This is a genomic window from Kocuria sp. LUK (assembly GCF_021012935.1).
In the GTDB taxonomy this organism is placed as follows: Bacteria; Actinomycetota; Actinomycetes; order Actinomycetales; family Micrococcaceae; genus Kocuria; species Kocuria flava.
Window position 1 is genome coordinate 460,235 of record NZ_JAJMZI010000003.1, and the last position, 54,997, is coordinate 515,231.

52 protein-coding genes (1 of these 52 only partly in view) are annotated in these 54,997 nt (G+C 75.0%); 44 read left to right on the forward strand and 8 right to left on the reverse strand.

Going from position 1 to position 54,997, the window contains the following annotated elements; genetic code table 11:
* From LQU92_RS07645 to dapF, 12 genes are all read left to right on the forward strand, one after another.
* On the forward strand, positions 1-1,385 hold the 3' portion of the coding sequence (locus LQU92_RS07645) for a ribonuclease J (RefSeq protein ID WP_101852612.1). It extends 307 nt beyond the left edge of the window; only the last 1,385 of its 1,692 coding nucleotides appear in the window; its start codon lies off the left edge, out of view; its stop codon occupies positions 1,383-1,385.
* A gap of 81 nt (positions 1,386-1,466) precedes the next feature.
* Positions 1,467-4,484 (forward strand): DNA translocase FtsK, encoded by a 3,018-nt coding sequence (locus LQU92_RS07650; RefSeq protein ID WP_230779550.1) that lies wholly within the window; start codon positions 1,467-1,469, stop codon positions 4,482-4,484.
* 36 nt (positions 4,485-4,520) lie between these two features.
* A complete protein-coding gene (pgsA, locus tag LQU92_RS07655) occupies positions 4,521-5,135 on the forward strand; it encodes a CDP-diacylglycerol--glycerol-3-phosphate 3-phosphatidyltransferase (RefSeq protein WP_101852610.1) in 615 nt (204 codons plus the stop codon).
* On the forward strand, positions 5,132-5,674 hold the full coding sequence (locus LQU92_RS07660; protein ID WP_230779553.1) for a CinA family protein: 543 nt from the start codon (positions 5,132-5,134) through the stop codon (positions 5,672-5,674). The genes pgsA and LQU92_RS07660 overlap by 4 nt, the downstream gene beginning before the upstream one ends.
* Positions 5,675-5,793: 119 nt before the next feature.
* Positions 5,794-6,225 (forward strand): helix-turn-helix domain-containing protein, encoded by a 432-nt coding sequence (locus LQU92_RS07665; RefSeq protein ID WP_058858483.1) that lies wholly within the window; start codon positions 5,794-5,796, stop codon positions 6,223-6,225.
* A gap of 195 nt (positions 6,226-6,420) precedes the next feature.
* Positions 6,421-6,642, forward strand: a complete 222-nt coding sequence (locus tag LQU92_RS07670; RefSeq protein WP_101852609.1) for a DUF3046 domain-containing protein — start codon at positions 6,421-6,423, stop codon at positions 6,640-6,642.
* A 240-nt stretch (positions 6,643-6,882) separates the two neighbouring features.
* Entirely contained in the window at positions 6,883-7,995 is a 1,113-nt protein-coding gene (gene recA, locus LQU92_RS07675; protein WP_058859828.1) for a recombinase RecA, read from the forward strand.
* 5 nt (positions 7,996-8,000) lie between these two features.
* Entirely contained in the window at positions 8,001-8,624 is a 624-nt protein-coding gene (locus tag LQU92_RS07680; RefSeq protein WP_230779556.1) for a regulatory protein RecX, read from the forward strand.
* Positions 8,621-9,679: a hypothetical protein gene (locus tag LQU92_RS07685; RefSeq protein ID WP_230779558.1), complete on the forward strand. Its 1,059-nt coding sequence runs from the start codon at positions 8,621-8,623 to the stop codon at positions 9,677-9,679. The genes LQU92_RS07680 and LQU92_RS07685 overlap by 4 nt, the downstream gene beginning before the upstream one ends.
* Positions 9,679-11,193 carry a tRNA (N6-isopentenyl adenosine(37)-C2)-methylthiotransferase MiaB gene (gene miaB, locus LQU92_RS07690; RefSeq protein ID WP_308071607.1) on the forward strand — a complete coding sequence of 505 codons (1,515 nt, stop codon included), beginning with the start codon at positions 9,679-9,681 and terminating at the stop codon, positions 11,191-11,193. Before LQU92_RS07685 ends, miaB begins: the two co-directional genes overlap by 1 nt.
* Positions 11,194-11,200: 7 nt before the next feature.
* A complete protein-coding gene (miaA, locus tag LQU92_RS07695) occupies positions 11,201-12,115 on the forward strand; it encodes a tRNA (adenosine(37)-N6)-dimethylallyltransferase MiaA (RefSeq protein ID WP_230779561.1) in 915 nt (304 codons plus the stop codon).
* A gap of 23 nt (positions 12,116-12,138) precedes the next feature.
* Positions 12,139-13,101, forward strand: a complete 963-nt coding sequence (gene dapF / locus LQU92_RS07700; RefSeq protein WP_101852605.1) for a diaminopimelate epimerase — start codon at positions 12,139-12,141, stop codon at positions 13,099-13,101.
* A 58-nt stretch (positions 13,102-13,159) separates the two neighbouring features.
* On the opposite strand, the gene LQU92_RS07705 is transcribed toward dapF, so the two are convergent.
* A complete protein-coding gene (locus tag LQU92_RS07705) occupies positions 13,160-13,792 on the reverse strand; it encodes a class I SAM-dependent methyltransferase (protein ID WP_230779563.1) in 633 nt (210 codons plus the stop codon).
* A 96-nt stretch (positions 13,793-13,888) separates the two neighbouring features.
* Between LQU92_RS07705 and hflX the strand changes: the two genes are divergently transcribed.
* Positions 13,889-15,514, forward strand: coding sequence for a GTPase HflX (gene hflX / locus LQU92_RS07710; protein ID WP_230779566.1), 1,626 nt, complete (start codon positions 13,889-13,891; stop codon positions 15,512-15,514).
* A gap of 4 nt (positions 15,515-15,518) precedes the next feature.
* Entirely contained in the window at positions 15,519-17,591 is a 2,073-nt protein-coding gene (locus LQU92_RS07715) for an ATP-dependent DNA helicase (protein ID WP_308071605.1), read from the forward strand.
* An 89-nt stretch (positions 17,592-17,680) separates the two neighbouring features.
* Here the strand turns inward: LQU92_RS07715 and lexA are convergent, their stop codons facing one another.
* The gene (gene lexA / locus LQU92_RS07720) at positions 17,681-18,418 is read right to left on the reverse strand and encodes a transcriptional repressor LexA (protein ID WP_058858491.1); all 738 of its coding nucleotides are present in this window, start codon (positions 18,416-18,418) and stop codon (positions 17,681-17,683) included.
* 332 nt (positions 18,419-18,750) lie between these two features.
* On the opposite strand from lexA, the gene LQU92_RS07725 reads away from it, so the two are divergent.
* The 8 genes from LQU92_RS07725 (at position 18,751) to LQU92_RS07760 (ending at position 24,518) form a co-directional block, all read left to right on the forward strand.
* Complete coding sequence (locus tag LQU92_RS07725) at positions 18,751-19,101, forward strand: LysM peptidoglycan-binding domain-containing protein (RefSeq protein ID WP_101852600.1); 351 nt, start codon at positions 18,751-18,753, stop codon at positions 19,099-19,101.
* A gap of 235 nt (positions 19,102-19,336) precedes the next feature.
* On the forward strand, positions 19,337-19,960 hold the full coding sequence (locus LQU92_RS07730) for a hypothetical protein (protein WP_230779569.1): 624 nt from the start codon (positions 19,337-19,339) through the stop codon (positions 19,958-19,960).
* A 9-nt stretch (positions 19,961-19,969) separates the two neighbouring features.
* Positions 19,970-21,094, forward strand: a complete 1,125-nt coding sequence (locus LQU92_RS07735; protein ID WP_230779572.1) for a histidinol-phosphate transaminase — start codon at positions 19,970-19,972, stop codon at positions 21,092-21,094.
* Positions 21,095-21,249: 155 nt separating this feature from the next.
* A complete protein-coding gene (hisB, locus tag LQU92_RS07740; RefSeq protein ID WP_230779575.1) occupies positions 21,250-21,867 on the forward strand; it encodes an imidazoleglycerol-phosphate dehydratase HisB in 618 nt (205 codons plus the stop codon).
* The gene (gene hisH / locus LQU92_RS07745; RefSeq protein WP_101852597.1) at positions 21,864-22,637 is read left to right on the forward strand and encodes an imidazole glycerol phosphate synthase subunit HisH; all 774 of its coding nucleotides are present in this window, start codon (positions 21,864-21,866) and stop codon (positions 22,635-22,637) included. Before hisB ends, hisH begins: the two co-directional genes overlap by 4 nt.
* Positions 22,634-22,795 carry a hypothetical protein gene (locus LQU92_RS07750; RefSeq protein WP_230779578.1) on the forward strand — a complete coding sequence of 54 codons (162 nt, stop codon included), beginning with the start codon at positions 22,634-22,636 and terminating at the stop codon, positions 22,793-22,795. Before hisH ends, LQU92_RS07750 begins: the two co-directional genes overlap by 4 nt.
* Positions 22,796-22,908: 113 nt before the next feature.
* The gene (gene priA, locus LQU92_RS07755; RefSeq protein WP_112255385.1) at positions 22,909-23,661 is read left to right on the forward strand and encodes a bifunctional 1-(5-phosphoribosyl)-5-((5-phosphoribosylamino)methylideneamino)imidazole-4-carboxamide isomerase/phosphoribosylanthranilate isomerase PriA; all 753 of its coding nucleotides are present in this window, start codon (positions 22,909-22,911) and stop codon (positions 23,659-23,661) included.
* On the forward strand, positions 23,658-24,518 hold the full coding sequence (locus LQU92_RS07760; protein WP_230779580.1) for an SseB family protein: 861 nt from the start codon (positions 23,658-23,660) through the stop codon (positions 24,516-24,518). The genes priA and LQU92_RS07760 overlap by 4 nt, the downstream gene beginning before the upstream one ends.
* A 36-nt stretch (positions 24,519-24,554) precedes the next feature.
* On the opposite strand, the gene LQU92_RS07765 is transcribed toward LQU92_RS07760, so the two are convergent.
* A complete protein-coding gene (locus LQU92_RS07765) occupies positions 24,555-24,980 on the reverse strand; it encodes a DUF1844 domain-containing protein (protein ID WP_230779582.1) in 426 nt (141 codons plus the stop codon).
* A gap of 97 nt (positions 24,981-25,077) precedes the next feature.
* On the opposite strand from LQU92_RS07765, the gene LQU92_RS07770 reads away from it, so the two are divergent.
* The 6 genes from LQU92_RS07770 to LQU92_RS07795 all read left to right on the forward strand — a co-directional run bounded on the left by LQU92_RS07770 (position 25,078) and on the right by LQU92_RS07795 (position 28,737).
* Positions 25,078-25,374, forward strand: a complete 297-nt coding sequence (locus LQU92_RS07770) for a DUF503 domain-containing protein (RefSeq protein WP_101852594.1) — start codon at positions 25,078-25,080, stop codon at positions 25,372-25,374.
* Between the two features lie 359 nt (positions 25,375-25,733).
* Positions 25,734-26,555, forward strand: a complete 822-nt coding sequence (gene infC / locus LQU92_RS07775; protein ID WP_230779667.1) for a translation initiation factor IF-3 — start codon at positions 25,734-25,736, stop codon at positions 26,553-26,555.
* A gap of 137 nt (positions 26,556-26,692) precedes the next feature.
* Positions 26,693-26,887: a 50S ribosomal protein L35 gene (gene rpmI / locus LQU92_RS07780; protein ID WP_047803998.1), complete on the forward strand. Its 195-nt coding sequence runs from the start codon at positions 26,693-26,695 to the stop codon at positions 26,885-26,887.
* A 91-nt stretch (positions 26,888-26,978) separates the two neighbouring features.
* Positions 26,979-27,368: a 50S ribosomal protein L20 gene (gene rplT / locus LQU92_RS07785; protein ID WP_058858500.1), complete on the forward strand. Its 390-nt coding sequence runs from the start codon at positions 26,979-26,981 to the stop codon at positions 27,366-27,368.
* Positions 27,369-27,385: 17 nt separating this feature from the next.
* Positions 27,386-28,297, forward strand: coding sequence for an RNA methyltransferase (locus LQU92_RS07790; protein WP_230779584.1), 912 nt, complete (start codon positions 27,386-27,388; stop codon positions 28,295-28,297).
* Complete coding sequence (locus tag LQU92_RS07795; RefSeq protein ID WP_308071606.1) at positions 28,294-28,737, forward strand: NUDIX domain-containing protein; 444 nt, start codon at positions 28,294-28,296, stop codon at positions 28,735-28,737. The genes LQU92_RS07790 and LQU92_RS07795 overlap by 4 nt, the downstream gene beginning before the upstream one ends.
* Before the next feature lie 99 nt (positions 28,738-28,836).
* Here the strand turns inward: LQU92_RS07795 and LQU92_RS07800 are convergent, their stop codons facing one another.
* Positions 28,837-29,289: a DUF4157 domain-containing protein gene (locus LQU92_RS07800; RefSeq protein ID WP_230779586.1), complete on the reverse strand. Its 453-nt coding sequence runs from the start codon at positions 29,287-29,289 to the stop codon at positions 28,837-28,839.
* A gap of 165 nt (positions 29,290-29,454) precedes the next feature.
* Between LQU92_RS07800 and pheS the strand changes: the two genes are divergently transcribed.
* From pheS to LQU92_RS07815, 3 genes are all read left to right on the forward strand, one after another.
* Positions 29,455-30,525 carry a phenylalanine--tRNA ligase subunit alpha gene (gene pheS / locus LQU92_RS07805; protein WP_101852591.1) on the forward strand — a complete coding sequence of 357 codons (1,071 nt, stop codon included), beginning with the start codon at positions 29,455-29,457 and terminating at the stop codon, positions 30,523-30,525.
* A 2-nt stretch (positions 30,526-30,527) separates the two neighbouring features.
* Complete coding sequence (pheT, locus tag LQU92_RS07810; protein WP_230779588.1) at positions 30,528-33,080, forward strand: phenylalanine--tRNA ligase subunit beta; 2,553 nt, start codon at positions 30,528-30,530, stop codon at positions 33,078-33,080.
* A 178-nt stretch (positions 33,081-33,258) separates the two neighbouring features.
* Positions 33,259-33,891 (forward strand): hypothetical protein, encoded by a 633-nt coding sequence (locus LQU92_RS07815; protein WP_101852589.1) that lies wholly within the window; start codon positions 33,259-33,261, stop codon positions 33,889-33,891.
* A gap of 73 nt (positions 33,892-33,964) precedes the next feature.
* Here the strand turns inward: LQU92_RS07815 and LQU92_RS15290 are convergent, their stop codons facing one another.
* Together LQU92_RS15290 and LQU92_RS07825 are read right to left on the reverse strand one after the other, a co-directional pair.
* On the reverse strand, positions 33,965-35,332 hold the full coding sequence (locus tag LQU92_RS15290; RefSeq protein ID WP_230779590.1) for a M1 family metallopeptidase: 1,368 nt from the start codon (positions 35,330-35,332) through the stop codon (positions 33,965-33,967).
* The gene (locus tag LQU92_RS07825) at positions 35,329-36,297 is read right to left on the reverse strand and encodes a quinone oxidoreductase (protein ID WP_230779592.1); all 969 of its coding nucleotides are present in this window, start codon (positions 36,295-36,297) and stop codon (positions 35,329-35,331) included. Before LQU92_RS07825 ends, LQU92_RS15290 begins: the two co-directional genes overlap by 4 nt.
* A 329-nt stretch (positions 36,298-36,626) precedes the next feature.
* Here LQU92_RS07825 and argC point away from each other — a divergent pair, with 329 nt between their 5' ends.
* Genes argC through LQU92_RS07855 form a run of 6 tightly spaced genes read left to right on the forward strand, consistent with a single transcriptional unit; the run spans position 36,627 to position 42,639 of the window.
* Positions 36,627-37,676, forward strand: coding sequence for an N-acetyl-gamma-glutamyl-phosphate reductase (argC, locus tag LQU92_RS07830; RefSeq protein WP_230779595.1), 1,050 nt, complete (start codon positions 36,627-36,629; stop codon positions 37,674-37,676).
* Positions 37,673-38,887: a bifunctional glutamate N-acetyltransferase/amino-acid acetyltransferase ArgJ gene (argJ, locus tag LQU92_RS07835; protein ID WP_180814695.1), complete on the forward strand. Its 1,215-nt coding sequence runs from the start codon at positions 37,673-37,675 to the stop codon at positions 38,885-38,887. The genes argC and argJ overlap by 4 nt, the downstream gene beginning before the upstream one ends.
* 60 nt (positions 38,888-38,947) lie before the next feature.
* Positions 38,948-39,877: an acetylglutamate kinase gene (gene argB, locus LQU92_RS07840; protein WP_101852585.1), complete on the forward strand. Its 930-nt coding sequence runs from the start codon at positions 38,948-38,950 to the stop codon at positions 39,875-39,877.
* Complete coding sequence (locus LQU92_RS07845) at positions 39,874-41,184, forward strand: acetylornithine transaminase (RefSeq protein ID WP_230779605.1); 1,311 nt, start codon at positions 39,874-39,876, stop codon at positions 41,182-41,184. The genes argB and LQU92_RS07845 overlap by 4 nt, the downstream gene beginning before the upstream one ends.
* Positions 41,185-41,191: 7 nt before the next feature.
* Positions 41,192-42,148: an ornithine carbamoyltransferase gene (argF, locus tag LQU92_RS07850; RefSeq protein WP_058858512.1), complete on the forward strand. Its 957-nt coding sequence runs from the start codon at positions 41,192-41,194 to the stop codon at positions 42,146-42,148.
* The gene (locus tag LQU92_RS07855) at positions 42,145-42,639 is read left to right on the forward strand and encodes an arginine repressor (protein ID WP_230779609.1); all 495 of its coding nucleotides are present in this window, start codon (positions 42,145-42,147) and stop codon (positions 42,637-42,639) included. The genes argF and LQU92_RS07855 overlap by 4 nt, the downstream gene beginning before the upstream one ends.
* A 19-nt stretch (positions 42,640-42,658) precedes the next feature.
* On the opposite strand, the gene LQU92_RS07860 is transcribed toward LQU92_RS07855, so the two are convergent.
* Entirely contained in the window at positions 42,659-43,093 is a 435-nt protein-coding gene (locus LQU92_RS07860) for an ankyrin repeat domain-containing protein (RefSeq protein ID WP_230779611.1), read from the reverse strand.
* Positions 43,094-43,263: 170 nt separating this feature from the next.
* On the opposite strand from LQU92_RS07860, the gene LQU92_RS07865 reads away from it, so the two are divergent.
* A complete protein-coding gene (locus LQU92_RS07865) occupies positions 43,264-44,784 on the forward strand; it encodes a long-chain fatty acid--CoA ligase (protein WP_112255201.1) in 1,521 nt (506 codons plus the stop codon).
* A 132-nt stretch (positions 44,785-44,916) separates the two neighbouring features.
* On the opposite strand, the gene LQU92_RS07870 is transcribed toward LQU92_RS07865, so the two are convergent.
* Complete coding sequence (locus LQU92_RS07870; protein ID WP_112255200.1) at positions 44,917-46,590, reverse strand: catalase; 1,674 nt, start codon at positions 46,588-46,590, stop codon at positions 44,917-44,919.
* Between the two features lie 285 nt (positions 46,591-46,875).
* Here LQU92_RS07870 and LQU92_RS07875 point away from each other — a divergent pair, with 285 nt between their 5' ends.
* From LQU92_RS07875 to tyrS, 6 genes are all read left to right on the forward strand, one after another.
* Complete coding sequence (locus LQU92_RS07875; protein WP_058858516.1) at positions 46,876-48,087, forward strand: argininosuccinate synthase; 1,212 nt, start codon at positions 46,876-46,878, stop codon at positions 48,085-48,087.
* 142 nt (positions 48,088-48,229) lie between these two features.
* Positions 48,230-49,678 (forward strand): argininosuccinate lyase, encoded by a 1,449-nt coding sequence (gene argH / locus LQU92_RS07880; RefSeq protein WP_058858517.1) that lies wholly within the window; start codon positions 48,230-48,232, stop codon positions 49,676-49,678.
* A 14-nt stretch (positions 49,679-49,692) separates the two neighbouring features.
* Positions 49,693-50,391, forward strand: coding sequence for a DNA-3-methyladenine glycosylase (locus tag LQU92_RS07885; protein ID WP_230779614.1), 699 nt, complete (start codon positions 49,693-49,695; stop codon positions 50,389-50,391).
* A gap of 1 nt (position 50,392) precedes the next feature.
* The gene (locus LQU92_RS07890; RefSeq protein ID WP_186815362.1) at positions 50,393-50,929 is read left to right on the forward strand and encodes an adenine phosphoribosyltransferase; all 537 of its coding nucleotides are present in this window, start codon (positions 50,393-50,395) and stop codon (positions 50,927-50,929) included.
* A gap of 170 nt (positions 50,930-51,099) precedes the next feature.
* On the forward strand, positions 51,100-53,358 hold the full coding sequence (locus tag LQU92_RS07895; protein ID WP_112254593.1) for a UvrD-helicase domain-containing protein: 2,259 nt from the start codon (positions 51,100-51,102) through the stop codon (positions 53,356-53,358).
* 54 nt (positions 53,359-53,412) lie between these two features.
* The gene (gene tyrS, locus LQU92_RS07900; RefSeq protein WP_101852579.1) at positions 53,413-54,723 is read left to right on the forward strand and encodes a tyrosine--tRNA ligase; all 1,311 of its coding nucleotides are present in this window, start codon (positions 53,413-53,415) and stop codon (positions 54,721-54,723) included.
* Positions 54,724-54,997 lie beyond the last annotated feature (274 nt).

Genomic DNA, 54,997 nt, shown 5'->3' on the forward strand with positions numbered 1-54,997 from the left:
TCCCCGTGATCGGCTCCCAGCTGACCCTCGCGCTGATCGAGGCGAAGCTGCAGGAGCACCGCATCAAGCCCTACACCATGGCGGTGCGCGAGGGGCAGGTGGAGCACCTGGGCGAGTTCGAGTGCGAGTTCGTCGCCGTGAACCACTCCATCCCGGACGCCCTGGCCGTGTTCCTGCGCACGAAGGCCGGCACGGTGCTGCACACCGGCGACTTCAAGATGGACCAGCTGCCCCTGGACGGGCGGATCACGGACCTGCGCCACTTCGCCCGGCTGGGCGAGGAGGGCGTGGACCTGTTCCTCACCGACTCCACCAACGCCGAGGTCCCCGGCTTCACCCCCACGGAGAAGCACATCGGCCCGGTGCTTGCCGACGTCATCGGCCGCGCCCCCAAGCGCGTGGTCGTGGCCTCGTTCTCCTCCCACGTCCACCGCGTGCAGCAGGTCCTCGACGCCGCCGCCGAGCACGGGCGCAAGGTCGTGTTCATGGGCCGGTCGATGATCCGCAACATGACCATCGCCGAGAAGCTGGGCTACCTCGAGGTCCCGCCGAACACCCTGATCGACCAGAAGCGCCTCGACGACCACCCCGACTCCAAGGTCGTCATCATGTGCACCGGCTCCCAGGGCGAGCCGATGGCCGCCCTGTCCCGGATGGCCAACGGCGACCACAAGGTCCAGCTCGACGAGGGCGACACCGTGATCCTCGCGTCGTCGCTGATCCCCGGCAACGAGAACTCCGTGTTCCGGATCATCAACGGGCTCATGCGCCTGGGCGCCCACGTCGTGCACAAGAGCAACGCCAAGGTGCACGTCTCCGGCCACGCCGCCGCCGGCGAGCTGCTGTACTGCTACAACATCGTCGAGCCCGAGTACGTCATGCCCGTCCACGGCGAGGTGCGCCACCTGATCGCCAACGGCAAGCTCGCCGAGGAGACCGGCGTGCCCACCGACCACGTGCTGTACGCGGTCAACGGCACGGTCGTCGACATGGCCGGCGGGCAGGTCCGGGTCACCGGGCAGGTCGAGTGCGGCGACGTCTACGTGGACGGGTCCTCGGTGGGGGAGATCACCGACGCCGACCTCAAGGACCGGCTGATCCTCTCGGAGGAGGGGTTCATCTCCGTCATCACGGTCGTCAACCGGGACACCGGCAAGGTCGTCACCGGCCCCGACGTCCACGCCCGCGGCGTGGCCGAGGACGACCGGGTCTTCGACGACATCAAGGTGAAGATCGCCGCGGCCCTCGAGGACGCGCTCTCCCACACCGGCAAGAACCACACCACCCAGCAGCTCCAGCAGGTGGTGCGCCGCACGATCGGGGCCTGGGTCTCCCGCAAGCTGCGGCGCAAGCCGATGATCGTGCCCGTCGTCATCGAGGTCTGAGCCCTCCGGCGGCCGGCGACGGCCCCCTCCCGCCCGCGGTGCGACCCGGACGGCAGGGGGCCGTGGTCTACCCTGGGAGGCATGGCGACCCGTACTTCCCCCGCCCGCAAGGGCACCTCGACGTCGCGCGGCAAGAGCTCCTCCTCGTCCGCCCGCTCGTCGGGGTCCTCCCGCGGCCCCGCCCGCTCCTCGCGGGCCCGCGGCTCCTCCGCGCGCACCCCGGCCCCCGCGCCGGGGTCGGGCCCGGCGCGCGCGCTGGGCGCCGCCCTGCTGTGGTGCGCGCGCGTGGTCGCCGGGGCCTGGAACGGCGTGGCCCGCCTCGTGGGCGGGGCGGTGCGGCGGATGGGCACGCCCCGCACCGGGGTGCCCCCCGAGCGCACCCGCGACGGCGGGGCGCTGCTGCTGCTGCTGCTCGGGCTGCTCGTGGCCGCCGTCGAGTGGTGGAACCTGCGCGGGGCCGGCGCGGCGTGGTTGTCCGTGCCCGCCGAGACGGTCCACGCCGTGGCCGCCGGCAGCTTCGGCTGGACCGCCGTGCTCCTGCCCCTGCCCCTGACGGGCTTCGCCCTGCGCCGCTTCCGCCACCCGGAGGAGACCGCGGCCAACAACCGGATCGCGATCGGCCTCGCCGCCGCGGTCGTCGCCTGCGCCGGGCTGTCGCACCTGCTGGGCGGGCGCCCGCCGATGAGCCGCGGCCACGAGGCGATCAGCGCCGCCGGCGGCACCGTCGGCTTCCTGGCGGCCGACCCCCTCAGCGCCCTCGTCACCCCGTTCGGGGCCGGCGCCGTGTTCGCGGCCGTGCTGGCGCTGTCCGTGCTGGTGGTCACCGCGACCCCCGTGAACCTCATCGTGCCGCGGCTCACGCAGGCCTACTGGCGCCTGATGGGCCAGGACGGGCCGGTCTCCGCCACCGACCTCGCCGCCGACGCCCACGACCGCTCCTACCTCGAGCGCCACCACGGCGCGCCCGAGCCCACCCGCCGGCAGAAGCGCCGCGAGCGCAGGAAGGAGGCCGAGGCCGAGCGGCAGCGCGCCCTGGACGGCTACCGCGGCGACGAGGCCTTCGAGCGCGCCGTCGTCGAGGACGGTCAGGCCGTCGACGAGCAGGGCCGCACCCGCGTCTTCGACGTCGACTCCGGGGACCGCCCGGCCCCCGGGACCCGGGCCCGGAAGGCGGCCGCGACCCCGGCCGCCGGCCCGGCCGAGGCGGCCGAGGCCGGGCTGCGTCCGGGGGAGAGGCGCCCGACCCGCGACGAGCTCGCCGCCCAGCAGCTGCGCCGCTACCAGGGCCTCGGGACCCGCGAGGAGCCCGCCGGCCCCGGGACGCCCGGGGCGACCGCGCAGGACACCGCCGCGGGCTCGGGCTCACCGGCCCTCGAGGACGTCGCCGCGCCCGCCGCCCCCTCGACCGGGTCGACGGCCGTCGCCGCCCGCACCCACACCCCCGAGGCCCCGATCCCGGCCCGCTCCGAGCAGCTGCAGCTCGACGGGGACGTCGCCTACTCCCTGCCCGCCGCCGCCTCCCTCGTGCAGGGCCCGCCGGCCAAGGAGCGCTCCGAGGCCAACGACGCCGTCGTCGCGGCGCTGACCAGCGTGCTGGAGCAGTTCAACGTCGACGCCGAGGTCACCGGCTTCTCCCGCGGCCCCACGGTCACCCGGTACGAGATCGAGCTGGGCTCCGGCACCAAGGTCGAGCGCGTCACCGCGCTGTCGAAGAACATCGCCTACGCGGTGGCCTCCGCCGACGTGCGGATCCTCTCGCCGATCCCGGGCAAGTCCGCGATCGGCATCGAGATCCCCAACACCGACCGCGAGACGGTCTCCCTGGGCGACGTCCTGCGCTCGCACAACGCCCGCAAGACCGACCACCCGATGGTCATGGGCGTGGGCAAGGACGTCGAGGGCGGCTACGTCGTGGCGAACCTCGCCAAGATGCCGCACCTGCTCGTCGCCGGCGCCACCGGGGCCGGCAAGTCCAGCTTCGTGAACTCCATGATCGTCTCGCTGCTGATGCGCGCGACCCCGGACGAGGTCCGGATGGTCATGGTCGACCCCAAGCGGGTGGAGCTGACCGCCTACGAGGGCGTCCCGCACCTGATCACCCCGATCATCACGAACCCCAAGAAGGCCGCCGAGGCCCTGCAGTGGGTCGTGCGGGAGATGGACGCCCGCTACGACGACCTCTCGCACTACGGCTACAAGCACATCGACGACTTCAACAAGGCCGTGCGCAACGGCAAGGTCCAGCCGGAGCCGGGCTCGAAGCGGGTCATCCGGCCCTACCCGTACCTGCTCGTGATCGTCGACGAGCTGGCCGACCTCATGATGGTCGCCCCGCGCGACGTCGAGGACGCGATCGTGCGCATCACCCAGCTGGCGCGCGCGGCCGGGATCCACCTGGTGCTCGCGACCCAGCGCCCCTCGGTCGACGTCGTCACCGGCCTGATCAAGGCGAACGTGCCCTCCCGCATGGCCTTCGCGACGTCCTCGGTCACGGACTCCCGCGTGGTCCTGGACCAGCCGGGGGCCGAGAAGCTCATCGGCCAGGGCGACGCCCTGTTCCTGCCCATGGGCGCCTCCAAGCCGATGCGCGTGCAGGGCGCCTGGGTCTCCGAGTCGGAGATCCACGAGGTCGTCGACCACGTCAAGGGCCAGATGGCCGCCCGCTACCGCGAGGACGTGGTGCAGGAGGCGCCGAAGAAGACCATCGACGAGGACATCGGCGACGACCTCGACGTGCTGCTGCAGGCCACCGAGCTGGTGGTCACCACCCAGTTCGGCTCGACCTCGATGCTCCAGCGCAAGCTGCGCGTGGGCTTCGCCAAGGCGGGGCGGCTGATGGACCTGCTCGAGTCCCGCGGCGTCGTCGGGCCCTCCGAGGGCTCCAAGGCCCGCGACGTGCTCGTGAAGCCCGACGACCTCGCCGCGACCCTCGCGGTGATCCGCGGCGAGGACCCGCCTGCGCCGGCCGCCCCGTCCGGCGGGTCCGTGGACTACGGCGAGGACCCCGTCGAGGCCTCCCTCGCCCAGCCCGCCCCGGAGTACCACGACGGCGCCGACGCCGAGGGCTCCGAGGACGCCTGGCAGCTCACCGGCCGCTGAGCCCCGATCCGACGACGACCCAGGAAGGCGGCCCCGATGAGCCCCGCGCAGGACCAGCACCGGCCCTCCAACCTCAACCTGCCCAACGCGCTGACCGCCCTGCGGATCCTGCTCGTGCCCCTGTTCGTGTGGTTCCTGTGGGCCGGCGGGCCCTGGGGCGAGGACGGGCTGGGCATGCGGTGGGCGGCCTTCGGGGTGTTCGCCGCCGCCATGATCACCGACAAGCTCGACGGCGACATCGCCCGGGCCCGCGGGCTGATCACCTCGTTCGGCAAGATCGCCGACCCCATCGCGGACAAGCTGCTCACCGGTGCGGCGTTCGTGGTCCTGTCGATGCTGGGGGAGCTGTGGTGGTGGGTGACGATCGTGATCCTCGTGCGCGAGTGGGGGATCACCGTGCTGCGCTTCGTCGTGATCCGCTACGGGGTGATGGCCGCGTCCAAGGGCGGGAAGCTCAAGACCGTCCTGCAGACCGTCGCCCTCCTCCTGCTGCTGCTGCCGCTCGTGCCCCTGGTCGGCGGCTGGTGGCCCTGGCTGGGCTGGACCGCGATGGCCGCCGCGCTCGTGGTCACGGTCGTCACCGGCGTCGACTACGTGGTCAAGGCCCTGCAGCTGCGCCGCGACGCCCTCGCCGGCCGGGGAGCACCGTGACCGCCCCCGCCCGGCCGGACATCCCGGCCGGGGCACTGGTGGCCGAGGCGGTGCGGCAGGGGCTGACCCTGGCCACCGCCGAGTCCCTCACGGGCGGGGCCCTCGCCGCCGCCGTGGTCGACGTCCCCGGGGCCTCGGCGTGCTTCGAGGGCGCGGTCGTCTCGTACTCGAACCGCGTCAAGGCCGAGGTCCTCGGCGTCCCGGCCGAGCTCCTCGCCGCCCGCGGGTCCGTGGACCCCGAGGTCGCCACCGCCATGGCCGAGGGGGTCCGCCGCCGTCTGGGCACGGACTGGGGCGTGTCCACCACGGGCGTCGCCGGCCCCGAGGCCCACGACGGCCGCCCCGTGGGCACCGTCTACGTCGGCCTCGCCGGCCCGGGCGGGCGGGCGGTGCACGAGCTGCGCCTGTCCGGGGACCGCGCCGCGATCCGCACGGCCACCGTCGCGCAGGCCCTGCGCTTGCTGACCGGTGCCCTCACAGCCAACTCCAAGGAAAAAAGCCGTCCCGGGGGGGAAGAATGGAACCATCAGCGGGGTTAGCAAACAGTGCAGGCCCGCGTCGGGCCGGACGGAGCAGCGCCGGGTGCCGGTCGCGACCGGCGGAGGCTCCGGACCAGGCGGCGGGCACGTCGCAGAGCACGAGGAGACAAGCGATTCAGATGACGAAGCAGCCCGTGTCCGTCAATGGCGTCGTCCGTTGGATGGACGTGGGAGCGGACCACGACGACCGGACCGAGACGAAGGACATGAAGATGGGTGTGTTGCGCCAGGAGATCGGCGAGGTGCTGCGCAGCGTGCGCCAGCGGCAGGGACGCACCCTGCGCGAGGTCTCCCACAGCGCCCGCGTCTCCCTCGGCTACCTCAGCGAGGTCGAGCGCGGGCAGAAGGAGGCGTCCTCCGAGCTGCTCGCCTCGATCTGCGCCGCTCTGGACATCCCCCTGTCCCAGATGCTGCGGGAGGTCGCGGACCGTCTCGCCCACGCCGAGGGCCTGCTGGTCCCGGACACGGTCCCCAGCGACCTCACCGAGCAGTACTCGCGGGAGTTCGGCCGGGTCAGCGGCGGCGAGGCCGCCGCGGCCGGCGCCCGCTGATCCCGGGGACGGCGGAGCCGTCCTCCCCACCGTGCCGCAGGGCCCGCCGGTCGCAGGACCGGCGGGCCCTGCGCCGTCCGCGGCGCCGGACGGCGGTGCCGCCCGCCGGCCCGGGCCGGGGCCGGGCCGCCGACCCGTGACGCGGTCCCGTGGCACCATCGGGAACGGCCGTTCCCCACGACGAAGGAGTCCCCCGTGCGCCTGAGCAGCTTCTGGCAGCTGATGGCCGACGAGTTCGGCCCGGGCTACAGCAAGGTCCTCGCCCGCGACCTCGTGCTCGGCGAGCTGGGCCAGCGCAGCGCCGCCGAGGCCCTCGAGGACGGCGTGGACCCCAAGCAGGTCTGGTTCGCCGTCTGCCGCGCCCAGGACGTCCCCGAGGCGCGGTGGTGGGGCGAGGACCGGCCGCCCCGCGGCTGAGCCCCCGGCGCGGCCGTGGACCCGCGCGCCGTTCGAAGGTATATTCGACCCTGCGGTGCGGGAGGCCGCGTCCGGGCCGAGCGCCGGAGGCCGGTCCCGTCCCCGTCCCCAGGGCCCGCGGAGGGCCTTACGGTGTCGGCCCGCCCCGGTACCGTGGAGCCCGAACCCAGCAGGACGACCCCAGCAGCACCCGGTCCCGACACCGCACCGCGGGGCCCCGAACGACACGAGGTGGAGATCATGGCAGGCAAGGCCAGGACGCAGAGCACGGAGCAGCAGTTCGGCTCCGACCGGGAGAAGGCCCTCGAGACGGTCCTCGCCCAGATCGACAAGAACTACGGCAAGGGCTCGGTCATGCGCCTGGGCGACCGCCCGGCGAGCAAGATCGAGACGGTGCCCACCGGTTCCATCGCCCTCGACGTCGCGCTCGGCATCGGCGGGTTCCCGCGCGGGCGCGTCGTGGAGATCTACGGCCCGGAGTCCTCCGGCAAGACCACGGTCGCCCTCCACGCGGTGGCCAACGTCCAGAAGGCCGGCGGCATCGCCGCCTTCATCGACGCCGAGCACGCGCTCGACCCCTCCTACGCCGAGAAGCTCGGGGTGGACACCGACAACCTGCTCGTCTCCCAGCCGGACACCGGCGAGCAGGCCCTCGAGATCATGGACATGCTCGTCGGCTCGGGCTCCATCGACATCATCGTCATCGACTCGGTCGCAGCACTCGTGCCGAAGGCCGAGATCGAGGGCGAGATGGGCGACAGCCACGTCGGCCTGCAGGCCCGGCTCATGAGCCAGGCGCTGCGCAAGATCACCGGCCGGCTCTCCCACTCGAACACCACGGCGATCTTCATCAACCAGCTGCGCGAGAAGATCGGCGTGTTCTTCGGCAGCCCGGAGACCACCACGGGCGGCAAGGCGCTGAAGTTCTACGCCTCGGTGCGCGTGGACGTGCGCCGGATCGAGACGCTCAAGGACGGGGCCAACCCGGTGGGCAACCGCACCCGCGCCAAGATCGTCAAGAACAAGATGGCCCCGCCCTTCAAGCAGGCCGAGTTCGACATCCTCTACGGCGAGGGCATCTCCACCGAGGGCGGGCTCATCGACATGGGCGTGGAGCACGGGATCGTGAAGAAGTCCGGCGCGTGGTTCACCTACGAGGGCGACCAGCTGGGCCAGGGCAAGGAGAACGCCCGCCGGTTCCTCAAGGACAACCCGGAGCTCGCCGAGGAGATCGAGCGGCGCATCCTGGTCAAGCTCGGGATCGTCGTCGAGGAGGAGGCCGCCGCCGAGGACGAGACGGAGACCGCCCTGCCGGCTGGCCTCGCCGCCGAGGTGCCCGGCCCGGCGTTCTGAGTGCCGTGAGCGAGAGCCCCTACGCACGCCGCCGTCGCCGCTCCGCCGCCCGCTCCCGCGGGCCGGCGGGGCCGGCGGCGGCGTCGTCCGTGGCCGCCGACCCGGAGCCGGACCCCCGGGAGGTGGCGCGGGCGATCGTGCTGCGCCAGCTCACCGCCGGGCCCAGGAGCCGCAGGCAGCTCGAGGACAAGCTCGCCGACCGCGGCGTCCCCGAGGAGATCGCCCGTGCCGTCCTCGACCGCTTCGAGGAGGTCGAGCTCGTCGACGACGCCCAGTTCGCCGAGGTCTACGTCCGGTCCCGCGCCAGCACCCGCAAGCTCTCCCGATCCGCCATCCGCCGCGAGCTCTCCGCCCGCGGCGTCGACGGGGACGTCGCCGAGCAGGCGCTCGCGCAGCGCACCGACGACGACGAGCGCGCCGACGCCGCGGAGCTCGTGCGCCGGAAGCTGCCCGCCGGGGCCGACCTGGCCGACCGCGCCGAGCGGGACCGGGTCGTGCGCCGGCTCGTCGGGATGCTCGGGCGCAAGGGCTACCCGCCCGGCACCGCCTTCGCCGTGGTCAAGGAGGAGCTGGCGGCCCGGGAGGCCTCCGCCGAGGACCTCGAGGAGCCGTGGCCCGGGAGCCCGTGAGCACCCGGGTCCGGGCCCGCCGGGAGCGGCTGACCGCCTGCGCCGCGGGCCTGCTGGGGGAGCCGGTGCGCCTGGAGCCCCTGCCCGGGTCCTCGGGCCGGTCCGTGCTGCACCGGGTCCTCCGCCCGCCCGGCGCCCCGGCGCTGCTGGCGAAGCACTTCCCGCGGCGCGACGGCGCCCGCAACGCCGGCGGCTTCGGCTACCTGCGGGAGCGGGCGGGTGCGGGACTGATCGAGGCGGCCCCTGCGGTGGCCGCCTGGTGCGACGAGCACCGGCTCGTCCTGGTCGAGGACCTCGGCCTCCTCCCCGACCTCGGCTCCCTCCTGCGCGCCGCCCCGCCCGGGCCCGCTGTCCCCGCGGCCCTGCGCGCGTGGGCCCGCGCACTCGGCGCCCAGGCCCGCCCCGACCCCGCCCGCGCCGCCGAGCTCGCCGCCCGGCTCGCCGCCGCCGACCCGGAGGCCCGCGACCCCGGGCGCCTGCCGTCGCCGGGCCTGGCCGACCGCGGCCTGGAGCGGCTCCTGGCCGGGGCGTCCCCCGCGCAGAGCGCGGCGGTGCACGCGGAGCTGGCGGAGCTGCCCGCGCTGCTGCGCCGGGGCCCGCACTCGTGCGTGAGCACCGGCGACCACTCCCCGGCCAACGTGCTGCTCGGCCCCGCGGGCCCGCGCTTCATCGACCTCGAGGGCACCGCCCACCACCACCCGGCGCTCGCCGCGGCCGCCGTGCGCGGCGGCTGGCCGCTCGCCGAGCAGCCCGTCCTGTGGGACCGGGCCACGGGGGAGGAGCTGCTGGCCGAGTTCCTCCGCGGCGGCGGACCGGGGCTGCACGCCCTCGCGGCCGAGCCGCGGTGGCCGCGCCTGGTGGCCCTCGGCGGCGCCCACGCGGTGCTCACCGGCCTCGGGCTGTGCGCCGCCCCCGACCGCGCCCGCGCGCTCGCCGGGTGGGGGGCCCGGGAGACCGCGGCCCAGCTGCCCGCCCTCGCGGCCCGCCTGGACCGCCGGGCCCGGGAGCAGGGGACGGGACGGGGACCGGCCCGGGGCCGTACAATCGATCGGTGATCTCGACCCCCGCCGCACCCGCACCGCACGCCGCCGACGCCCCGCGCACCTACGAGGTGCGCACCTTCGGCTGCCAGATGAACGTCCACGACTCCGAGCGGATCACCGGGCTGCTCGAGGCCTCCGGCTGGGTCCCCGCCGGGGACGCGGAGCCCGACCTGGTGGTCTTCAACACCTGCGCGGTGCGCGAGAACGCCGACAACAAGCTCTACGGCAACCTCGGCCGGCTCGTGCCCGCGAAGCGGCGCAACGAGCGGATGCAGATCGCCGTGGGCGGGTGCCTCGCGCAGAAGGACCAGGACACGATCCTGGAGAAGGCCCCGTGGGTCGACGTCGTCTTCGGCACGCACAACATCGGGTCCCTGCCCGCGCTGCTCGAGCGCGCCCGGCACAACGCCGAGGCCCAGGTCGAGCTGCTCGACGCCCTCGAGGTCTTCCCCTCGACGCTGCCGACCAAGCGCGAGAGCGCCTACTCGGGGTGGGTCTCGATCTCCGTGGGCTGCAACAACACCTGCACGTTCTGCATCGTCCCGTCCCTGCGCGGCAAGGAGCGCGACCGCCGGCCGGGCGAGATCCTCGCCGAGGTTCAGGCCCTCGTCGACGACGGCGCCGTGGAGGTCACCCTCCTGGGCCAGAACGTGAACTCCTACGGCGTGGAGTTCGGCGACCGCGGGGCGTTCGCGAAGCTGCTGCGCGCGTGCGGGCAGATCGAGGGCCTCGAGCGGGTGCGCTTCACGAGCCCGCACCCGGCCGCGTTCACCGACGACGTCATCGACGCGATGGCCGAGACCCCCAACGTCATGCCGCAGCTGCACATGCCCCTCCAGTCGGGCTCGGACCGGGTGCTCAGGGCCATGCGCCGGTCCTACCGGTCCAAGCGGTTCCTGGGCATCCTCGAGCGGGTCCGCGAGCGCATCCCGGACGCGGCGATCACCACCGACATCATCGTGGGCTTCCCCGGGGAGACCGAGGAGGACTTCCGGGCGACGCTCGAGGTCGTCGAGGCCTCCCGCTTCTCCTCGGCCTTCACCTTCCAGTACTCGATCCGCCCGGGCACGCCCGCGGCGCAGATGCCCGACCAGGTGCCCAAGGAGGTCGTCCAGGAGCGCTACGAGCGCCTGACCGCCCTGCAGGACCGGATCGCCGCCGAGGAGAACCGCCGGCTCGTGGGGCGCCGGGTCGAGCTGCTCGTCACCGCCGAGGCCGGGCGCAAGGCCGAGCGCACCCACCGGCTCTCCGGCCGGGCCCGCGACCAGCGCCTCGTGCACTTCTCCGTGCCCGAGGGGGCCGAGGCCCCGCGCCCGGGCGACCTCGTGACCGTGCCCGTGACCGGGGCCGCGGCCTTCCACCTCGTGGCCGACCCGGCCGGTCCCGGCGACTACGCCCTGCGCCGCTCCCGCGCCGGGGACGCCTGGGACCGCCGCCGGGCCGAGTCCTGCGGCGTGTCCGCCGGTCCCGGCGCGGGCGGGCGGGGCAGGGTGGGGCTCGGCATGCCGGCCCTGCCCGGACGGTGAGCGCCCCGTGAGCGCCCGGCCGCCGGTCGTCGCCGTCGTCGGCCCCACGGGCACCGGCAAGTCCGCGCTCGGCGTCGACCTGGCCCGCGCGCTGGGCGGGGAGGTCGTCAACGCCGACGCCATGCAGCTCTACCGCGGCATGGACATCGGCACCGCGAAGATCCCGCCGGCCGAGCGGCACGGGGTCGCCCACCACCTCCTGGACGTCCTCGACGTCACCGAGGAGGCCTCCGTCGCGGACTTCCAGCGCGCCGCGCGCGCGACGATCGCCGGGATCCGGGCCCGCGGGGCGGTGCCCGTGCTCGTCGGCGGCTCCGGGCTCTACGTGCGCGCCGCCCTCGACGTCCTCGAGCTGCCCGGCACCGACCCGCGGGTGCGGGCCCGCCTCGAGCAGGAGCTCGCCGAGCGCGGCCCCGGCCCCCTGCGCGAGCGGCTGCGGCAGGTGGACCCGGACTCGGCCGCCCGGATCCGCGACGACCGGCGGGTCGTGCGCGCCCTGGAGGTGTGGGAGCTCACCGGCCGGCCCTTCACCGCGTTCATGCCGCGGCGGGAGCACCTCGAACCGACCGTCCAGATCGGCCTCGACACCGAGCGCACGGTCCTCCACGACCGGCTGGCCGCCCGGGTGCAGGCCATGGTCGCGGCAGGGCTCGAGGACGAGGTCCGGCGCCTGGCCGCCCGCGGGCTGCGGGAGGGGCGCACCGCCTCCCGGGCGCTGGGCTACGGGCAGTTCCTCGACGTCGTGGACGGCCGGGCGAGCACCGCGGAGGCGGCCGAGGCCACGGTCGTGGCCACCCGGCAGTTCGCCCGCCGCCAGCGCACCTGGTTCCGCGCCGACCCGCGCGTGCGCTGGCTCGACCCCGCCGCCCCCGGGCTGCTCGAGCGGGCCGTGCGGCTGGTGGCGGACGGGCCGGAGCGCTGAGCGGTCCCGGCTATCATGGACCGGTGACCACGCCACGGACGACCCCCGCCCCGACCGCCCCCGCCTCCGCCGACGCCCGCTGGGGCGAGCTGGCGGGCCGGGCGTTCACCAAGGGCCACGGCACCGGCAACGACTTCGTGCTGGTCACCGACCCGCGCGCCGAGCTCGAGCTGGACCCCTCTCTCGTGGCCCGGGTCTGCGACCGCCACCGCGGCCTCGGCGGCGACGGCCTGATCCGCGCCGTGCGCTCCGAGGCCCTGCCGGAGGGCCGGGAGCTGCTCGGCGCCGCCCCGGACGCCGAGTGGTTCATGGACTACCGCAACAACGACGGCTCGGTCGCCGAGATGTGCGGCAACGGGGTGCGCGTGTTCGTCCAGCACCTCGTCGAGGAGGGCCTCGTGACGGTCCCCGAGGGCGAGGTGCTGCGCATCGGCACCCGGGCGGGCGTGCGCACCGTGGGCCGCACCCGCTCCGGCTGGGCCGTGGACATGGGCCCGTGGACGTTCCTCGACGGCGAGGCCGCCCGCTCCCGCGGCTCCGACGCCGTGGTCAGCGCCGGCGGCCTGCAGGTCCCGCGCCCGGCACTGTCGATCGGGATGGGCAACCCCCACACCGTCGTCGCGCTCGCCGAGGGGGAGAAGCTCGACCAGCTGGAGCTGACCACGGCGCCCGTGGTGCGCCCCGAGCCCGAGGACGGGACGAACGTGGAGTTCGTCGTCCCCGGCGACGGCGACGACGACGGCGTGGGCCGCGTGCGGATGCGGGTGCACGAGCGCGGGGTCGGGGAGACCCAGTCCTGCGGCACGGGCGCCTGCGCCGCGGCCGCGGCGACCCGCTTCTGGGGCGGGGCCGGGGCTCCGGACCAGTGGCTGGTGGAGGTCCCCGGCGGCACGGTCTCGGTGACGTTCGTGCCCGCCCCGGACGGGGCCGAGCACGTCGTGCTGGCCGGTCCCGCCGAACTCGTGGCCCGCGGCACCTTCGCCTGAGCCCCGGGGCCCTTCCCGGGCGGGGCGGCCGCCCCGGGCCCGGCAGGACGGGGGCGGCTCAGGGGAGGCGCTCGACGCGCAGCACGCGGAAGCCCTTGTCCGTGGTGGCGCGCGCGACGGCGAAGCCCTCGCCCAGGGCCCCGGACAGCCACTTCTGCAGCGAGTCGGCCCCGAGGTTCTTCTGCACCACGAGCCACGCCGTCCCGCCCGGGGCCAGCCGCGGCAGCCACAGCAGCAGCAGCTCGTGCAGCGCGTCCTTGCCGATGCGGATCGGGGGGTTCGACCAGATCGTGCCGAAGCGCCGCTCCGGGTCCACGTCCTGGGGGCGCAGCGCCTCGACCGTGCCCAGCCCCAGGGCCGCGGCGTTGTCCCGGGTGAGGGCGAGGGAGCGCTCGTTGACGTCCACGGCCGTCACCCGGGCCCCCGGAACCGCGAGGGCCATCGCGAGGGCCACCGGACCCCACCCGCAGCCGAGGTCCAGCAGCTCCCGGCCGGCGGGGTCGGGAACATTCTCGAGCAGCACGGACGTTCCCCTGTCGAGGCCTCGCGGGCTGAAGACCCCGGTGGAGGTCTGCAGCGCCACCTCGCGCCCGCGCAGGCGGACCGTCACCGTCCGCCGCGCCTCCGGCGTCGAGGGGTCCGCCGAGAAGTAGTGCTCGGGCGGGGCGGGGCGGTCGTCGGGGGAGGCCATGGCACCCCATGCTACCGACCTCCCCACCGTCCCCGCCCCGGTGTCCGGGGCGGGGACTAGACTCCCTTCCACCAGCAGAGCCCTCCGAAAGGAACCATGACCCAGTCCCACCCCACCCCTGCCGACCGCTCCGCCGGCGCGGAGCACGCCCCCGAGGGGCTCAGCCGGCAGGAGCTCGAGGACGTCGTCGAGCGCGTCCTCGCCCGCGCCCGTGCCCGCGGCGCCGCCGCGGAGCCCACCGCCGAGGACGAGACCGACGGGACCGGTGTGCTCACCGGCCGCGCCCGCGAGCTCGCCGAGCCCGGCACCGGGCACGGCGAGCACGACGGCGAGCAGCAGGACCTCGAGGAGCGGCGCGCGCTGCGCCGCGTCGCCGGGCTGTCCACCGAGCTCGAGGACGTCACCGAGCTCGAGTACCGCCAGCTGCGCCTGGAGCGCGTGGTGCTCGCCGGCCTGTGGACCGAGGGCACGCTCGAGGAGGCGGAGAACTCCCTGCGGGAGCTGGCCGCGCTCGCCGAGACCGCCGGCTCCGAGGTCCTCGACGGCATCGTCCAGCGGCGTCTCAAGCCCGACCCGGCGACCTACCTGGGCTCCGGCAAGGCCCGGGAGCTGCGCGACATCGTCGCCGCCACCGGCGCCGACACCGTGATCGTCGACTCCGAGCTCGCCCCCTCGCAGCGCCGCGGCCTCGAGGACGTCGTGAAGGTCAAGGTCATCGACCGCACCGGCCTGATCCTGGACATCTTCGCCCAGCACGCGAAGTCGAAGGAGGGCAAGGCCCAGGTCGAGCTCGCGCAGCTGGAGTACATGCTCCCGCGCCTGCGCGGATGGGGCGAGTCGCTCTCCCGCCAGGCCGGCGGCCGCGCCGCGGCCGGCGAGGGCATCGGCTCCCGCGGTCCCGGCGAGACCAAGATCGAGCTGGACCGGCGCCGGATCCGCGCCCGGATGGCCAAGCTGCGGCGGGAGATCGCCGCCATGAAGCCGGCCCGCGAGACCAAGCGGCTCAACCGCCGCCGCAACGCGGTGCCCTCCGTGGCGATCGCCGGGTACACCAACGCCGGGAAGTCCTCGCTGCTGAACCGGCTCACCGACGCCGGCGTGCTCGTGGAGAACGCCCTGTTCGCGACCCTGGACCCCACCGTGCGCCGGGCCCAGACCCCGGACGGCATCGGCTACACCCTCTCGGACACGGTCGGCTTCGTGCGCTCGCTGCCCACGCAGCTCGTCGAGGCGTTCCGCTCGACCCTGGAGGAGGTCGCCGACGCCGACCTGATCCTGCACGTCGTCGACGCCTCCCACCCCGACCCCGAGGGGCAGATCCGGGCGGTGCGCCAGGTCTTCACCGACATCGACGCCCAGAACATCCCCGAGATCATCGTGCTCAACAAGGTCGACGCCGCCGACCCGTTCGTCGTCGAGCGGATCCGGCAGCGCGAGCGCAGCGTCGTCGTGGTCTCCGCCCGCACGGGGGAGGGCATCGAGCAGCTGCGGCAGCGGATCAGCGAGTCCATCCCGCGCCCGCAGACGGTCCTGGACCTCGTCGTGCCCTACCGGCGGGGCGACGTCGTGAGCCGGCTGCACGAGTGGGACGCGGAGATCCTGCGCACCGAGCACCTGGCCGAGGGCACGCACCTGCTCGTGAAGGTCCGCGACGAGCTCGCGGCCGAGCTCGCGGAGTTCGTCCCGGAGCACGCGCCGGCCTTCGGCGCCGAGAGCGCCTGACCCGGTGGCCGCGACGACCGCGGGCACCGCACCGGGCACGGCCGCGGAGCGCCCGGAGACGCTGCCGGGCGCGAAGGACGCCCTGGACCTGCTCGACGCCGCGGTGGACGCCATGGGCGGGCAGGTCCGGGAGGGCCAGCGGCTGATGGCGGCCAAGGTCGCCGAGTCCCTGGACCGCGGCCGCCACCTGCTCGTGCAGGCCGGCACCGGCACGGGCAAGTCCCTGGCCTACCTCGCCCCGCTGCTGGCCCACGCGCAGCGGGCGGACAAGCCCGTGGTCGTGGCCACCGCGACCCTCGCGCTGCAGGCCCAGATCGTGGGCCGGGACGTGCCCCGGCTGCTGAGCGCCCTCGAGGGCCGCCTCGAGCGCGAGCTCGACGTCGCCCTGCTCAAGGGGCGCAGCAACTACGCGTGCCTGCACAAGCTCGAGGGCGGCTACCCCTCCGAGGACGAGCCCGGAGCCCTGTTCGCCCTGCCCGACGCCGCACCGCACCCCGGACCGGCGGAGGCCGAGCCCGCCGCGGGCCGGCTCGGCCAGGAGGTGCAGCGGCTGCGCGAGTGGGCCCGGTCCACGGAGACCGGCGACCGGGACGAGGTCGTGCCCGGGGTCACGGACAAGGCCTGGCGGCAGGTCTCGGTCACCGCCAAGGAGTGCCTGGGCCGCGGCTGCCCGCTCGTGGAGGAGTGCTTCGCCGAGCTGGCCAAGCAGCGCGCCGGCGAGGCCGACCTGGTCATCACCAACCACGCGCTGCTGGCGATCAACGCCTTCGAGGGCGTCACGGTGCTGCCCGAGCACGACGTCGTGGTCATCGACGAGGCCCACGAGCTGCAGGACCGGGTGACCGGGGCCGTGACCGGGCAGCTGTCCGCGGCCATGGTCCGCGCCGCCGCGAGCTCCCTGCGCAAGCACACCTCCGCGAGCCCCGACGCCCTCGGTGCCGGGGCGGCCGCCCTCGAGGCGGCCCTGCTGGGCGCCCCGGCCGAGCTGCTGCACCGGGGGCTCACCGACGCCCAGGCCGCCGCCGTGGCCCAGGTCCGCGACGCCGCGCGCACCGCGCTGACCGAGTCGAAGTCCGGGCAGGGCGCGGAGAAGGACGCCGACGCCGGGCGGCAGATGGCCCGCTCCCGCGTCAGCGACGTCCTGGAGCTCGCCGAGCGGGTGCTCGCCGCCGAGGGGTCCCGCGAGGTGCTGTGGCTCTCCCGCCAGGGCGGCTGGGAGCCGGGCCGCGGGTGGGTGCCCGCGGAGGACACCGATCCCGCGACCCTGCACGTGGCCCCCCTGTCGGTGGCCGGCACGCTGCGCGAGGGCCTGTTCGACGGCCGCACGGTCGTGCTGACCTCCGCGACCCTGTCCGTGGGCTCCTCCTTCGACGCCGCCGCCGGGGCGCTGGGCCTGCGCGGCGAGGGCGCCCCCCGCTGGGAGGGCATCGACGTCGGCAGCCCCTTCGACTACCCCCGGCAGGGCATCCTCTACCTGGCCCGGCACCTGGAGAAGCCCGGGCGCCGGCTCACCGAGGCGCAGCTCGACGAGATGCTCGCCCTGCTGGAGGCCTCCCGCGGCGGGGCCCTGGGCCTGTTCTCCTCCCGCCGCGCGGCCGAGGAGGCCGCCGAGGCGCTGCGGGAGCGCACCGAGCTGCCGATCCTGTGCCAGGGCGACGCCTCCCTGGCCGGGCTCGTGCAGGAGTTCGCCGAGGACCCCGCGGTGAGCCTGTTCGGCACGTTGAGCCTGTGGCAGGGCGTGGACGTGCCCGGCAGCTCGTGCCGGCTCGTGATGATCGACCGGATCCCGTTCCCGCGCCCCGACGACCCGCTGGCCACGGCCCGCAGCCGGGCCGCCGAGCGGGCCGGCGGCAACGGGTTCATGTCGGTCTCCGCCACGCACGCGGCCGTGCGGCTGGCCCAGGGCGCCGGCCGGCTCATCCGGGCCGGCGGGGACCGCGGCGTCGTCGCCGTCCTGGACTCGCGGATCGCCACCGCCCGCTACGGCGGATTCCTGCGCGCCTCGCTGCCCCCGCTGTGGACCACCACGGACCGCTCGGTGGTCCTCGGGGCCCTGGCGCGCCTGCCGGCCGGCTGAGCCCCCCGGACCGCCCGTGCGGCCGGGAACGACGACGGCGCCCGGACCCGCAGGGGTCCGGACGCCGTGCGCGCAGCGGTGGGCGGCCCTCAGAGGCTGCGCAGCACCGAGACGACCTTGCCCATCACCGTGGCGTGGTCGCCCAGGATCGGCTCGTAGCGGGTGTTCTGCGGCAGCAGCCACGTGTGGCCGTCGCGCTGGCGGAAGGTCTTGACGGTGGCCTCCTCGTCGAGCAGCGCCGCGACGATGTCGCCGTTGTCGGCCGAGCTCTGGCGGCGGACCACGACCCAGTCGCCGTCGCAGATCGCGGCGTCGACCATCGAGTCGCCCTTGACGCGCAGCATGAACAGCTCGCCGTGGCCCACGAGCTGGCGCGGCAGGGCGAGCACGTCCTCGACCGCCTGCTCGGCGGTGATCGGCCCGCCCGCGGCGATGTGGCCGACCAGCGGGACCATCGTGACGTCGGCGGAGGTCGACAGCTCGGCCACGGCGTCCGCGCCCGTGCGCGCCCCGGCCGGCTCGCCGCCGGCGGGCTCCGCCGTGCCGCGCAGCTGCAGGGGGGTGAGCACCTCCATGGCCCGCGGCCGCTTGGGGTCCCGGCGGAGGTAGCCGAGCTTCTCGAGCTGGGAGAGCTGGTGGGTGACGCTCGACAGGGACGCCAGGCCCACGAGGTCGCCGATCTCGCGCATCGACGGCGGGTAGCCGCGCTCGGCGATCGAGCGCTGGATCGTCTCCAGGATGGTGCGCTGGCGCGGGCTCAGGCCGCGGGAGCGCCGGGTGCGCGCCGGGCGGTCCCGGGGCTCCTCGGGGGTGGGCAGCTGGGGCATTGCGCGTCGTCCTTTCCCGTCCGGTCGGCGCCGGCGGGCCCGTGCCGTACTCCGATGTCGGACCCGGGTGGTTCTCTGGGTGTCCGGTCGGCCGCCGCACCTGGTGCGCGCCGGGCCGGACCGTTCCCGGACCTGCCCCCAGCCTAGGCGAGTCCGCCGGTGTCTTCAAACACATGTACGAGCAAGTGTCGACACCGTTCGCAGACACGTGCTAGACATGGTCCGTCGGTGTTCGAAGATGTGTTCGATCGAATGGAGTTCGTACGAGTCCGCCGATCGCAGAGCCGTTCGAGGATCGCCCGTCGCCGCGGGCCCGTCAAGGAGTTCATGCCATGAGTGCCAGTGCCAGCATCCGCACCGGGGAGCACGCCGCCCGGCTGACCCTCACCCGCCGCGGCCGGTTCGTGCTCGTGGGGCTTCCCCTGCTCACGGGAGCGGCCGCGCTCGTCGTGCTCGCCGTGGTCTTCCTCGTGCCCTCCACCGCGTCCGCGGGCAGCGACCCGCACGTCGGCGCCGGGACCGAGCGCGCCGTCGTCCACCCCGGCGAGAGCCTGTGGGACCTCGCCGTGACGGCCGACCCGCAGCGGGACCCGCGCGACGTCATGGACGAGATCGTCGAGCTCAACGACCTGCGCAGCTCCGCCCTCGTCGCCGGCCAGGAGCTCGTGGTCCCCGCCGCCTGAGGTCGAGCGGGCCCGGGCCGCGCGCGGGCGAGCCCGCCGGCCCCGGTCCCACGGACCGCTGACGCCCCGGTGCCGCCGCGGACGGCACCGGCACGACCCCGGGATCCGCACGGCCCGCCGTCCCGTCTGGTAGGCATGCCCATGAGGCACCCGGTCGGCGGCAGGAGCACGTCCCTGCTGCGGCGACCGGGCCCTCGTCCCGGTTCCCCCGACGACCAGCACCGTGGAAGGCAGCATGCACCGGTCCCCGTCCCGGACCCCGCCCGCACGGTTCCGCTGGTCACCGATGCTGTGGCTCCTGCCCGCATCGCTGGTCCTGTCGTTCGTCGGCACCTGGGCCGGGATGCGGTGGTGGGTGGTGGAGGCAGGGGTGGCCGCACTGCTGACGACGGGCCTGGTCCTCGGCCTGTTCGGCGGGCGACGTGCCCCCGGGCCCGACGGGGCGTACGGGATCAGGTCCCTGGCGGCACGCAGCGGGGGCCGGCTCGGTGTCGAGGCACCCGTGGAGGACGTCGTGGCGGCCGTGCGCCGGACCGGCGAGCAGCTGCCGCGGTTCACCGTGGTGGAGCTCTCCCGCGCCGGGGCCCGGCTGACGGCGTCGGCGACCGTGCAGACGTGGGGGGAGCACATCACCCTGCGCTTCCACCCCGCCGACCCGGGCAGGACCGAGATCGAGGCGCGGTGCACGCCCCACGTGCGCACCACGGTGGTCGACTACGGGCAGGGAGCCAGGGATCTGCACACGCTGCTCGGCGCCATCGATCTCCGAGTCGCCGGCGCCGGCCCGGTGCAGCAGCCCGGCAGCGGCGAGCAGCCCGGCGCCCGGTCCCGGCCGACAGGATCCCCGGACCAGGTCTAAGCTGTCCGGGTGACGCAGAACCTGGACCGCCTCTCCGCCCTCCCGCTCCGCGACAGCCTGCGCGGCCGCACCCCGTACGGGGCCCCGCAGCTGGACGTCGCCGTCGCCCTCAACACCAACGAGAACACCCACCCGGTGCCGGAGGACGTGCACGCCGCGATCGTCGCCGAGGTCACCGAGGCCGCCCGGACGCTCAACCGCTACCCGGACCGCGAGTTCACCGCCCTGCGCGAGGAGCTCGCCGGCTACCTCGGCCACGGTCTGCGCGCCGAGCACCTGTGGGCGGCCAACGGCTCCAACGAGATCCTCCAGCAGCTGCTGCAGGCCTTCGGCGGCCCGGGCCGGCGCCTGCTGACGTTCGTGCCCACCTACTCGATGTACCCGCTGCTGGCCGCCGGCACGGACACGGAGTTCGTCGCGGGGGAGCGCTCCGCCGACTTCGGGCTCGACGCCGCGTCCGCGGCCGAGCAGGTCCGCCGGCACCGCCCGGACGTCGTGTTCCTGTGCTCCCCGAACAACCCCACCGGCACCGCCCTGGGGCTCGACGTGGTCCGCGCCGTCTACGAGGCCACCGAGGACCACCGCGCGCTGGTCGTGGTGGACGAGGCCTACGCCGAGTTCGCCCACGCCGGCACGGCCTCGGCGCTGAGCCTTCTCGAGGGCCGCCCGCGCCTGGTCGTCTCCCGCACCATGAGCAAGGCCTTCGCGCTGGCGGGGGCCCGGCTGGGCTACTTCGCGGCCGCCCCCGAGGTCGCCGACGCGGTGCGCCTGGTGCGCCTGCCCTACCACCTCTCGGCCGTCACCCAGGCCACGGCCCTCGCGGCGCTGCGCCACTCCGCGTCCCTGCTGGCCAACGTCGAGGACATCAAGGCCCAGCGCGACCGGATCGTCGCCGGCCTGCAGGAGCTCGGGCTGCGTCCGGCCGTCTCCGACTCCAACTTCGTCTTCTTCGGGGGCATGGCCGACTCCCGCGCCGTGTGGGAGGCCCTGCTCGCGCACGGCGTGCTCGTGCGCGACGTCGGGATCCCCGGGCACCTGCGCGTGACCGCGGGCACCGAGGCCGAGACCACCGCCTTCCTGGAGGCCCTCGCCGGGGTCGTCGCCGAGGGCGCCGGCACCCCGTCGCGCGCCTGACGCCCCGGGACCGGGCGCCCGCCCGCGCCCGATAGCATGGGAGCAGACCCCCGGGGACCCCGCCGCCCGCCCGGCGGCGGGCCCGCCCCGACCACCCCAGCGGTCCGGCCCTCCCGCCGGAGGGCCGCGCCCGCGCCCGCGAGGAGTTCCACCGGATGAGCACCCAGCCCGCCGCGCCCCGCCGCGCCGTCGTCGAACGGCGCACGAGCGAGTCCTCGGTGACCGTCGAGATCGACCTGGACGGCACCGGAAGCAACGACATCGAGACCTCGGTGCCGTTCTACGACCACATGCTCACGGCACTGTCCAAGCACTCCCTGATCGACATGCGCATCCGGGCCGAGGGCGACACCCACATCGACGTCCACCACACCGTGGAGGACACCGCGATCGTCCTGGGCGAGGCCCTGCGCCGGGCCCTCGGGGACAAGGCCGGCATCCGCCGCTTCGGCGAGGCCACCGTGCCCCTGGACGAGGCCCTGGCCAACGCCGTGGTCGACATCTCCGGGAGGCCCTACGCGGTGCACACCGGCGAGCCCGAGGGCCAGCAGTACCACCTGATCGGCGGGCACTTCACCGGGTCGATGGTCAAGCACGTCTTCGAGTCCCTCGCCCACCACGCCGGGATCTGCCTGCACATCACCCTGCTCGCCGGACGGGACCCCCACCACATCGCGGAGGCCCAGTTCAAGGCCCTGGCGCGCGCGCTGCGCCAGGCCGTCGAGCCCGACCCGCGCGTGCAGGGCGTGCCGTCCACGAAGGGAGCGCTGTGAGCGAGCCGATCCCCGGCGCCCGGGACCGGGCCCGCCCCACCGTGACCGTCCTCGACTACGGGGCCGGCAACGTCCGCTCCGCCGTGCGCGCCCTCGAGGAGGCCGGCGCCGACGTGGTGCTCAGCGCCGACCCGCGCGCCGTGCTCGACGCCGACGGCCTCGTGGTCCCCGGCGTCGGCGCCTTCGCCGCCGTCATGGACGGGCTGCGCGCCGTGGACGCCCCCCGGCTGATCGGCCGCCGCCTCGCCGGCGGGCGCCCGGTCCTGGGCATCTGCGTCGGCCTGCAGGTGCTCTTCGACGCCGGCGTGGAGCACGGACAGCACAGCGAGGGCCTGGGCGAGTGGCCCGGCACCGTCGAGCGGCTGCGCGCGGAGGTCGTCCCGCACATGGGCTGGAACACGGTGGAGCCGCCCGAGGGCAGCGTGCTGTTCGAGGGCATCGAGGACGAGCGGTTCTACTTCGTCCACTCCTACGGGGTGCAGCACTGGGACTTCCCCCAGTCGATCGAGCGGATGCGCCCCCCGCAGGTGACCTGGTCGGACCACGGCGGCCGGTTCGTGGCCGCCGTGGAGAACGGCGCCCTGTGCGCGACCCAGTTCCACCCGGAGAAGTCCTCCACCGCCGGGATCCGGCTGCTGCGCAACTGGCTGGCCACGCTGCCGCGCACCGGCCGGCTCGACGACCTCGTGGCCGCCGACCCGCTGGCCGCCGCCGACGAGCCCGCGGACCGGCCCGGCCCCGCCGACCGCCCGGGGCAGGCCCCGGCGTGAGCGCCGCCGTCGTCGTCATGGCCCTCGGCGCGTTCGTCGCCGGCGGGGCCATCTCCTTCCACCAGCAGAAGAAGCCGGCCTGGACCGTGGTCCTGCTCGCCCTCGCGGCCGCCGGGCTGATCGGCTACGGCTGGTTCGCCTGGCAGCAGGGCCGCTGACCCGCACCCCACCGTCCCGCCCGGTCCCGCCGGGCACCCCGGGCCGTCCGGCCCGCACCGCACGCCCCGCCCGCCCGGGCGGGGACCGACCACCGACCGAGAAGAAGGACCCCATGCCCCTGAGCGAGACCCCCCGCCTGCAGCTGCTGCCCGCCGTCGACGTCGCCGGCGGCCAGGCCGTCCGCCTCGTCCAGGGCGAGGCCGGCTCCGAGACCGGCTACGGCGACCCGCTCGAGGCCGCCCTCGCCTGGCAGGAGGCCGGGGCCGAGTGGATCCACCTCGTCGACCTCGACGCCGCCTTCGGCCGCGGCGACAACGCCGGGGTCCTGCGCCGCGTGGCCGCCGAGCTCGACCTGAAGGTCGAGCTGTCCGGGGGCATCCGCGACGACGCCTCGCTCGAGCGCGCCCTCTCCCTCGGGCCCGCCCGGATCAACCTGGGCACCGCGGCCCTGGAGAACCCGGAGTGGACCTCGAAGGTGATCGCCGAGCACGGCGAGGTCATCGCCGTGGGCCTGGACGTGCGCGGCACCACCCTGGCGGCCCGCGGCTGGACCGAGGAGGGCGGGGACCTCTGGGAGGTCCTCGACCGCCTCGAGGCCGACGGCTGCGCCCGCTACGTGGTCACCGACGTCACGAAGGACGGCACCCTGCGCGGCCCCAACCTCGGGCTGCTCGAGCAGGTCGCCACCCGCACCGACAAGCCGGTCGTGGCCTCCGGCGGGATCTCCTCCCTCGACGACCTCGCGGCCCTGCGCACCCTGGTCCCCTCCGGGGTCGAGGGAGCCATCGTGGGCAAGGCCCTCTACGCGGGCCGCTTCACCCTCGAGCAGGCCCTCGACACCGCCGGCCGCCCGGGGGCGCGGTGACGCAGCGCCCGCTGCCGGAGCACATCGCCGCCCAGCTGCGCGGGGCCGGCGGCACCGCGGACACCGCCGGGCAGGCCTGGGCGGGACGCAACCTGGGGGAGGGCACCAGCCACACCCACCGGTTCCCCGACGACGACGGCGCCGCCGCCCCGGCCGTGCTCGCGGCGCTGGCCGCGCTGCGGACGGGGGAGGGCGACGAGTCCGCGGTCGTGGCCGCCCTGGCCGGCGCACGCCTGTTCGTCCCGGTCGTCGCCGAGGTCTCGTCCTCGACCCGCACCGAGGACGGGCTCGTGGCGGACAAGGAGGCGGACATGGCCCTCGTGACCCTGCGCGCCGCCGACGGCCGGCAGGTGCTCCCCACCTTCACCTCGACGGAGGCCCTCACGGCGTGGCACGCCGGGGCCCGCCCGGTCGCCACCGACGCCCGCCGGGCGGCGGTGGCGGCCGTCAAGGACGGCACCCAGCTGCTGGTCCTGGACCCCGGCTCGGCCGCCCCGTTCGTGGTCCGCCGCCCGGCGCTGTGGGCGCTCGCCCAGGGCCGGGAGTGGGTCCCCTCCTACCGCAGCGCCGAGGTGGCCCAGGCGGTGCAGCGGGCGGCCGCGGGCCTGCCCGGCGTGGTCTCGGCGAGCACCGCCCCCGGGGACGGCGTGGCGGCCCGCGCGGCCGACGGCGCCGCGGTGCCCGGGGGCGGCACGGGCCCGGAGCTCGCCGTCGTCCTGGCCCTGCGCGCCGGGCTGGACCGGGCGGCGCTCGAGGACGTCGTGGCCCGCCTCCAGGCCCGGCTCAGCACGGAGCGCGCCCTCGCCGAGGACGTCGACTCGCTGCAGGTGCGCCTCACGGCCGCCGAGCGGGCCTGAGCGCGGTCCGGGACGGGGCGCGGGGCCCGCGCCGGCTCAGCTGACGGGGCCGGTGTACTTCTCACCCGGGCCCTGGCCCGGCTTGTCCGGATAGGCCGAGGCCTCGCGGAAGGCCAGCTGCAGGGTGCGCAGGCCGTCGCGCAGCGGCGCGGCGTGCTGCGAGCCGATCTCCGGGGCCGCGGCGGTGACGAAGCCGGCGAGCGCGGTGATCAGCTTGCGGGCCTCGTCGAGGTCCTTGAGCTCCTGGGCGTCCTCGCCCGCGGCCAGTCCGCACTTCACGGCGGCCGCGCTCATCAGGTGCACGGCGGCGGTGGTGATGACCTCGATGGCCGGGACCTCCGCGATGTCGCGCATCTGCTCGTCGACCGCCCGCACCGTGTCCTCGGGGACCGCCTGCGCGGCGGGCTGCTCGGCGCCGTCGCCGGCGCCGTCGTCGAAGCGGAAGGTGTTCTCGGAAGTCATGGTCCCACTCTGCCACACCGTGGCCCGCCGCCCGGGCCGGGAGCGGCCTATCCTGCAGGCAGCGGCCGGGCCCCGGCCGGGACGGGAGGAGCGGCGCGTGTGGATCGGCTGGATCGAGTTCGACCTGCTGCTGGGGGACGTGCACTCCCTCAAGGCCAAGCGCTCGGTGGTGCGCCCCCTCGTGGCCGAGCTGCGCCGCCGGTTCCCGGTCAGCGCGGCCGAGGCCGGGCACGCGGACCTGCACCGGCGGGCCCTCGTGGGGGCCGGCCTCGTCGCGGGGGAGCGCGCCCGGGTCGTGGAGGTCCTCGACGAGCTCGAGCGCTTCGTGGCCGCCCGCCCCGAGCTGGAGCTGCTCTCGGCCCGGCGGGGGCTGCGCCGCAGCGACGAGGACTGACGCGGCGGCGCGCCCGCGCTTTCCGATCCGCCCCCGGGTGCGCTAGACTGTCCGGCAGTGTGCAAGTGGAGACTTCTCCCACCCGCGCCGGCCTCGGCCGCCGGGTCCGCGACGACATCGTCCGCACGAGGCCCCGGCGGGCGCGACATCTCCGCCGGTGCGCGTCCGTGTCCGGTGTCCCGCGAGCCGAAGAGCGTTCCCCTCGGGGAGTTTCGGTCCGAAGAAGCCTCCGCCTGCCGACCGCAGCGGGGGCTTTCGTCGTTGCGGACCACACCGAACCATGAGGTCCCCGGAGCCCTCCGGGCGATCACGCGACACATCAGGAGCACGGCATCAGCGATCCACGCATCAATGACAGAATCCGCGTCCCCGAGGTCCGGCTCGTCGGACCCGCTGGCGAGCAGGTCGGCATCGTCCGCGTCGAGGACGCGCTCAGGCTGGCCCGCGAATCGGATCTCGATCTGGTCGAGGTGGCCCCCAACGCCAAGCCGCCGGTGGCCAAGCTCATGGACTTCGGCAAGTACAAGTACGAGGCCGCGGTCAAGGCCCGTGAGTCGCGCAAGAACCAGACGAACACGGTCCTCAAGGAGGTCCGGTTCCGCCTGAAGATCGACACGCACGACTACGAGACCAAGGTCGGCCACGCCCGGCGGTTCCTCTCCGCCGGGGACAAGGTCAAGGCCATGATCCAGTTCCGCGGCCGCGAGCAGCAGCGCCCCGAGATGGGCGTGCGCCTGCTCGAGCGCTTCGCCAACGACGTCGCCGACCTCGGCTCCGTCGAGTCCAGCCCCCGGGTGGACGGGCGCAACATGGTGATGGTCGTGGGCCCGCTCAAGAACAAGGCCGAGGCCAAGGCCGAGGCGCGCCGCCAGAAGCAGCGCGACGAGGCCCGCGCCGAGAACGACCGCAAGGCCAAGGAGAAGCTCGACACCTCCTCCGCCGAGCCCGTCACCCAGTCGATCGGGGACGCGTTCCCGGCCGAGCTGCGGCAGCAGGCGGAGCAGCCGGCGCAGGCCGCCCCCGCGGCGGCCGCGGAGCCCGAGCAGCCGGCGCAGGCCGCCCCCGCGGCGGCCCCGGAGCCCGAGCAGCCGGCCCCGGTCGAGCAGCCGGCCGAGGCCAAGGCTCCGGCACCGGCGCCCAAGCCCGGCCGTCCGACGCCGGGCCCGCGCCCGGGGGCCTGAGCCGGCCCGCAAGATCTGACAGCGCCCCCGGGCGGGCGGCCGCACGGCCGTGCCCGGGGGCACCGTTGAGGTGCGACGGACGTCGTCGTGCCCTCCGGCGGGAACCCGCCGGACGACTCACAAGGAGAGCGGCTCACATGCCGAAGATGAAGACCCACAGCGGGGCGAAGAAGCGCTTCAAGCTCACCGGCACCGGCAAGGTCAAGCGCCAGCAGGCCAACCGCCGCCACTACCTGGAGCACAAGTCCTCCCGCCTCACCCGGCGTCTGGCCTCCGACCAGATCGTGACCCCGGGCGAGGCCAAGGTCATCAAGAAGATGCTGGGCAAGTAAGGCCCGCACCTCTTCCGGGGAGGCCCCTCCCCGCCCCGCACCACCAGACTTCCCGGCCCCGCGGCCGGGACCCAAGTGAAGGAGTACGCACGTGGCACGTGTGAAGCGGGCGGTCAACGCCCACAAGAAGCGCCGGGAGATCCTGGAGCAGGCCTCGGGCTACCGCGGCCAGCGCTCGCGCCTGTACCGCAAGGCCAAGGAGCAGGTCACCCACTCGTTCGTCTACAGCTACAACGACCGCCGCAAGCGCAAGGGCGACTTCCGCCGGCTGTGGATCCAGCGCATCAACGCCGCGGCCCGCGCCAACGGCCTGACCTACAACCGCTTCATCCAGGGCCTGAAGGCCGCCGAGGTGGAGGTCGACCGCCGCATGCTGGCCGAGCTGGCCGTCAACGACCAGGCCGCGTTCGCCGCCCTGGTCGAGGTCGCCAAGAAGGCCCTGCCCGAGGACACCTCCGCGCCGCGCGAAGCCGCCGCCTGAGCACCGTTCCCAGCAGCGTGGACCTCACGGAGCGCCTGGCCGGCCGGCCGATGACCAACCCCCGAGCGGATCGGGTGAAGGACGTCGCCGGCCTGGCCGGGCGCTCCGCGCGCTCCCGGCGCGGTCTGTTCCTCGCCGAGGGACCCCAGAACGCCCGCGAGGCCCTCGCCCGCCACCTCGAGGCCCCGTGCGTGGACGCCGTCTACGTCACCGCCGAGGCCCTCGCCCGCCATCCCGACGTCGCCGTGCTGCTCGAGCAGGTGCTGGCCGACCGCTCCGTGTTCGTCCGCCTGGTCTCCCGCGAGGTGCTCGCCGCGATGAGCGACGCCGTCACCCCGCAGGGCGTCGTCGTGGTCTGCCGCGTGCTCGACGTCCCCGCCGAGCAGGTCCTCGCGACCCGGCCGCGGCTGCTCGCGGTGCTGGTCCGGGTGCAGGACCCCGGCAACGCCGGGACCGTGCTGCGCGCCGCCGACGCCGCCGGCGCGGATGCCGTGGTGCTCACCGCCGGCAGCGTGGACGTCTACAACCCCAAGGCCGTGCGCTCCACCGCCGGCTCCCTCTTCCACCTGCCCGTGGTGCAGGGCGCCGACCTGCCCGGCCTGATCGACGGGGCGCGCGCCGCCGGGTGCGGGGTCCTGGCCGCCGACGGCCGCGGGGACGCCGACCTCGACCGGCTCCAGGACGCCTCCGCCGCCCGCGCCGCCGGCCTGCCCGCCGCGGGCTACGACCTGGCCCGCCCCACGGTGTGGCTGTTCGGCAACGAGGCCCAGGGCCTGTCCGCGCCGGAGAAGGCGCTGGCCGACCACCGCGTGGCGGTGCCCGTGCACGGGCGGGCCGAGTCGCTCAACGTCGGCACCGCCGCGACCGTGTGCCTCTACGCCTCGGCCCGCGCCCAGCGCCGCGCCCCGGCGTCGGGAGCGGGCCGGTGAGCGCCCCGCCCACGAGGTTCCGCACCCAGGTCGTCGGCGCCGCCCTGCTCGACGACGCCGCGGCGCCCACCGCGCTGCTGGCCGCCCAGCGGGCCTACCCCGAGGCCCTGCGCGGGCTGTGGGAGTTCCCCGGCGGCAAGCAGGAGCCGGGGGAGGGCCCCGAGCAGGCGCTCGTGCGCGAGTGCGCCGAGGAGCTCGGCACCGCCGTCGAGCTGCTCGAGGAGCTGGCCGGCCCGCACCCCCAGGGCTGGCCGCTGACCGGCACCGCCGCGATGCGGGTCTGGACCGCCGTGGCCGCCGCGGGCGCCCCGGTCGCCGGCGCGGACCACCTCGCCGTGCGCTGGCTGCCCCTGGACGACGCGGACGCCGTGCTCGCCCTGCCGTGGATCCCGGCGGACCTGCCGATCGTGCGCGCGCTGCTGGCCCGGCTCGTCGGCTGACCCGCGCGCGTCCGCACCCCGGCCGCGTCCCCGGTGCGCGGGTGACCACGGCACGGTCGGGTGACCCCGCGATCACGGGGTCACCCGACGGTGCCGTGGTCACCCGGGGCCGGCGGGGGCGCCACCGTCCGGGACGCCGCCGGGTACGCGGTAGCCGCCGTCGGCCAGCCCCGCCCGGACCTCGAAGACGTTGCGCAGCGCCGGGTGGCCGGTGCGCAGCAGCGACCACGCCGCCGCCGCGCCGTAGAGCGGCAGGAACGGCAGCCCCAGGCACGCGGCCCACTGGCTCGCGTGGCGCGCCTCGTGGGCGAGCAGCCGCGGCCGGGCCGCGACCTCGGCCGGCCCGGCCCGGAAGAGCACCACGTTGCCGATCGTGAAGGCAGCCGCGCGCGGCAGCCGGCCGCGGTAGCCGAAGCCCAGCAGCAGCCCCTCGGGCCCGCGCACGAGGCGGGTGCGCGTGGCCGCGGCGACGGCCAGGCCCAGGGGCGTGGAGAGGTTGAGCGCGTTCCACCCCGCGCGCAGGCGGGCCGGGCGGCCGGGGACCGGGTGCATGCCCCCAGGCTACGGTCCGGGCCCTGCTTCGTCTCCCGCACGGCGAGTCACTAGACTGGACCGCGCCCGTGGCCCCGCCCGGGCTCCCCGCGCCCCGCGCCGCACCCGCCCGTGCGCCGGCGCGCCCGGACGCCACCGTCCCCGAGCCGAAGAAGACGCCAGCCGATGCCTGAACCGACACCCGAGACCGCCCCCGACGGCGCGCTCGACCCGACCGACGAGGCCGCCGTCGCGGCCGCCGTGGACGCGGCCCTCACCGCCGTGGAGTCCGCCCAGGACCTCGAGCAGCTCAAGGAGGTCCGCCTCGCCCACGCCGGGGAGCGCTCCCCGCTGGCGCTGGCCAACCGGCGGATCGGCACCCTGGACAAGACGCAGAAGGCCGCCGCCGGCAAGCTCGTCGGCCAGGCCCGCGGCCGCGTCAACCAGGCGGTCGCCGCCCGCACCACCGTCCTGGAGGAGGAGCGCGACGCCCGCATCCTCGTGGAGGAGGCCGTGGACGTCACCGCCGCCGGCCGCCGGCGCCGCCTGGGCGGGCGCCACCCGCTGTCGACGCTCATGGAGCACGTGGGCGAGACCTTCACGGCCATGGGCTGGGAGGTCGCCGACGGCCCCGAGGTCGAGTCCGAGTGGTACAACTTCGACGCCCTGAACTTCAAGCCGGACCACCCGGCCCGCGAGCTGCAGGACACGTTCTTCGTCGACCCGCCCGAGGCGCACCTCGTGCTGCGCACCCACACCTCCCCGGTGCAGATGCGCACGCTGCTGGAGCGCGGCGTGCCGGTCTACGTCGTCGTCCCCGGGCGCGTGTACCGCACCGACGAGCTGGACGCGACCCACACCCCCGTCTTCCACCAGGTCGAGGGCCTGGCCGTGGACAAGGGGCTGTCGATGGCCGACCTCAAGGGCACCCTCGAGCACTTCGCCCGGCAGATGTTCGGCCCCGAGGCCCGCATCCGGCTGCGCCCCAACTACTTCCCGTTCACCGAGCCCTCCGCCGAGATGGACGTGTGGCACCCCAACGCCAAGGGCGGGCCGCGCTGGATCGAGTGGGGCGGGTGCGGCATGGTCCACCCCAACGTGCTGCGCGCCGCCGGGGTCGACCCGGAGGTCTACTCGGGCTTCGCGTTCGGCATGGGCATCGAGCGCACCCTGATGTTCCGCAACAACGTCCCGGACATGCACGACATGGTCGAGGGCGACATCCGCTTCAGCGAGCACTTCGGGATGGAGATCTGAGCATGCGAGTACCTGTGTCATGGCTGCGCGAGCACGCACCCGTCCCCGAGGGGGCCACGGCCGAGGACGTCCTGGCCACCCTGATCCGGGTCGGCTTCGAGGAGGAGGCCGTCCACCGTCCCGCCGACGGGATCAGCGGCCCCGTCGTCGTGGGCCAGGTGCTCACGAAGGAGCCGGAGACCCACTCCAACGGCAAGACCGTCAACTGGTGCACCGTCCGCGTGGTCCCCGAGGGGCAGGAGCAGACCCTCACCGGCAAGGGCATCGACCCCTCCGGGGTGCAGGGCGTGATCTGCGGGGCCCACAACTTCGAGGTCGGCGACAAGGTCGTGGTGACCCTGCCCGGCGCCGTGCTGCCCGGGAACTTCCGGATCTCCGCCCGCAAGACCTACGGCCACACCTCCGCCGGGATGATCGCCTCCGTGCGCGAGCTCGGCATCGGCGAGGACCACGACGGCATCCTGGTGCTCTCCACCCTCGGCCTCGACCCGGAGCTCGGCACCGACGCCCTGGAGCTGCTCGGGCTGCACGACGAGGCGGCCGAGATCAACGTCACCCCGGACCGCGGCTACGCGTTCTCGGTCCGCGGCGTGGCCCGGGAGTACTGCCACGCCGTGCGCACCCCCTTCGCCGACCCGGCCCTCGCCGTCGGCGAGCGCGTGCCCGCCCCCACCGCCGGGGGCTTCCCCGTGGCGGTCGACGACGACGCCCCGATCCACGGCAACCCCGGGTGCACCCGCTTCGTGGCCCGCACGGTCACCGGCATCGACCCCACCGCCCCCACGCCCCCGTGGCTGGCGGCGCGGCTGCGCCTGGCCGGGATCCGCTCGATCTCCCTGCCGGTGGACATCTCCAACTACGTGATGCTCGAGCTGGGCCAGCCCCTGCACTTCTACGACCTCGCGCGCCTCGCCGGCGGGATCACCGTCCGCCGGGCCCGGGCGGGGGAGGAGCTGACGACCCTCGACGGCCGGCGGCGCACCCTGGATCCCGAGGACCTGCTCATCACCGACGGCTCCGGGCCGATCGGCCTGGCCGGGGTCATGGGCGGGGCCACCACCGAGGTCTCCGGGACCACCGTGGACGTGCTCGTGGAGGCGGCCCGCTTCGACGAGGTCTCGATCGCCCGCACCACCCGCCGGCACCGGCTGCCCTCGGAGGCCTCCAAGCGCTTCGAGCGCGGCGTCGACCCGCAGATCGCCCCGGTCGCCGCCCAGCGCGCCGTCGAGCTGCTCGTGGAGCTCGCCGGCGGCACCGCCGCCGAGGAGGCCACCGACCTCGACCGCACGGTCGCCCCGCGCGCGGTCGAGCTGCCGCGCGCGTACCCCGCCCGCCGCGTGGGCGTGGACTACCCGGCCGAGACGGTCGCGGGCCTGCTCACCGAGCTCGGCGCCTCCGTGAGCGCCGTCGAGGACGGGTGGAGCGTCGTCCCGCCGACCTGGCGCCCCGACCTCACCGCCCCCGAGGACCTCGTCGAGGAGATCGCCCGGCTGGACGGCTACGACAACATCCCGTCGCGGCTGCCCGTGGCCCCGCCCGGCGGCGGGCTGACGGACGAGCAGCGGGCCCGCAAGCAGGTCGCGGACGCGCTCGCGGCCGCCGGGCTGGTCGAGGTGCTCGCCTACCCGTTCGTGGCGCAGGCCGACAACGAGCTCTGGGGCGCCCCGCGCGCCGGGGTGCCCGTGCCCTCGGTGAAGCTGGCCAACCCCATCAGCGAGGCCCAGGGCGTGCTGCGCGTGTCCCTGCTGCCGGGCCTGCTGGACGTGCTGCGGCGCAACACCTCCCGCGGTTTCCGCGACCTCGCCCTGTACGAGCTGGGCCGGGTCTTCCGCCCGGGCGAGCAGGTGGGATCGGCGGAGATCCCGCCCCTGGGCGCACGGCCCGCCGAGGAGGTCCTCGCGCAGCTCGAGGCGGGTCTGCCCGCCCAGCCGCGCCACCTCGCGGCGGTGCTCGCCGGCCGGGACGCGGCCGAGGGCCCGTGGACGGCGCCGCGGGCGCTCGACTGGCAGGACGCCCTGGACGCCGCCCGGCTGGCCGCCGAGGTCCTGGGCGTGGAGCTGACGGTGCGGCAGGGCACCCACCAGGCCTTCCACCCCGGCCGCACCGCGGTGCTGGCCACCGCGGACGGCACCCCCGCCGGCTACGCCGGGGAGCTGCACCCGAAGCTGGTCGCCGCCCAGGACCTGCCGGAGCGGACCGTGGCCATGGAGCTGAACCTCACCACGCTGCTCGCCGCGCGCGGCGGGGTCCGGCAGGCCCGGCCGATCTCCGGCTACCCGGCCGCCACGCAGGACGTCGCCCTCGTCGTCGACGCCGCCGTCCCCGCGGGGGACCTGCGCGAGGCGCTCGTCGAGGGCGCCGGGGAGCTGCTCGAGGACGTGCGCGTCTTCGACGTCTACCGGGGCCCCGGCATCGAGGAGGGCAGGAAGTCCGTGGCCTTCGCGCTGCGCTTCCGCGCCCCGGACCGCACCCTCACCGCCGAGGAGGCCTCCGCGGCCCGCGAGGCGGCCGTGGTCGTCGCCGCCGAGCGCCACGGCGCGGTGCTGCGCGGCTGAGCACCCCGGCACGCACGGGCGGCCCGCCCCGGACCGGGGGCGGGCCGTTCGTGCTCCCGGTCCCTGGGCGGGTAACACGGGGGCACACCCGGCGGGGGCGGGAGCGGACTTCGGTACTGTGGCCCCCGGGCGGGCCCCGCACCCCGCCTCCCCCCGACCTTTCGCCCAGGAGCTGAGCATGACCGAGGAGACCACCGGACGGCGAGATCCCTTCTTCGCCTTCGACGACGAGACCGACGAGCGGCCGGAGGAGCCCGAGGAGGGCCGGCGCGGGCGGGCCGTCGCGTGGAAGCCCATCGGCGTGGGCCTGCTGGGACTGCTGCTGGGCCTCGTGCTCGCCGTCAGCGGCGCCCTGACCTGGGACGACTCCCGGCGGATCGCCGGCTACGCCGACCGCTCGTGGGTGGTCGGCGGGCAGTACCAGGACCTCACCAACGACCTGCGCACCAAGGACTACAACCCGGTCTACCGCGGCGTCCTGCCGGCGGACCCGGCCGTCGCCGAGCAGCCCTTCGACTCGGGACTGGCCGACCCGCGGCCGGTGGAGCCGGGGGAGGAGATCGTCTTCCGCGGCACCCAGACCGGCTCCCGGGAGGACGACTTCCACGCGGAGGCCGACGCCCTGCTCGCCGTCGAGGACGGCACGCTGCAGGTCGTGGCCACCGACGAGGCCGGCGCCTACGGGGAGGGCATCACCGCCGGGACCGTGGCCTGGGAACGGACCGAGGCCGCGCTGCTCGTGCTCGGCGGCCTGGCGGTCGCCGGCGCCGGGCTGTGGTGGGCCCGCCGCCTCTGGCTGCGCGGCGCCTGAGCCGGACCGACGGGAACGGGCCCCGCAGGACACGACGTCCTGCGGGGCCCGTTCCCGTCGGCGGCCGGGGCGCTCAGGGCAGCTCCGGCAGGGCCGGGCGCAGCAGCCAGGCGTCCAGCAGCGCGTCGAGCCCCGCCCAGCGCTCCCGCGGGGCGAAGCCCCGCAGGTGCTCCCGGAAGCCGTCCGTGCTCACCCACGCGCCGCGGTGCACGCTCGCCCAGCTGCGCAGCACCTCCCGGAACACGGCGTCGCCGAGCTCCACGCGCAGCGCGTGCAGGGTCAGCGCCCCGCGCACGTAGACGACGTCGTCGAAGAGCCGCACGTGCCCGGGGTCCCCGATCACGAGGTCCTGGCGCATCCTCGACAGCGTCCGGTGGGCCTTCTCGGCGTGCCACCCGGCGGGGCGGCCCCCGGAGGCCTCCGACCAGATCCACTCGGCGTAGGAGGCGAAGCCCTCGTTGAGCCAGATGTCGCGCCAGGAGCCGAGCACGAGGCTGTTGCCGAACCACTGGTGGGCCAGCTCGTGGGCCACGAGCCGCTGCTCCTCCCAGTCCGTGCCGAGCTGGTTCTTGCCGAACACCGAGCAGGAGTGGCACTCGAAGGGGTCCTCGAGCGAGGTGTCGACCACCACGGCCGTGTAGCTGGGGAACGGGTAGGGGCCGAACCACTCGGCGAAGACCTCCAGCATCCGGCCCTGGTCGGCGAAGGTCCGCTCGGCCTTCTTGCGCCGCTTCTTCGGCACCACGAGCAGCTGGGGCACCCGCGAGCCGGTGAGCTCGACCCGCTGGAACGGACCGACCGCCACCGTGGCGAGGTAGGGCGGCAGCGGGTCCGGGGAGGCGAACACCCACGTGCGCTCGCCGTCGTCCTCGGCCACGGACTCGAGCTCGCCGCTGGCGTGGACGGTGTAGTCCTCGTCGGCGCGCACGGTGATCCGGAACGTCGCCCGGTGCGAGGGGTGGTCCACGCACGGGAACCACGTCGACGCGCCCGTGGGCTGGCCCGCGACCACGGCCCCGTCGTCCAGCTCGGTCCAGCCGACCTCCCCCCACGGGCCGTCGGTGCACTCGGGCCAGCCCTCGTAGGAGACCGTGACGGTGAACCGGTCCCCGGCGGCCACCGGCCGCGGCAGCGCCACGACCAGGCGGGAGCCGTGGTGGCGGGCCTCGGCCCGCCGGCCGCCGAGCAGCCCGCCGAGCCCGCCGGTGCTCACGCGCACCTCGGTCACGGCCAGCTCCGTGAGGTCGAGCTCGACCCGGTCGGTGGCCCGCAGCGCCCGGCAGGACAGGGCCGCCCGGGCCTCCAGGCCGTTGTCCTCGACGTCGTAGTCGAGGAAGAGGTCGTAGTGCTCCACCGTCACCGCGGTGCACCCCACCCCGGGGGTGTAGGGGTCGGGCGCGCCGTCGGCGCCGAGGAAGCGGTGGGCCGTGGTGGTGCTCACGGGACCAGCAGCAGCTTGCCCTGGGCGGTGCGCGACTGCAGCACCTCGTGCGCGCGCCGGGCCTCGGCCAGGGGGAAGGTCCCGGCGACCCGCACGCTCAGGGTGCCCTCGAGCACGGCGTCGAAGAGCTCCCCGGCCCGCCAGCTGCGCTCCTTCTCGTCGCGCAGGTAGTCGTTGAGCGTCGGGCGGGTGACGTAGAGGGACCCGTTCTGCGCCAGCCGCTGCAGGTCGAAGGGCGGGACCTGCCCGGAGGAGCCGCCGAAGAGCACGAGCGTGCCGCGGGCGCGCAGGGCCGTGAGCGACTCGTCGAAGGTGTCCCTGCCCACCGAGTCGTAGACGACGTCCGCGCCGCGTCCGTCCGTCAGCTCCCGGACCCGGGCGGCGAAGCCGTCGTAGCCGACGAGGACCTCGTCGGCCCCGAGCGAGCGCGCGGTGCGCGCCTTGTCCTCCGAGCCGACCAGGGCGACCACGGTCGCCCCCTGCCGCTTGAGCAGCTGGACCGCCAGCCCGCCCACGCCGCCGGCGGCGGCGGTGAGCACGGCCACGTCCCCCTCGTGCACCGGGTACGTGGAGCGCACGAGGTAGTGGGCGGTCAGCCCCTGCAGCGGGATCGCGGCGGCGACCTCGTCCGGGATCCCCGCGGGCACGCGCAGCGCCTTGTCGGCGTCCACCACGAACGCGTCGGCGTAGGTGCGTGCGGCCTGCGAGGTCGTGACGCGGTCGCCGAGGGCGAAGTGCTCGACACCCTCGCCCACGGCGGTCACCGTGCCGGCGCCCTCGCTGCCCGGGGTGAAGGGGTGCTCGACGGGGTAGATCCCCTCGCGCTGGTAGACCTCGATGAAGTTCACCCCCGCCGCGCTCGTGCGCACGAGCAGCTGGCCCGGTCCGGGCTCGGGGTCCGGGCGCTCGCCGAGGGCGAGCACCTCGGGACCTCCGGGCCGGTCGACGATCACGCTGCGAACCATGGTGGGGCACCTCCGGGGCCTCGGGAACGGGGACTCGTGGCCCATCGTAGGCCCCGGCCGCGCCCGGGCCGGGCCCGCGGCGCCGGAGACCGGAGCCCCACAAGTGGGGATAGCCGGGCCTCCGTCACGAACTCCTGTTCGCAGTCGGGAAGCGTAGATTGGAGGGCAACCGTCCGGGGGGACGCGCACGGGACGGGAGCGGCCGGGGCGGGGCCACCGGACCGGAACGCCGCGCCGGAGGGGACCGCGCACGGCCGGGCCGCCCGTCCACCCCGAGCGGGTGCATAATTATTTATCACTGTGCATAACTTTGAGTTAGAGTGGGGGACATGACGTTCAGCGCAGCAGTGTCGGGGGCATCGGGGTACGCCGGGGGAGAGGTCCTGCGGATCCTCGCCGGCCACCCGGAGATCGAGATCGGGGCCGTGGGAGCCCACTCCAACGCCGGTCAGCGGCTCGGGGAGGTGCAGCCGCACCTGCACTCCCTCGCGGACCGGGTGCTCGTGGGCACCACCGCCGAGAACCTCGCCGGCCACGACGTCGTCTTCCTGGCCCTGCCGCACGGTGCCTCCGCGGAGATCGCCGCACAGCTGCCGCCGGAGACCGTGGTGATCGACGCCGGGGCCGACCACCGGCTGGACAGCGCCGAGGCCTGGGAGCAGTTCTACGGCTCCGCGCACGCCGGGACGTGGCCCTACGGGCTGCCCGAGCTGCTCGTGGGCACCGACGGCACGCGCCAGCGCGAGCGGCTGCGCGAAGCCACGCGCATCGCCGTTCCCGGCTGCTACCCGACGGGCTCGCTGCTGGCCCTGGCCCCCGGCTTCGCCGCCGGGCTGCTCGAGCCGGAGGACGTCGTGATCGTCGCCGCCTCCGGGACCTCGGGCGCCGGCAAGGCCGTCAAGCCGCACCTGCTGGGCGCGGAGGTCATGGGCTCCATGTCCCCCTACGGCGTCGGCGGCGTCCACCGGCACACCCCCGAGATCGAGCAGGGGCTCGCGCGCGCGGCCGGGGAGCCGGTGCGGATCTCCTTCACCCCGACCCTGGCGCCGATGCCCCGCGGCATCCTCACCACCGCCACCGCCCGCGTCGCCGAGGGCGTCACCGCCGCCCAGCTGCGCGAGGCGTGGGAGGAGGCCTACGCGGCCGAGACCTTCGTGCGGGTGCTGCCCGAGGGGCAGTGGCCCGCGACGAAGTCGGTGGCCGGGTCCAACCACGTCCAGCTGCAGCTGGCGCTCGACCCGCGCGCCGGGCGCGTGGTCGTCTCGTGCGCCGTCGACAACCTCGTCAAGGGCACCGCCGGCGGTGCGGTGCAGTCCATGAACCTCGCCCTGGGGCTGCCCGAGGGCACCGGCCTGAACCTGCAAGGAGTCGCACCGTGAGAACCTACCCGTCCCAGAACCCCGCCGGGACGCTGGCCATCGACACGGCCCGCGGCGTGACCGCGGCCCGCGGCTTCCGCGCCTCCGGCACCACCGCCGGCTTCAAGGACTCCGGCACCCCCGACCTCGCGCTCGTCGTCAACGACGGCCCCCAGCACGCGGTCGCCGCCGTCTACACGACCAACCGGATCAGCGCCGCCCCCGTCCAGTGGTCCCGGGCCGTCACCGCCGACGGGAAGGCCACCGCCGTGGTGCTCAACTCCGGCGGGGCCAACGCGTGCACCGGCGCCCAGGGGTTCCAGGCCGCCCACCGCACCGCCGAGCTCGTGGGCGAGGCGCTGGGCACCGGCGCCGGCGACGTCGTCGTGTGCTCCACCGGGCTCATCGGCGTCCAGCTGCCCATGGACGTCATGGAGGCCGGGCTGGCCCCCGCCGTCGAGGCGCTCGCCGCCGACGACGCCGCCGGGGTGGCCGCCGCCCGGGCGATCATGACCACCGACTCCGTCCCGAAGCTCGCCGCCCACGAGGGCGGGGGCTGGACGGTCGCGGGCATGGCCAAGGGCGCGGGCATGCTGGCCCCCGGCCTGGCCACGATGCTCGTGGTGCTCACCACCGACGCCGAGGTCTCCTCCGACGCCCTCCAGTGGGCGCTGCAGGACGCCGTGAAGGTCACCTTCAACCGCACCGACTCCGACGGCTGCATGTCCACGAACGACACCGTGGTCCTGCTCGCCTCGGGCGCCTCCGGGGTCCGCCCGGACGAGTTCGAGTTCGGCCAGGCCGTCACGGCCGTGTGCCACTCCCTGGCCCAGCAGCTGATCCACGACGCCGAGGGCGCCGCGCACGACATCGAGATCACCACCGTCAACGCGGTCACGGAGTCCCAGGCCGAGGACGTCAGCCGCAGCGTGGCCCGCTCCAACCTGTTCAAGACCGCGATCTTCGGCAACGACCCCAACTGGGGCCGGGTGCTCTCCGCGGTCGGCACCACGGACGCCGCGTTCGACCCGGACCGCATCGACGTGACCATCAACGGCGTCACCGTCTGCCGCGACGGCGCCATCGGTGACGCGCGCGAGGGCGTGGACCTGGCCGCCGACCGCCGCGTCACCGTGCTGATCGACCTCAAGGCCGGCGACGCCGACGCCACCGTCTGGACCAACGACCTCACCCACGACTACGTCGAGGAGAACAGCGCCTACTCGACCTGAGCCGGCCCCCGGCGCCGGCACCGGCGCCCCGGAGCCCGCACGACGACGCGCAGGAGAGAGATGACCCACCCCACCGCACCCACCGCCGGGCCCGCCGTCCAGGACCGGGCCGCCGTCCTGCTCGAGGCGCTGCCCTGGATCCGGCGCCACGCCGGGACCGTCATGGTGTTCAAGTACGGCGGCAACGCCATGGTCTCGGAGCCGCTGCGGCAGGCCTTCGCCGAGGACATGGTGCTGCTGCGCCACCTGGGCGTCCACCCCGTCGTCGTCCACGGGGGCGGGCCGCAGATCAACCGCATGCTCGAGCGCCTCGGGATCGCCTCCGAGTTCCGCGGCGGGCTGCGGGTGACCTCCCGGGAGGCCCTCGAGGCCATCCGCATGGTCCTCACCGGCCAGGTCCAGCGGGAGCTCGTCTCGCTGCTCAACGCCACCGGCCCCTACGCGGTGGGCCTGTCGGGGGAGGACGCGCGCCTGTTCGGGGCCGTCCGGCGCGGGACCGTCGTCGACGGCGAGGAGGTCGACCTCGGCTGGGTGGGCGAGGTCGTCGCCGTCGACCCCGCGCCCGTGCGCCAGCTGCTGGACGCCGGGCGCATCCCGGTGATCTCCTCGGTGGCCCCCGAGGTCGACGGCGGGGGCGAGCCCACCGGCGAGGTCCTCAACGTCAACGCCGACACCGCCGCCGCGGCCGTCGCGGTCGCCCTGGGCGCCGAGGCGTTCGTGGCGCTGACCGACGTCGAGGGCCTCTACGCCGACTGGCCGGACCGCGACTCGCTGATCCCCTCCCTGACCGCCGGGCAGCTGCGCGAGCTGCTGCCCGGGCTGCAGTCGGGGATGATCCCCAAGATGGAGGCCGCCCTGCGCGCGGTCGAGGGCGGGGCCCGCCGGGCGGCGATCGTCGACGGCCGCGTCCCGCACGCCTGCCTGCTCGAGATCTTCCCGGGCGCCCGCACCGGCACCCAGCTCATCCCCGACGACGGAGTCCTCCCATGACCGCCATCCACCGCACCGACACCACCGCGCAGCAGTCCCTGCTCGGGGAGTACGCCGAGTCCCTGCTGGGCGTCTTCGGGACGCCCTCGCTCGTGCTGACCTCCGGCCGGGGGGCCGTGGTCACCGACGCCGACGGCAAGGACTACCTCGACCTGCTCGCCGGGATCGCCGTCAACGCCCTGGGCCACGCCCACCCGCGCTGGGTCGAGGCCGTCACCCGCCAGCTCGGGACCCTCGGGCACGTCTCGAACTTCTTCACCTCCCCCCAGCAGATCGCCCTGGCGGGCAAGCTGCTCCAGCTGGCCGGCGCCCCCGCCGGCTCCCACGTGTTCTTCGCGAACTCCGGCACCGAGGCCAACGAGGCCGCCTTCAAGCTCGCCCGGCGCAGCGGCCGGGAGCGCCCGGGGCCCGACGGCCGTCCCCGCACCACGGTCCTGGCCCTGGAGTCCGGCTTCCACGGGCGCACCATGGGCGCCCTGGCCCTCACCGCGAAGGAGGCCTACCGAGAGCCCTTCGAGCCGCTGCCGGGCGGGGTCCGGCACATCCCCGCCACGCTCGAGGCCCTCGAGGAGCACCTCGACGACACGGTCTCCGCCCTCGTCGTGGAGCCGATCCAGGGCGAGGCCGGCGTCCTGGGGCTGCCCGAGGGCTACCTGCGCCGCGCCCGCGAGCTGACCCGCGAGCACGGCGCGCTGCTGGTCGTCGACGAGGTCCAGACCGGCATCGGGCGCACCGGCCGGTGGTTCGCGTCCTCCGCCGAGCTCTCCGGCGAGGACCTGCCGGACGCCATCACCCTGGCCAAGGGGCTCGGCGGGGGCTTCCCCGTCGGGGCCCTGCTCACCATCGGCGCGGAGGTCTCCGGGCTGCTCACCGCCGGCCAGCACGGGACGACCTTCGGCGGCAACCCGCCGGCGACCGCCGCCGGGCTGGCGACCGTGCTCATCATCGAGGAGGACGGCCTGCTGGCCAACGCCCGCGAGGTCGGGGCGCTGCTGGGCGAGGGCCTGGCCGCCGTCCCCGGCGTGTCCGCCGTGCGCCAGCACGGCCTGCTCATCGGCGCCGACCTCGAGGTCCCCGAGGGGGTGCAGGTCCCGTGGGCCCCCGCCGTCGTCGAGGCCGCCCGCCGGGCGGGGTTCCTCGTCAACGCCCCCGGGCCGCGGACCCTGCGCCTGGCCCCGCCGCTGATCCTCACCCCCGAGCAGGCGCGCTCCTTCCTCGACGCCCTGCCCGGCATCCTGTCCGACGCCGCCGCCGCCGTCGCCTCCCCCGGCGCGGCGCCCGGTGCCAGCACCCCGAAAGAAGCCTGACCTCCCCATGCCCACCTCCCCCCGGCACTTCCTCGTCGACACCGACCTGACCCAGCAGGAGCAGTCCGAGGTCCTCGACCTCGCCCGGCGGCTGAAGGCCGACCGCTGGGCGCACCGGCCCTACGCCGGCCCCCAGACGGTCGCCCTGCTCTTCGACAAGACCTCGACGCGCACCCGCGTGTCCTTCGCGACGGGGATCGCCGACCTCGGCGGCAGCCCGCTGGTGGTCAACCCGGGGGAGTCCCAGCTGGGGAAGGAGAGCGTGGCCGACACCGCCCGCGTGTTCTCCCGCATGGTCTCGACCATCGTGTGGCGCACCTACGCCCAGGAGGGCCTCGAGGAGATGGCCGCCGCCTCGGACGTGCCGGTGGTCAACGGGCTCTCCGACGCCTACCACCCGTGCCAGATCCTCGCCGACCTGCTCACCGTGCGCGAGCACAGGGGCGACCCCGCCGGGCGGACCTTCGCCTACCTGGGCGACGCCGCCAACAACATGGCCCACTCCTACCTGCTCGGCGGGGCCACCGCGGGGATGCACGTGCGGGTCGCCGGCCCCGAGGGCTACCTGCCCGACCCGGCGGTCGTGGCCGCCGCCGAGGAGCGGGCGGCGAGCACCGGCGGGTCGGTGCGCGTGACCACCGACCCGGACGAGGCCCTGGCGGGTGCGGACGTCGTGTGCACCGACACCTGGGTCTCGATGGGCCAGGAGGCCGAGCGGGAGGCCCGGGCCCGGATCTTCGCCCCCTACGCGGTCGACGCCGCCGCCCTGGCCAAGGCGGACCCGGAGGCGGTGTTCCTGCACTGCCTGCCCGCCTTCCGGGGCTGCGAGGTCACCGCCGAGGTCCTCGAGGGCCCGCAGTCGGTGGTGTGGGACGAGGCCGAGAACCGGCTGCACGCCCAGAAGGCGCTGCTGGTGTGGCTGATGGCCCGCTCCGGACGCTACGACCTCGCGACCGGCTCGTGAGCATCCCCGCGACCAAGACCGCCCGCCAGGCGCGGATCGTGGCCCTCGTGACGGGCGGGTCCATCCACTCCCAGGCCGAGCTGGCCGCCCGGCTCGCCGAGGACGGCGTGCAGGTCACCCAGGCGACCCTCTCCCGCGACCTCGTGGAGCTCGGGGCCGTGCGGGTGCGCGACGGCGAGGGCACCCTCGTCTACGCCGTCCCGCAGGCCGGCGCCGACCGCTCGCCCACGGCGGGGGTCACGCAGGAGAGCCTCGACGCCCGGCTCTCCGGGGTCTGCCGCGAGCTGCTCGTGACGGCCGAGGCGAGCGCGAACCTCGTGGTGCTGCGCACCCCGCCCGGGGCCGCCCAGTACTTCGCCTCCGCGATCGACGCCTCGGTCATCCCGTCGGTGCTGGGCACCATCGCCGGCGACGACACCATCGTGGTCGTGTGCCGGGAGGCCGACGGCGGGGCGGCCGTGGCCGGGCGGTTCCTGGAGCTCGCCCGCTGAGCAGCGGTCCCGGGGGCGGCTAGCGCCCGGCGTGCTCCTCGAGCACGGGGATCAGGTCCGTGCGCTCGAAGACGCGCGCGAAGTCCACCGCGGAGTGGGCTCCGGCCGTCTGCGAGGCCCCGGCGGCGAGCAGCCGCCGCACGATGGCCTCGTGGCCGCGGAAGACCGCGCTCATCAGGGCCGTCTGCCCGTTGTCGTTGACCCGGTCGGGGTCGGCGCCGGCCTCCAGCAGGGCCGCGACCGTGTCCTCGTGCTGGTGGTAGGAGGCGAGGATCAGCAGGGTGTCGCCCTTGCCGTTGGTCAGGTTCACGGGCACGCCCGCCTCCAGCGCCGGCACGAGCTCCCCGGTGCGGCCCTCGCGGGCGGCGTCGAACAGGGACAGCACGTAGGCCATCTCCTCCTCGCTCAGCTGCGGGGCGCCGCCGTCCTGGGGCTGCTGGGGGTCCTGGGTCACGGCGCACCGTCCTTCGGGCTCGGGGATCTGTCCTGCACGGCAGTCTATCGGGGCGGAACCCCGGCGGGTGCCCGGGTCTTGACGTCGCAGTAACCCGCTGGCACGCTCGTGTGGCACGGCTCACACGACCGACCACGACCCCGGGGCCGCCACCCGGAGACGGGACCCCCATGCCCAACCTCGCCACACTGCTCACCGACTCGGCCGCGGCGTCCCCCGGGGCGCGGGCCGTGGTGCTCGACGACAGCGTCCTGACCTACGGCGCGCTCGACGACCTCTCCGCCCGCGTCGCCTCGCTGCTGACCTCCCGCGGCGTCCGGGCGGGGGACCGCGTGGCGCTCATCCTGCCCAACGTCCCGCACATGCCCGTGGCCTACTACGGCGTCCTGCGCACCGGCGGCGTCGTCGTGCCCCTGAACCCGCTGCTGAGCCCGCGCGAGCTCGGCTACCACTTCCAGGACGCCGAGGTCTCCCTCGTGCTCGTGTGGGAGACCGTGGCAGGGGCCGCGCGCGCCGCCGCGGCGGAGCTCGGGCGCGACGTCCCGGTGGTCGAGATCACCGCCGCCGGCACGCTCCCGGAGCTGCGCCGGGTGCCGCCCCTGCCGGAGGTCGCCGAACGGGCCGGGGAGGACCCCGCCGTGCTGCTCTACACCTCCGGGACCACGGGACGGCCCAAGGGGGCGGTCCTGACCCACGCCAACCTCACGAGCAACGCCCGGCTCTCCGCCGAGCTGTTCTCGCTGGCCCCCGGCGACGTCATGTTCGGGGGGCTGCCGTTCTTCCACGTCTTCGGCCAGACCGTCGCCCTCAACGGCGCCCTGGGCGCCGGGGCCACCGTCACCCTCCTGCCGCGCTTCGACCCGGCCCGGGCGCTGGAGATCCTCGTGCGCGACGAGGTCACGGTCTTCGCCGGGGTGCCGAGCATGTACGTCGCCCTGCTCCGGGCGGCCGGCGGGGAGCCGGTCCGGGCGCCGCACCTGCGTGCGGGGGTCTCCGGGGGCTCGCCGCTGCCGGTCGAGGTGCTCGAGCGCTTCGAGGCCCTGTTCGGGGCCCCGATCTACGAGGGCTACGGGCTCTCCGAGACCTCCCCGGTGGTGTGCTTCAACCAGGAGGACCGGGGGCGGCGCCCCGGCTCCATCGGCACCGTGGTGCGCGGCGCGCAGCTGCGGGTCCTCGACGACGCCGGGGCGGAGGTGCCCGTGGGCGAGATCGGCGAGCTCGCCGTGGCGGGGGAGTACGTGATGGCCGGCTACTGGCGCAACCCGGAGGCGACCGCGGCGGCGATCCAGGACGGGTGGTTCCGCACCGGGGACCTGGCCCGGGTCGACGAGGACGGCTTCTACTGGATCGTGGACCGGAAGAAGGACATGGTCCTGCGCGGGGGCTACAACGTCTACCCCCGCGAGATCGAGGAGGTGCTCTACCAGTACCCGGGGATCGCGGAGGCCGCCGTCGTCGGGGTCCCGGACGAGGCGATGGGGGAGGAGGTCGCGGCCGTCGTCGCGTTCCGGGACGTGCCCGAGCCCGAGCGCCCGGCCCGGCTCGACGAGCTCGACGCCTTCGTGCGCGAGCGCCTGGCCCGCTACAAGCACCCGCGGTGGTACAAGGTCGTCGAGGAGCTGCCCAAGGGCCCGACCGGCAAGATCCTCAAGCGCTCGCTCGACCTCGAGGGCGCGGTGCGCCGCTCCTGAGTCCCGCCGTACCCCCGGCCGGGAGCACGACGGAGGGCCCGCCGCGGATCGCGGCGGGCCCTCCGTGCGCTGCCCGGGGCCGTGCCGGGCGGGACCCCTGGGGACCCGCCCGGCACCGCCCCGGTGCCGGCGTCAGTTCGACATCATCGCGGGGCTGCGCTGCGGCTCCCGCTCGACGACGACGCGCTCGTTCGGCACGCAGTGGGTCATCGTCAGGCCCTCGACGTCGCGCGGGCCGTTGTTGCCGAGGTTGGCCACGCGCTGCAGCTCCTCCTCGGACAGGCGCTGGGTCGGCAGCGGGCCGAGGTCCTTGACGTCCTCGAGGGAGACGCCGATGCCCTCGCCCACGCGCCGGCCGAGCTCGTCGTGGACCATGTAGAAGTGCCAGACCATGCGCTCCTGGATGGGGCGGTCGCACTGGGAGAGCGCGTCGACGAAGTTCGCGATCAGCTCCTCCTTCTCCCACTCCTCCTGGAGCTGGAAGCGCTCGCCGGCCTGCTTGTAGTCGTTGGTCCGCTCGATCCGGGCGCGGGTCAGGCGGCCGCCGATCTCCGGGCCGACCTCGGCGTGGTAGTCATCGCCCTTCGGGGCCTCCTGCACGCCGCCGGTGATGGACGGCTCGTAGTTGACGTGCGGGTTCTGACCGGGGGCGTGGTCGACGTGGTAGGCCATCTGGCCGTCGCGCTGGTTGGTGGCGACCTTGGCCTTCGGCGCGTTGACCGGCAGCTGCAGGTAGTTCGGGCCCACGCGGTAGCGCTGGGTGTCCGAGTAGGAGAAGGTGCGGCCGACGAGCATCTTGTCGTCGGAGAACTCGAGGCCGTCCACCAGCACACCGGTGCCGAAGGCGATCTGCTCGTTCTCGGCGAAGAAGTTCTCCGGGTTGCGGTTGAGCACCATGCGCCCGACCGGCTTCGGCGGGAACAGCTCCTCCGGCCAGACCTTGGTGTCGTCCAGCGGGTCGAAGTCCAGCTCCGGGTGGTCGTGGTCGTCCATCAGCTGCACGCGCAGCTCCCACTCGGGGTAGTCGCCGGCCTCGATCGCGTCGTAGAGGTCCTTGGTGTGCGAGCCGAGGGTGCCGGCCTGGACGTTGGCGGCGTCCTCGGAGGTGTAGGACTTCACCCCGTCCTTCGGGACCCAGTGGTACTTCACGAGCTTGGACTCGCCGGCGGCGTTGACCCAGCGGTAGGTGTTGACGCCGAAGCCCTGCTGGTGGCGGTAGTCCGCCGGGATGCCGCGCGGGCCGAAGACCAGCATGATCATGTGCATCGCCTCGGGCGACTGGCTGAAGAAGTCGAAGGCCCGGTTGGCGACGCCGGCCTCGAAGTTCACGGGGTCCGGCTTCTGGGAGTGGATGAAGTCCGGGAACTTGATGGCGTCGCGGATGAAGAACACGCCGAGGTTGTTGCCGACGAGGTCCCAGTTGCCGTCCTCGGTGTAGAACTTCACCGCGAAGCCGCGCGGGTCGCGGGCGACCTCGGAGGAGTCGCGGCCGCCGGCCACGGTGGAGAAGCGCAGCGCCACGTCGGTGCGCTTGCCCTTCTCCTGGAACAGCTTCGCGCGGGTGTAGCGGGAGATGGGCTCGTCGCCCCAGGTCCCGTAGGACTCGAAGTAGCCGAACGCGGTGGTGCCGCGGGCGTGGACCACGCGCTCGGGGATGCGCTCGCGGTCGAAGTGGCTCATCTTCTCGAGGAACTGGTAGTTCTCGAGCGTCGCCGGGCCGCGGGAGCCGATCGTGCGGGTGTTCTGGTTGTCGCGGACCGGGTGGCCCTGCCGGGTGGTCAGGGTCTGGTCGGGCTCGTACGTCATGAGGGTTCCTCTCGGGGTCGGGACCGTGTGGAGGCGGAGCGGGCCGGGCCCGCTCCTCCCGGAGCCGCCGCCGGCGGTCCGGGTGTCGTTCCCCAGTATGTCCCACGCCCGACGTTATTGCTAGCAATTCACAATTGAAGCCGAGGTGTCCTGCCGGTGTCCGCGCGGTGCGGGCGCCCGCCCCGGCATGATGCATAAATAAAACAAGATGTGTATAGTCATGCACAGAGAGGGTCCGTGCCGGCGGTGCCCGGACCGACCACAGAACGAACGAAGGAGAACACCGTGACCGAGCGCGTCGTGCTGGCCTACTCCGGGGGCCTCGACACCTCCGTGGCGATCGGCTGGATCGGGGAGGCGACCGGGGCCGAGGTCGTCGCGGTCGCCGTCGACGTCGGGCAGGGCGGGGAGGACCTCGAGACCATCCGCCAGCGCGCCCTCGACTGCGGCGCCGTGGAGGCCTACGTGGCCGACGCCCGCGACGAGTTCGCCGCGGAGTACTGCATGCCCGCCCTGCAGGCCAACGCCCTGTACATGGACGCCTACCCGCTGGTCTCCGCGCTCTCGCGCCCCGTGATCGTCAAGCACCTGGTCGCCGCCGCCCACCGCTTCGGCGCGACCACCGTCGCCCACGGCTGCACCGGCAAGGGCAACGACCAGGTCCGCTTCGAGGTCGGCATCCAGACCCTGGGTCCCGAGCTCAAGTGCATCGCCCCGGTGCGCGACCTCGCGCTGACCCGCGACAAGGCCATCTCCTACGCCGAGAAGCACGACCTGCCGATCGCCACCACGAAGAAGAACCCGTTCTCCATCGACCAGAACGTCTGGGGCCGCGCCGTCGAGACCGGCTTCCTCGAGGACATCTGGAACGGTCCCACCAAGGACGTCTACGACTACACCGACGACCCGGCCTTCCCGCCGGCCCCCGACGAGGTGGTCGTGCGCTTCGAGCGCGGGATCCCCGTGGCCCTCGACGGCCAGGACGTCACCCCGCTGCAGGCGATCCAGGAGATGAACCGCCGCGCCGGCGCCCAGGGCATCGGCCGCATCGACATCGTCGAGGACCGGCTCGTGGGCATCAAGTCCCGCGAGATCTACGAGGCCCCCGGGGCCATGGCCCTCATCGCCGCCCACCGCGAGCTCGAGAACGTCACCGTCGAGCGCGAGCAGGCCCGCTTCAAGCGCGGCGTCGACCAGCGCTGGACCGAGCTCGTCTACGACGGCCAGTGGTTCTCCCCGCTCAAGCGCTCGCTGGACGCCTTCGTGCAGGACACCCAGCGCCACGTCGAGGGCGAGATCCGGATGACCCTGCACGCCGGCAACGCCACGGTCACCGGCCGCCGCTCCGCGACCTCGCTCTACGACTTCAACCTGGCCACCTACGACGAGGGCGACACCTTCGACCAGTCCCAGGCCCGGGGCTTCATCGAGCTGTTCGGCATGTCCTCGAAGGTCGCCTCCGCCCGCGACCAGCGCCTCGAGGGCGGGACGCGCTGACCGCCCGCTAGGCTCGGTCCGGGAACGGCGCCGGCGACGACGGAGGGCCCCATCCCCGCGGTGGGGCCCTCCGCGCGCCCGCACCCCGGACCGTCCCGCACGCCCGCACCGCACGCACCGCACGCCGCAAGGAGACCTGACCATGGCCCAGCACGACAAGCACGGCACGAACGAGGGGGCCCTGTGGGGCGGGCGCTTCGCCGGCGGCCCGGCCGACGCCCTCGCGGCCCTGAGCCGCTCGACCGACTTCGACTGGCGGCTGGCCCCCTATGACATCGCCGGCTCCCGCGCCCACGCCCGCGTGCTGCGCACCGCCGGGCTGCTGACCGACGAGGAGCTCGAGGGCATGCTGGCGGCCCTCGACGCCCTCGAGGCCGACGTGCGCTCCGGGGCCTACGTCCCGGCCCCCTCCGACGAGGACGTGCACGGCTCCCTCGAGAAGGGGCTCATCGAACGCGCCGGACCCGCCCTCGGCGGCAAGCTGAGGGCCGGCCGCTCGCGCAACGACCAGATCGCCACGCTCGGGCGGATGTACCTGCGCGACCACGCGGCGATCATCGCCCGCGACGTGCTCGCCGTCGTGCAGGCCCTGCTCGACCAGGCGAAGGCCCACCCCGAGGCCCCCATGCCCGGGCGCACCCACCTCCAGCACGCGCAGCCGGTGCTGCTCTCCCACCACCTGCTCGCCCACGCGTGGGCGATGCTGCGCGACGTCGAGCGCCTCGTCGACTGGGACGCGCGCGCGGCGGTCTCGCCCTACGGCTCCGGCGCCCTCGCCGGGTCCTCCCTGGGCCTGGACCCCGCCGCCGTGGCGGCCGAGCTCGGCTTCGACTCCGCCGTGCACAACTCGATCGACGGCACGGCCGCGCGCGACGTCTACGCCGAGTTCGCGTGGGTCTGCGCCATGATCGGCGTCGACATGTCCCGGATCTCCGAGGAGATCACCACGTGGGCGACCAAGGAGTTCTCCTTCGTCACCCTCGACGACGCCTTCTCGACCGGCTCCTCGATCATGCCGCAGAAGAAGAACCCGGACGTGGCCGAGCTCGCCCGCGGCAAGGCCGGCCGGCTCATCGGCGACCTCACGGGCCTGCTGGCGACCCTCAAGGGCCTGCCGCTGGCCTACAACCGCGACCTGCAGGAGGACAAGGAGCCGGTCTTCGACGCGATCGACCAGCTCGAGGTCCTGCTGCCCGCCGTCGCCGGGATGGTGGCCACCCTGACGTTCCACACGCAGCGGATGGCCGAGCTGGCCCCGCAGGGCTTCGCCCTCGCCACGGACGTGGCCGAGTGGCTCGTGCGCCAGGGCGTGCCGTTCCGCGACGCCCACGAGATCGCCGGGGACGCCGTGCGCGTGTGCGAGCAGCACGGGATCGAGCTGTGGGACCTCACGGACGAGCAGCTCGCGGCCGTCTCGGCGCACCTGGACCCGGCCGTGCGCGAGGTGCTCACCGTCGAGGGCTCCCTCGCCTCCCGCAGCGCCCAGGGCGGCACCGCGCCGTCCGCGGTCGCGGCGCAGGTCGCGGAGCTCGAGCGCCGGCTGGCCGCGGTCGAGGCGTTCTCCCGCCGGGACCCGGTGGTCCGGGGCTGAGCGGGCGGCACCCCGTGGAGCACCCCGCCCTGCTCCGGCTGCTGGCCCGTCCGGCGCCCGAGGTCGCGCCGCGGCTGCTCGGCGGGCTCTTCGGCCACCGCACCGCCGAGGGCGCCGTCGTCGTGCGGATCACCGAGGTCGAGGCCTACGGCGGACCGCCGGGCACCGACCTGCCCGACCCCGGGGCGCACACCTGGCGCGGGCGCACGGCCCGCAACGCGTCGATGTTCGGCCCGCCCGGGCACGTCTACGTGTACTTCACCTACGGCATGCACCACGCGGTCAACCTCGTCTGCCGCCCCGACGGCGTCCCCGGCGGCTGCCTGATCCGCGCCGGGGAGGTCGTCGAGGGCGCCGGGCTGGCCCGGGCCCGGCGGGAGGCAGGCCGCGCGGGCCCGGTGCCGGACGCGGCGCTGGCCCGCGGGCCGGGCAACCTCGCCAAGGCCATGGGCATCGTCCTCGCCCACGACGGCGCGCCCCTGGCGGCCGGCGAGCGCCCCGGTGCGCACGGGCCCGCCCACGGGTTCTTCCTCCGTCTCCCGGAGCCCCCGGAGCCCTCCGCCCACGGGCCGCGCACGGGGGTGACCGGGCCGGGCGGGACCCCGGAGTACCCGTGGCGCTGGTGGGTCCCGGGCGAGCCCACGGTCTCCCCCTACCGCCCGGCGGCGGCCCGGCGGCGGCGGGGGAGGCCCCCCGGCGGCGGCGACGGATAGCATGGTCGCCGTGACCGAATCCGTGGAGCAGCTCGTCGAGCGCCTGTGCGCGAAGATCCCCGACCACCCCGAGCCGGGGGTGCTGTTCCGGGACCTCACGCCGCTGTTCGCGGACGCCGACGGGTTCCGGCGCACCACCGACGCCCTCGCGGAGGCGTTCCGGGGCCGGTTCGACTTCGTGGCCGGGATCGAGGCCCGCGGCTTCCTCCTGGCGGGAGCGGTCGCCTACGCCTCCGGCACGGGCATCATCCCCGTGCGCAAGGCCGGGAAGCTGCCGCGGGAGACCTACCGCGAGGAGTACGTGCTCGAGTACGGCTCGGCCGTGCTGGAGATCCACACCGACGACGTCCCGCGCGGCTCCCGCGTGCTCGTGCTCGACGACGTCCTGGCCACCGGCGGCACGCTCGGGGCGACCGCGCAGCTGCTGCACCGGGCAGGGCTGCACGTCGCCGGCTTCGGGCTGGTCATGGAGCTCACCGAGCTGCGCGGGCGTGCCCGGCTGGGCGGGCACCGGGTCCGGGCCCTCTACCGCGTCTGAGCCGCGGGCTCCGCGTCGGGGCCCCCGACGGCCCGGCCGCGGACCCCGGGGCCGCGCCGGCGCTGTGCTTCCGGACACACTGTGACGCGCGGTGCGCCGACGGGCCCGGCAACCGGCGCGGGCGTCGCTAGAATGGATCGCCTGTCCGACCGGGAACGAGGTGTGCACCCATGGCAGAGACCGTCGCCACGACGGCGGCCGAGCAGCTGGCCGTCGAGCGCGAGTACGTCGCGAGGCTCTACGAGCGGCTGGACGAGCTGCGGGCCGAGAAGACCGAGGAGCTCGCGGCCGTGCGCCGCAGCCGCTCCAGCGGCAACCACCAGAACCGCTCCGAGCGCGACGCCTTCGCCTCGCACTACGAGGACCGGCTGGCCCAGCTCAACGCCGTGGACCACCGCCTGGTCTTCGGCCGGCTCGACACCGACGAGGACGAGCGCCGCTACGTGGGCCGGATCGGCCTGGCCACCGAGGACCACCAGCGGCTGATGGTCGACTGGCGCGCCCGCGAGGCCGCCGCGTTCTACCAGGCCACCGCCCAGCACCCCATGGGGGTGCGGCGGCGCCGCCACCTGATCCTCGAGGGGCGGGAGGTCACCGCCCTGGAGGACGACGTCCTGGACCCGCAGATGCTCGACGACGAAGGCGTGCTGCACGGCGAGGGAGCCCTGCTGGCGGCCCTGAACCAGAAGCGCACGGGCCGGATGTCGGACATCGTGGCGACGATCCAGGCCGAGCAGGACCGGATCATCCGCGCGCCCCTGCCCGGGGTGCGGGTCGTGCAGGGCGGGCCCGGCACCGGCAAGACCGCTGTGGCGCTGCACCGTGCCGCGTACCTGCTCTACGAGCACCGGGAGCGGCTGCGGAAGGCGGGAGTGCTGATCATCGGCCCGTCGTCGTCGTTCCTGTGGTACATCGAGCGCGTGCTGCCGGCCCTGGGCGAGACGGGCGTCGTGATGTCCTCCCTCGCGGAGCTGTTCCCCGGCGTCTCCGCCGTGCCCGAGCGGGACCCCGAGGCGGCCCGGCTGAAGGCCGGGCTGGAGATGGCCGAGGTCGTGGCCAGGGCCGTCAAGGACCGGCAGAAGGTGCCCGGGGCCGACCAGGTGCTGCGCGTGGACACCCACCGGGTCACCCTGACCCGCAAGGCGGTCAAGCGGGCCCGCGACAAGGCGCGCGCCACGGGCAAGCCGCACAACGAGGCCCGGAACACCTTCGTGAAGATCCTGCTGCGCGAGCTCACCGAGCAGCTGGGGGAGCACCTGAACAGCACCAGCGGAAACGTCATGGACCGCTCCTACCTCGCCGAGGACATCCGCCAGTCCCGGGACGTGCGGGTGGCCCTCAACCTCGCGTGGCTGCCGCTGACCCCGCAGCAGCTCGTGGACCAGCTGCTCAGCAAGCGCCACTACCTCGAGTCGGCCGCGCCGCACCTGCGCCCCGCCGAGGTCGAGGCGCTGCTGCGCCCGGCCGGCGCCCCTTTCACGGTGGCCGACGTCCCGCTGCTCGACGAGGCGGCCGAGCTGCTCGGCGACCTCGACGCCGCCGGCGTGCGGGTGCGGGCCGAGGCGGAGCGCGAGCAGCGGCGGTCCGCCGAGAACGCCGAGCGCGCCCTGCAGAACATGCACCAGAGCCTCGAGGACGTGGGCGTCGACGGCGTCGTCTCCGCCCAGGACCTCACCGCGTTCAACACCGTGACCCCGCACCGGATGACGGCGGCGGAGGCGGCCACGGCCGACCGGACGTGGGCCTACGGGCACGTGGTCGTCGACGAGGCCCAGGAGCTCACGCCCATGCAGTGGCGGGTGCTCATGCGCCGGTGCCCCATGAAGTCCTTCACCGTGGTGGGCGACATCGCCCAGGCCGGCTCGACCGTCGCCGCCCGCAGCTGGGCGGAGTCGCTCGAGCCGTTCGTGGGGGACCGGTTCGCGCTCGAGGAGCTGACCGTCAACTACCGGACCCCCGCCGCGATCGCCCGGGCCGCCGCCGGGGTGGCCCGCGCCGCGGGCCTGGAGATCTCCTCCCCGCGGGCGGTGCGCGAGGGCGAGCCCCCCGTGCTCACCCGCGTCGGCGAGGACGGGCTGGTCGAGGGCGTGCTCGAGCAGGTCCGCGCGGAGCTCGAGGTCGTCGAGGGCGGGCTCGTGGCCGTCATCGCCGCCGAGGACCGGCTGCCCGAGCTCGGCGCCGCCCTCGCCCGGGCCCTGCCCGGGACCGTCGGGGCCGGGGTGCGCCGGCTCGACCGTCAGGTCGTGGTGCTCTCGGCGTGGGACGCCAAGGGCCTGGAGTTCGACGCGGTCGTGCTCGCGGAGCCCGCGGCGCTGGTCCACGAGGCCGGCGGCGGTGTCGGCAACCTCTACGTCGCCATGACCCGGCCCACCCAGCGCCTGCGCGTGGTCGCCGCCGGGGAGCTGCCGGCAGGCCTCGATCAGGACTGACGCCCCCGGTGCCGGGGCGCGGGCGCGCGTCCGCGCCCTGGTACCTTGGAGGCCGTGTCCAACGCGATCGATCTGAACTCCCAGCACAACGACCCGACCTTCGCCACCGTGTGGCAGGAGCTGACGTGGCGGGGGCTGGTCCACGTCTCCACCGACGAGCAGGCCCTCGAGCGGGCGCTGTCGGAGGAGACCGTCACCTATTACTGCGGGTTCGATCCGACCGCCGCCTCGCTGCACCTGGGCCACCTCGTCCAGCTGCTGCTGATGCGCCGGCTGCAGCTGGCCGGACACCATCCCATCGGCCTCGTCGGCGGCTCCACGGGACTGATCGGCGACCCCCGGCAGACCTCCGAGCGCGTCCTGAACTCCCGGGAGACCGTGGCCGAGTGGGTCGGGTCGCTGCGGGAGCAGATCCGCCGGTTCCTCTCCTTCGAGGGGGACAACGCCGCGGTGATGGTCAACAACCTCGACTGGACCGCGCCGATGTCCGCGATCGACTTCCTGCGCGAGATCGGCAAGCACTTCCGGGTGGGGACCATGATCAAGAAGGAGATCGTGGCCAAGCGGCTGAACTCGGAGGAGGGCATCTCCTACACCGAGTTCAGCTACCAGGTGCTGCAGGGCCTGGACTACCTCTACCTCTACCGCGACCACGGCTGCACCCTCCAGACCGGCGGGTCCGACCAGTGGGGCAACCTCACCTCCGGCACCGAGCTGATCCGCAAGGTCGAGGGGGCCGCGGTGCACGCCATCGGCACGCCCCTGATCACCAACTCCGACGGCACCAAGTTCGGCAAGTCCGAGGGCAACGCCGTGTGGCTGGACCCGGAGCTGACCTCGCCGTACGCGTTCTACCAGTTCTGGCTCAACACCGCCGACGCCGACGTGGTCGACCGGCTCAAGGTCTTCACGTTCCTGACCCGCGCGCGGATCGAGGAGCTCGCCCAGCAGGTGCGGGACGCCCCCTTCCGCCGCGAGGCGCAGAAGGTGCTCGCCTGGGAGGTCTGCACTTTGGTGCACGGGACCGCCGCCACCGAGCAGGCCGTCGCCGCCTCCGAGGCCGTGTTCGGGAAGGGCGAGCTGGCCGGGCTGGACGAACCGACGCTCGCCGCCGTCGCGGCCGAGCTGCCCTCGGTCGTGGTCGGCCGGGAGGAGCTCTCCGTCGTCGACCTGCTCGTCGCCACCGGCCTGGCCGAGTCCCGCTCGGCCGCCCGCCGCACGCTCAAGGAGGGCGGCGCCTCGGTGAACAAGGCCAGGATCGAGGGGGAGGACGCCGTCATCGACCCGGAGCAGCTGCTCCACGGGCGCTACGCCCTGCTGCGCCGCGGCAAGAAGCACCTGGCGGCGGTCGTCGTCGAGCACTGAGCCGGCCCGTACCGCTCCCGTCCCGCCCCGGGGCCTGGTTTGCAGGCCCCGGGGCGGGCGTGTAATGTTTTCGAAGTCGCAAGGCGGGGCCGAGAGGCCGGCCGGCGACGAAGCCGCAAAGATCAGCACGGTGAACTCGCCGTGCCTAGTTCATGCGGAGGACCGTTCGCACGGTCCGGAACGGGGTGCACGTCAAGTTGACACGCCGAGAACGGACTGCGTAGGATGATCCAGTCGCAACGGGCCGGGAACGAAGAGTTCACCGGCCGGGCAG

Bases quoted from the DNA above. Each gene is read 5' to 3' on its own strand.
- lexA (WP_058858491.1), bottom strand. From the start codon at position 18,418: ATGCCCCAGCTGCCCACCCCCGAGGAGCCCCGGGACCGCCCGGCGCGC.
- LQU92_RS07725 (WP_101852600.1), top strand. From the start codon at position 18,751: ATGAGTGCCAGTGCCAGCATCCGCACCGGGGAGCACGCCGCCCGGCTG.
- pgsA (WP_101852610.1), top strand. From the start codon at position 4,521: ATGAGCCCCGCGCAGGACCAGCACCGGCCCTCCAACCTCAACCTGCCC.
- LQU92_RS07895 (WP_112254593.1), top strand. From the start codon at position 51,100: ATGGCAGAGACCGTCGCCACGACGGCGGCCGAGCAGCTGGCCGTCGAG.
- LQU92_RS07845 (WP_230779605.1), top strand. From the start codon at position 39,874: ATGACCGCCATCCACCGCACCGACACCACCGCGCAGCAGTCCCTGCTC.
- recA (WP_058859828.1), top strand. From the start codon at position 6,883: ATGGCAGGCAAGGCCAGGACGCAGAGCACGGAGCAGCAGTTCGGCTCC.
- LQU92_RS07705 (WP_230779563.1), bottom strand. From the start codon at position 13,792: ATGGCCTCCCCCGACGACCGCCCCGCCCCGCCCGAGCACTACTTCTCG.
- LQU92_RS07890 (WP_186815362.1), top strand. From the start codon at position 50,393: ATGGTCGCCGTGACCGAATCCGTGGAGCAGCTCGTCGAGCGCCTGTGC.
- rpmI (WP_047803998.1), top strand. From the start codon at position 26,693: ATGCCGAAGATGAAGACCCACAGCGGGGCGAAGAAGCGCTTCAAGCTC.
- LQU92_RS07650 (WP_230779550.1), top strand. From the start codon at position 1,467: ATGGCGACCCGTACTTCCCCCGCCCGCAAGGGCACCTCGACGTCGCGC.
- argC (WP_230779595.1), top strand. From the start codon at position 36,627: ATGACGTTCAGCGCAGCAGTGTCGGGGGCATCGGGGTACGCCGGGGGA.
- priA (WP_112255385.1), top strand. From the start codon at position 22,909: ATGCCCCTGAGCGAGACCCCCCGCCTGCAGCTGCTGCCCGCCGTCGAC.
- LQU92_RS07815 (WP_101852589.1), top strand. From the start codon at position 33,259: ATGACCGAGGAGACCACCGGACGGCGAGATCCCTTCTTCGCCTTCGAC.
- pheT (WP_230779588.1), top strand. From the start codon at position 30,528: ATGCGAGTACCTGTGTCATGGCTGCGCGAGCACGCACCCGTCCCCGAG.
- hflX (WP_230779566.1), top strand. From the start codon at position 13,889: ATGACCCAGTCCCACCCCACCCCTGCCGACCGCTCCGCCGGCGCGGAG.
- argH (WP_058858517.1), top strand. From the start codon at position 48,230: ATGGCCCAGCACGACAAGCACGGCACGAACGAGGGGGCCCTGTGGGGC.
- LQU92_RS07825 (WP_230779592.1), bottom strand. From the start codon at position 36,297: ATGGTTCGCAGCGTGATCGTCGACCGGCCCGGAGGTCCCGAGGTGCTC.
- LQU92_RS07800 (WP_230779586.1), bottom strand. From the start codon at position 29,289: ATGCACCCGGTCCCCGGCCGCCCGGCCCGCCTGCGCGCGGGGTGGAAC.
- LQU92_RS07870 (WP_112255200.1), bottom strand. From the start codon at position 46,590: ATGACGTACGAGCCCGACCAGACCCTGACCACCCGGCAGGGCCACCCG.
- pheS (WP_101852591.1), top strand. From the start codon at position 29,455: ATGCCTGAACCGACACCCGAGACCGCCCCCGACGGCGCGCTCGACCCG.
- hisB (WP_230779575.1), top strand. From the start codon at position 21,250: ATGAGCACCCAGCCCGCCGCGCCCCGCCGCGCCGTCGTCGAACGGCGC.
- LQU92_RS07730 (WP_230779569.1), top strand. From the start codon at position 19,337: ATGCACCGGTCCCCGTCCCGGACCCCGCCCGCACGGTTCCGCTGGTCA.
- argF (WP_058858512.1), top strand. From the start codon at position 41,192: ATGCCCACCTCCCCCCGGCACTTCCTCGTCGACACCGACCTGACCCAG.
- LQU92_RS07665 (WP_058858483.1), top strand. From the start codon at position 5,794: ATGACGAAGCAGCCCGTGTCCGTCAATGGCGTCGTCCGTTGGATGGAC.
- LQU92_RS07765 (WP_230779582.1), bottom strand. From the start codon at position 24,980: ATGACTTCCGAGAACACCTTCCGCTTCGACGACGGCGCCGGCGACGGC.
- argB (WP_101852585.1), top strand. From the start codon at position 38,948: ATGACCCACCCCACCGCACCCACCGCCGGGCCCGCCGTCCAGGACCGG.
- LQU92_RS07865 (WP_112255201.1), top strand. From the start codon at position 43,264: ATGCCCAACCTCGCCACACTGCTCACCGACTCGGCCGCGGCGTCCCCC.